General features: G+C 71.5%; 51 protein-coding genes and 1 pseudogene (2 of these 52 running past the window's edge). 16 read left to right on the top strand and 36 right to left on the bottom strand.

The features are described 5' to 3' along the window. A protein-coding gene (locus tag ACQPZZ_RS17455) for a GntR family transcriptional regulator (protein ID WP_432933291.1) crosses the window boundary here: on the bottom strand, positions 1 to 171 show its 5' portion. It extends 579 nt beyond the left edge of the window; only the first 171 of its 750 coding nucleotides appear in the window; it begins with the start codon at positions 169 to 171; its stop codon lies off the left edge, out of view. 137 nt (positions 172 to 308) lie between these two features. Here ACQPZZ_RS17455 and ACQPZZ_RS17450 point away from each other — a divergent pair. Further along, positions 309 to 685, top strand: a pseudogene (locus tag ACQPZZ_RS17450) (alcohol dehydrogenase catalytic domain-containing protein); the annotation flags it as partial. 103 nt (positions 686 to 788) lie between these two features. Here ACQPZZ_RS17450 and ACQPZZ_RS17445 read toward each other — a convergent pair. Then, positions 789 to 2,141 carry a family 43 glycosylhydrolase gene (locus ACQPZZ_RS17445; RefSeq protein WP_432933289.1) on the bottom strand — a complete coding sequence of 451 codons (1,353 nt, stop codon included), beginning with the start codon at positions 2,139 to 2,141 and terminating at the stop codon, positions 789 to 791. Positions 2,142 to 2,570: 429 nt separating this feature from the next. Continuing rightward, complete coding sequence (locus ACQPZZ_RS17440; RefSeq protein WP_432933287.1) at positions 2,571 to 3,110, bottom strand: GNAT family N-acetyltransferase; 540 nt, start codon at positions 3,108 to 3,110, stop codon at positions 2,571 to 2,573. A 93-nt stretch (positions 3,111 to 3,203) separates the two neighbouring features. Here ACQPZZ_RS17440 and ACQPZZ_RS17435 point away from each other — a divergent pair, with 93 nt between their 5' ends. The 3 genes from ACQPZZ_RS17435 to ACQPZZ_RS17425 all read left to right on the top strand — a co-directional run bounded on the left by ACQPZZ_RS17435 (position 3,204) and on the right by ACQPZZ_RS17425 (position 5,451). Next, on the top strand, positions 3,204 to 4,100 hold the full coding sequence (locus ACQPZZ_RS17435) for an aminoglycoside phosphotransferase family protein (RefSeq protein ID WP_432934426.1): 897 nt from the start codon (positions 3,204 to 3,206) through the stop codon (positions 4,098 to 4,100). Positions 4,101 to 4,113: 13 nt separating this feature from the next. After that, the gene (locus ACQPZZ_RS17430; protein ID WP_432933285.1) at positions 4,114 to 4,305 is read left to right on the top strand and encodes a hypothetical protein; all 192 of its coding nucleotides are present in this window, start codon (positions 4,114 to 4,116) and stop codon (positions 4,303 to 4,305) included. A 180-nt stretch (positions 4,306 to 4,485) separates the two neighbouring features. Then, positions 4,486 to 5,451, top strand: a complete 966-nt coding sequence (locus ACQPZZ_RS17425) for a methyltransferase domain-containing protein (RefSeq protein WP_432933283.1) — start codon at positions 4,486 to 4,488, stop codon at positions 5,449 to 5,451. 295 nt (positions 5,452 to 5,746) lie between these two features. Here the strand turns inward: ACQPZZ_RS17425 and ACQPZZ_RS17420 are convergent, their stop codons facing one another. The 12 genes from ACQPZZ_RS17420 to ACQPZZ_RS17365 form a co-directional block, all read right to left on the bottom strand. After that, positions 5,747 to 6,856, bottom strand: a complete 1,110-nt coding sequence (locus ACQPZZ_RS17420; RefSeq protein ID WP_432933281.1) for a hypothetical protein — start codon at positions 6,854 to 6,856, stop codon at positions 5,747 to 5,749. Between the two features lie 190 nt (positions 6,857 to 7,046). After that, a complete protein-coding gene (locus ACQPZZ_RS17415; protein WP_432933279.1) occupies positions 7,047 to 7,520 on the bottom strand; it encodes an aegerolysin family protein in 474 nt (157 codons plus the stop codon). 784 nt (positions 7,521 to 8,304) lie between these two features. Beyond that, on the bottom strand, positions 8,305 to 9,132 hold the full coding sequence (locus ACQPZZ_RS17410) for a MarR family winged helix-turn-helix transcriptional regulator (protein WP_432933277.1): 828 nt from the start codon (positions 9,130 to 9,132) through the stop codon (positions 8,305 to 8,307). Between the two features lie 207 nt (positions 9,133 to 9,339). Then, on the bottom strand, positions 9,340 to 9,744 hold the full coding sequence (locus ACQPZZ_RS17405; RefSeq protein ID WP_432933275.1) for a hypothetical protein: 405 nt from the start codon (positions 9,742 to 9,744) through the stop codon (positions 9,340 to 9,342). Between the two features lie 121 nt (positions 9,745 to 9,865). Then, positions 9,866 to 10,768, bottom strand: coding sequence for an amidohydrolase family protein (locus ACQPZZ_RS17400; protein WP_432933273.1), 903 nt, complete (start codon positions 10,766 to 10,768; stop codon positions 9,866 to 9,868). After that, complete coding sequence (gene larC, locus ACQPZZ_RS17395) at positions 10,765 to 11,880, bottom strand: nickel pincer cofactor biosynthesis protein LarC (RefSeq protein WP_432933271.1); 1,116 nt, start codon at positions 11,878 to 11,880, stop codon at positions 10,765 to 10,767. The genes ACQPZZ_RS17400 and larC overlap by 4 nt, the downstream gene beginning before the upstream one ends. Further along, positions 11,877 to 12,542, bottom strand: coding sequence for a nickel pincer cofactor biosynthesis protein LarB (gene larB / locus ACQPZZ_RS17390; RefSeq protein ID WP_432933269.1), 666 nt, complete (start codon positions 12,540 to 12,542; stop codon positions 11,877 to 11,879). The genes larC and larB overlap by 4 nt, the downstream gene beginning before the upstream one ends. A gap of 82 nt (positions 12,543 to 12,624) precedes the next feature. Then, entirely contained in the window at positions 12,625 to 13,047 is a 423-nt protein-coding gene (locus ACQPZZ_RS17385; RefSeq protein WP_432933267.1) for an RbsD/FucU family protein, read from the bottom strand. 2 nt (positions 13,048 to 13,049) lie between these two features. Further along, positions 13,050 to 14,306 carry a nickel-dependent lactate racemase gene (gene larA / locus ACQPZZ_RS17380; RefSeq protein ID WP_432933265.1) on the bottom strand — a complete coding sequence of 419 codons (1,257 nt, stop codon included), beginning with the start codon at positions 14,304 to 14,306 and terminating at the stop codon, positions 13,050 to 13,052. Next, positions 14,296 to 15,210, bottom strand: a complete 915-nt coding sequence (locus tag ACQPZZ_RS17375; protein ID WP_432933263.1) for an aldo/keto reductase — start codon at positions 15,208 to 15,210, stop codon at positions 14,296 to 14,298. Before ACQPZZ_RS17375 ends, larA begins: the two co-directional genes overlap by 11 nt. Next, positions 15,207 to 15,944, bottom strand: a complete 738-nt coding sequence (locus ACQPZZ_RS17370; protein ID WP_432933261.1) for an SDR family NAD(P)-dependent oxidoreductase — start codon at positions 15,942 to 15,944, stop codon at positions 15,207 to 15,209. The genes ACQPZZ_RS17375 and ACQPZZ_RS17370 overlap by 4 nt, the downstream gene beginning before the upstream one ends. Continuing rightward, positions 15,941 to 16,744 (bottom strand): fumarylacetoacetate hydrolase family protein, encoded by an 804-nt coding sequence (locus ACQPZZ_RS17365; RefSeq protein ID WP_432933259.1) that lies wholly within the window; start codon positions 16,742 to 16,744, stop codon positions 15,941 to 15,943. Before ACQPZZ_RS17365 ends, ACQPZZ_RS17370 begins: the two co-directional genes overlap by 4 nt. 213 nt (positions 16,745 to 16,957) lie before the next feature. Between ACQPZZ_RS17365 and ACQPZZ_RS17360 the strand changes: the two genes are divergently transcribed. Genes ACQPZZ_RS17360 through larE form a run of 3 tightly spaced genes read left to right on the top strand, consistent with a single transcriptional unit; the run spans position 16,958 to position 19,826 of the window. Beyond that, complete coding sequence (locus tag ACQPZZ_RS17360; RefSeq protein WP_363642759.1) at positions 16,958 to 18,247, top strand: enolase C-terminal domain-like protein; 1,290 nt, start codon at positions 16,958 to 16,960, stop codon at positions 18,245 to 18,247. Next, positions 18,248 to 18,955: a FadR/GntR family transcriptional regulator gene (locus ACQPZZ_RS17355; protein WP_432933256.1), complete on the top strand. Its 708-nt coding sequence runs from the start codon at positions 18,248 to 18,250 to the stop codon at positions 18,953 to 18,955. Then, a complete protein-coding gene (gene larE / locus ACQPZZ_RS17350) occupies positions 18,948 to 19,826 on the top strand; it encodes an ATP-dependent sacrificial sulfur transferase LarE (RefSeq protein ID WP_432933254.1) in 879 nt (292 codons plus the stop codon). The genes ACQPZZ_RS17355 and larE overlap by 8 nt, the downstream gene beginning before the upstream one ends. Positions 19,827 to 19,931: 105 nt before the next feature. Here larE and ACQPZZ_RS17345 read toward each other — a convergent pair whose 3' ends face one another. Genes ACQPZZ_RS17345 through ACQPZZ_RS17335 form a run of 3 tightly spaced genes read right to left on the bottom strand, consistent with a single transcriptional unit; the run spans position 19,932 to position 23,635 of the window. Beyond that, positions 19,932 to 20,978, bottom strand: a complete 1,047-nt coding sequence (locus ACQPZZ_RS17345; RefSeq protein WP_363642765.1) for an ABC transporter permease — start codon at positions 20,976 to 20,978, stop codon at positions 19,932 to 19,934. After that, positions 20,971 to 22,536 (bottom strand): sugar ABC transporter ATP-binding protein, encoded by a 1,566-nt coding sequence (locus ACQPZZ_RS17340; protein WP_432933251.1) that lies wholly within the window; start codon positions 22,534 to 22,536, stop codon positions 20,971 to 20,973. Before ACQPZZ_RS17340 ends, ACQPZZ_RS17345 begins: the two co-directional genes overlap by 8 nt. A gap of 13 nt (positions 22,537 to 22,549) precedes the next feature. Next, positions 22,550 to 23,635 carry a sugar ABC transporter substrate-binding protein gene (locus ACQPZZ_RS17335; RefSeq protein WP_432933249.1) on the bottom strand — a complete coding sequence of 362 codons (1,086 nt, stop codon included), beginning with the start codon at positions 23,633 to 23,635 and terminating at the stop codon, positions 22,550 to 22,552. A 299-nt stretch (positions 23,636 to 23,934) separates the two neighbouring features. Here ACQPZZ_RS17335 and ACQPZZ_RS17330 point away from each other — a divergent pair, with 299 nt between their 5' ends. Both ACQPZZ_RS17330 and ACQPZZ_RS17325 read left to right on the top strand, forming a co-directional pair. Next, on the top strand, positions 23,935 to 24,648 hold the full coding sequence (locus ACQPZZ_RS17330; protein WP_432933146.1) for a FadR/GntR family transcriptional regulator: 714 nt from the start codon (positions 23,935 to 23,937) through the stop codon (positions 24,646 to 24,648). 462 nt (positions 24,649 to 25,110) lie between these two features. Next, positions 25,111 to 27,093: an alpha-L-fucosidase gene (locus tag ACQPZZ_RS17325; protein ID WP_432933247.1), complete on the top strand. Its 1,983-nt coding sequence runs from the start codon at positions 25,111 to 25,113 to the stop codon at positions 27,091 to 27,093. Positions 27,094 to 27,135: 42 nt separating this feature from the next. On the opposite strand, the gene ACQPZZ_RS17320 is transcribed toward ACQPZZ_RS17325, so the two are convergent. Continuing rightward, complete coding sequence (locus tag ACQPZZ_RS17320; RefSeq protein WP_363642775.1) at positions 27,136 to 27,855, bottom strand: FadR/GntR family transcriptional regulator; 720 nt, start codon at positions 27,853 to 27,855, stop codon at positions 27,136 to 27,138. A gap of 364 nt (positions 27,856 to 28,219) precedes the next feature. On the opposite strand from ACQPZZ_RS17320, the gene ACQPZZ_RS17315 reads away from it, so the two are divergent. Next, positions 28,220 to 31,825, top strand: a complete 3,606-nt coding sequence (locus tag ACQPZZ_RS17315) for a glycosyl hydrolase family 95 catalytic domain-containing protein (protein WP_432933245.1) — start codon at positions 28,220 to 28,222, stop codon at positions 31,823 to 31,825. 139 nt (positions 31,826 to 31,964) lie between these two features. Continuing rightward, positions 31,965 to 32,600 carry a hypothetical protein gene (locus ACQPZZ_RS17310; protein WP_432933243.1) on the top strand — a complete coding sequence of 212 codons (636 nt, stop codon included), beginning with the start codon at positions 31,965 to 31,967 and terminating at the stop codon, positions 32,598 to 32,600. Between the two features lie 69 nt (positions 32,601 to 32,669). Here ACQPZZ_RS17310 and ACQPZZ_RS17305 read toward each other — a convergent pair whose 3' ends face one another. Next, the gene (locus ACQPZZ_RS17305; protein ID WP_432933241.1) at positions 32,670 to 34,100 is read right to left on the bottom strand and encodes an MFS transporter; all 1,431 of its coding nucleotides are present in this window, start codon (positions 34,098 to 34,100) and stop codon (positions 32,670 to 32,672) included. A gap of 120 nt (positions 34,101 to 34,220) precedes the next feature. Here ACQPZZ_RS17305 and ACQPZZ_RS17300 point away from each other — a divergent pair, with 120 nt between their 5' ends. Then, entirely contained in the window at positions 34,221 to 34,808 is a 588-nt protein-coding gene (locus ACQPZZ_RS17300; RefSeq protein ID WP_363642783.1) for a TetR/AcrR family transcriptional regulator, read from the top strand. A gap of 46 nt (positions 34,809 to 34,854) precedes the next feature. On the opposite strand, the gene ACQPZZ_RS17295 is transcribed toward ACQPZZ_RS17300, so the two are convergent. From ACQPZZ_RS17295 to ACQPZZ_RS17230, 14 genes are all read right to left on the bottom strand, one after another. Continuing rightward, on the bottom strand, positions 34,855 to 35,841 hold the full coding sequence (locus tag ACQPZZ_RS17295; RefSeq protein WP_432933239.1) for an LLM class flavin-dependent oxidoreductase: 987 nt from the start codon (positions 35,839 to 35,841) through the stop codon (positions 34,855 to 34,857). A gap of 70 nt (positions 35,842 to 35,911) precedes the next feature. Further along, entirely contained in the window at positions 35,912 to 37,654 is a 1,743-nt protein-coding gene (locus ACQPZZ_RS17290; protein ID WP_432933237.1) for a dipeptide ABC transporter ATP-binding protein, read from the bottom strand. Next, the gene (locus ACQPZZ_RS17285; RefSeq protein ID WP_363642789.1) at positions 37,651 to 38,490 is read right to left on the bottom strand and encodes an ABC transporter permease; all 840 of its coding nucleotides are present in this window, start codon (positions 38,488 to 38,490) and stop codon (positions 37,651 to 37,653) included. The genes ACQPZZ_RS17290 and ACQPZZ_RS17285 overlap by 4 nt, the downstream gene beginning before the upstream one ends. Continuing rightward, complete coding sequence (locus tag ACQPZZ_RS17280; protein ID WP_432933235.1) at positions 38,490 to 39,488, bottom strand: ABC transporter permease; 999 nt, start codon at positions 39,486 to 39,488, stop codon at positions 38,490 to 38,492. The genes ACQPZZ_RS17285 and ACQPZZ_RS17280 overlap by 1 nt, the downstream gene beginning before the upstream one ends. 176 nt (positions 39,489 to 39,664) lie before the next feature. Next, on the bottom strand, positions 39,665 to 41,275 hold the full coding sequence (locus ACQPZZ_RS17275) for an ABC transporter substrate-binding protein (protein ID WP_432933233.1): 1,611 nt from the start codon (positions 41,273 to 41,275) through the stop codon (positions 39,665 to 39,667). Continuing rightward, positions 41,272 to 41,982, bottom strand: coding sequence for a GNAT family N-acetyltransferase (locus ACQPZZ_RS17270; RefSeq protein WP_432933231.1), 711 nt, complete (start codon positions 41,980 to 41,982; stop codon positions 41,272 to 41,274). The genes ACQPZZ_RS17275 and ACQPZZ_RS17270 overlap by 4 nt, the downstream gene beginning before the upstream one ends. Beyond that, positions 41,979 to 42,980 carry an ABC transporter substrate-binding protein gene (locus ACQPZZ_RS17265; protein ID WP_432933229.1) on the bottom strand — a complete coding sequence of 334 codons (1,002 nt, stop codon included), beginning with the start codon at positions 42,978 to 42,980 and terminating at the stop codon, positions 41,979 to 41,981. The genes ACQPZZ_RS17270 and ACQPZZ_RS17265 overlap by 4 nt, the downstream gene beginning before the upstream one ends. Positions 42,981 to 43,008: 28 nt before the next feature. After that, entirely contained in the window at positions 43,009 to 43,761 is a 753-nt protein-coding gene (locus ACQPZZ_RS17260) for an amino acid ABC transporter ATP-binding protein (protein ID WP_363642995.1), read from the bottom strand. 23 nt (positions 43,762 to 43,784) lie between these two features. Continuing rightward, positions 43,785 to 44,651: an amino acid ABC transporter permease gene (locus ACQPZZ_RS17255; RefSeq protein ID WP_432933227.1), complete on the bottom strand. Its 867-nt coding sequence runs from the start codon at positions 44,649 to 44,651 to the stop codon at positions 43,785 to 43,787. Beyond that, entirely contained in the window at positions 44,648 to 45,940 is a 1,293-nt protein-coding gene (locus ACQPZZ_RS17250; protein WP_432933224.1) for an MsnO8 family LLM class oxidoreductase, read from the bottom strand. Before ACQPZZ_RS17250 ends, ACQPZZ_RS17255 begins: the two co-directional genes overlap by 4 nt. Beyond that, the gene (locus ACQPZZ_RS17245; RefSeq protein ID WP_432933222.1) at positions 45,937 to 47,121 is read right to left on the bottom strand and encodes an LLM class flavin-dependent oxidoreductase; all 1,185 of its coding nucleotides are present in this window, start codon (positions 47,119 to 47,121) and stop codon (positions 45,937 to 45,939) included. Before ACQPZZ_RS17245 ends, ACQPZZ_RS17250 begins: the two co-directional genes overlap by 4 nt. Positions 47,122 to 47,129: 8 nt before the next feature. Continuing rightward, positions 47,130 to 47,552 (bottom strand): hypothetical protein, encoded by a 423-nt coding sequence (locus ACQPZZ_RS17240; RefSeq protein ID WP_432933220.1) that lies wholly within the window; start codon positions 47,550 to 47,552, stop codon positions 47,130 to 47,132. 226 nt (positions 47,553 to 47,778) lie between these two features. Then, the gene (locus ACQPZZ_RS17235; protein WP_432933218.1) at positions 47,779 to 49,188 is read right to left on the bottom strand and encodes a hypothetical protein; all 1,410 of its coding nucleotides are present in this window, start codon (positions 49,186 to 49,188) and stop codon (positions 47,779 to 47,781) included. Between the two features lie 133 nt (positions 49,189 to 49,321). Continuing rightward, positions 49,322 to 50,062, bottom strand: coding sequence for a TetR/AcrR family transcriptional regulator (locus ACQPZZ_RS17230; protein ID WP_432933216.1), 741 nt, complete (start codon positions 50,060 to 50,062; stop codon positions 49,322 to 49,324). Between the two features lie 102 nt (positions 50,063 to 50,164). Here ACQPZZ_RS17230 and ACQPZZ_RS17225 point away from each other — a divergent pair, with 102 nt between their 5' ends. The 4 genes from ACQPZZ_RS17225 to ACQPZZ_RS17210 all read left to right on the top strand — a co-directional run bounded on the left by ACQPZZ_RS17225 (position 50,165) and on the right by ACQPZZ_RS17210 (position 54,719). Next, positions 50,165 to 50,884, top strand: coding sequence for a DUF2306 domain-containing protein (locus tag ACQPZZ_RS17225; RefSeq protein WP_432933214.1), 720 nt, complete (start codon positions 50,165 to 50,167; stop codon positions 50,882 to 50,884). Between the two features lie 212 nt (positions 50,885 to 51,096). Then, on the top strand, positions 51,097 to 52,044 hold the full coding sequence (locus ACQPZZ_RS17220; protein WP_432933212.1) for a GlxA family transcriptional regulator: 948 nt from the start codon (positions 51,097 to 51,099) through the stop codon (positions 52,042 to 52,044). Between the two features lie 163 nt (positions 52,045 to 52,207). After that, on the top strand, positions 52,208 to 53,206 hold the full coding sequence (gap, locus tag ACQPZZ_RS17215) for a type I glyceraldehyde-3-phosphate dehydrogenase (RefSeq protein ID WP_432933210.1): 999 nt from the start codon (positions 52,208 to 52,210) through the stop codon (positions 53,204 to 53,206). Positions 53,207 to 53,612: 406 nt separating this feature from the next. After that, on the top strand, positions 53,613 to 54,719 hold the full coding sequence (locus tag ACQPZZ_RS17210) for a sensor histidine kinase (RefSeq protein WP_432933208.1): 1,107 nt from the start codon (positions 53,613 to 53,615) through the stop codon (positions 54,717 to 54,719). Between the two features lie 7 nt (positions 54,720 to 54,726). On the opposite strand, the gene ACQPZZ_RS17205 is transcribed toward ACQPZZ_RS17210, so the two are convergent. Further along, positions 54,727 to 55,368: a response regulator transcription factor gene (locus ACQPZZ_RS17205; protein ID WP_363642999.1), complete on the bottom strand. Its 642-nt coding sequence runs from the start codon at positions 55,366 to 55,368 to the stop codon at positions 54,727 to 54,729. 84 nt (positions 55,369 to 55,452) lie between these two features. Then, on the bottom strand, positions 55,453 to 56,304 hold the 3' end of the coding sequence (locus ACQPZZ_RS17200) for a condensation domain-containing protein (RefSeq protein ID WP_432933206.1). Its footprint extends 927 nt past the window's final position; only the last 852 of its 1,779 coding nucleotides appear in the window; the start codon falls outside the window, past its right edge — the gene reads right to left on this strand; it ends in the stop codon at positions 55,453 to 55,455.

Raw genomic sequence — 56,304 nt, 5'->3', positions numbered from 1 at the left:
GTCCAGGGCGTCTCTGATCGTGTTGCGGGAGGTCCCGAACTCCCGCGCGAGGGCGGACTCGAGCGGCAGGTGACCGCCGCCGAAACCGCCGTGCACGACCTCCCGCCGCAGCAGGTCGGCGACCTGGCGGGCCCTGTCCGCCCGGCGCCGTCTCGCGTCCGCCAACTCCATGAGGCCAAAGACTATCTTCCAGGTAGGAATACCTGGATAACGGCGGGATTACGCCACTCCGGCCGGTCGCCGGACGCGTTCGACCTGCCGGTTCACGCGGATCCGGCCGACAACCGCCACCCCGGAGCGGGGGTCGACCGCTGGTTCCGGGCCACGAGATCGTCGGCATCGTCACCGAGGTCGGCGCCGCCGTCACCCGGCACCAGGTGGGCGACCGCGTCGGAGTGGGCTCGGCATCGACCCGGCGGCCGCGGCGCCGCTGCTGTGCGCCGGCATCACCACCTACTCGCCGCTGCGCCACCGGGGGCCCGGCCCGGGCAAGAGGGTCGCCGTCGTCGGCCTCGGCGGGCTGGGCCACATGGCCGTCAAGATGACGCTGGACTTCTGCGCGGAGCACGGCATCGGCGCCGACATCGAGCTGATCTCGGCGGATCGGATCAACGAGGCCTACCAGCGCGTCCTGGCCTCCGATGTCCGCTACCGCTTCGTCATCGACGCCGCCACCCTCGGCTGACCCGACGCCGACGCCGTGAGGCCCGTGAAGGGCACGGACGGGTTCGAGGCCGAGCCGATCGCCTCGGACCCGTCGGGCCTGCCGTGAGAACCCGCGCGCGTGGTCAATCCTTGCCGTGCCCCGGGTTCCGGCGCGCGACGTACAGGCGATCGCCCTCCGGTCCGGTCCACTCCAGCCGTACGACCCCCGGCACGGCGGCGTCGCCGATGCGCGACGGGTCGGCCCAGTAGCCGGCGTTGGGGTTGCGGAAGAACGTCGCCCACAACTGGCCGCTGCGGTCCACGAAGATGTTGTTGTGCCCGGCGCCGACGCCCAGGGTCCACCGCTTGGAGTACGGCCCCTCGAACTTGTCCGCGACGGCGATGATCGCGTCGTACTGGTACTGCACGCGGCCCGCGGCCGCCGTGTCGTAGGCGTACCGCGTGCTGCCGTCGGCGTTGACCGACGAGCGGTCCCACGCGGCGTGGACGAGGTAGTACTTGCCTCCGTACTTGAACACGTACGCACCTTCGAGGTACGGCTCGGGCGCGTAGGGCGTCTGCTGGAACGTCGGCAGGTTCGTCGTCGGGACGATGTCCTCCATGTCATCCCGGAACTTCGCGTACAGGTTGTTGTGCAGCACGAGCCACGCCTCGTCGCCCTCGCTGTAGAGGCCGCCGTCGATGTGGTGGTAGGCGCCGGGCTTGATGAAGGCGGGCCCGCCGATGAAGGAGTCGCCGAAGGGCTTGTCGTGGTTGCCCTGGACCAGCCGGTACGGGCCCTCCACGCCGCCCTCGCTCACGAGCATGAACGAGCCGACCTTCTGGGAGTGGTCGCCCATGCACGCGACGATGTACCACTTGCCGCGGAAGTAGTGCACCTCGGGCGCCCAGGCGTTGCCGCGCTTGCCGAACTGGTCGTCGTACCAGTACTCCTGCCACGGAGCGACGACCGTGCGCCCGGGCCGGTTCTCGCCGGCGAACTCGGGCGACCACACCTTGCCCTTCTCGGCGTCCGGCCGGATGCCGGTGGTGTCGGCCAGCCGCCACGGCCCGTGCAGGGACGGCGCCGTCCACACGAAGATGCCGTCGTTCCACGGGCCGGCCGCTGCGAGGCCGGGCACCCGGGTGGTGCCCGTGGCGACGTAGACCGGACGCCCGCCGACGTCGAAGCAGTTGACATAGGTGTCGCGCATCCAGACCCGGCCGAGCTCCTCGTCGCGGGGGCGCGGCTCCAGCGGGAGGATGAAGGAGTTGTCGTCACGCGGCCACAGGTCCACCCGCGTGTCCGCCAGGCCGTAGGGCTCGAGCTCGGGCCAGTTCGACGGGTACCGCCCCTTCGGCGCGCCCCCGTTCGGCAGCTCCTTCGGCTCCGCGTGCGCGGCGGCCGCGGGCAGCGCCGCCGCTCCCAGCAGGCCCGCGACACCGGCCAGTACGGACCGCCGGCCGACGTACAACCCGTTATCGGAATCAGTCATCAGTCACGTCCTCCCACGTGTCCAGGACGCAGGTCGCCCTGCCGGGAGGAAACGGTAGTGGGACCTATTCCGACAGTGAACAGACGGCAGAAAGGTTCTTTCCGGTCGCGCCAATGGCGGCGGCACCAGGCGCCACAGGAGGTGTCCCCGCACCTCGCCCGGCCCGCATCCGGCCGGTACGGCGCCGGGAGCGCGTGATCACGACGGTCCGGAAACGGCCTTCCGCCGGTCGATGACTCCGTCGCCATTTCCCGCACGGAATATCCCGCGCCCGGATATCCCGGCCCGGATATCCGGCATCGGAAAAGCGCCCGCCGGGACACGAGAACAGCCGGGCGTTTCGGCCGCCGAATTGCTTGCCACGCCGATCCGTCTTTTCGTCGGCGATGACGGCGCGCGTCTTCTTCGGGGGTTCGAGGCCGTCCGCGGTCATGCGCCCGGGTGCGCACCGCCGGCCGGCCGCGGGAGCGGCAGTTCGAGTTCGAGTTCGTGACGCAGCGGGATGCCGTCCAGCCCGATCTCGGGAATCGAGGGCTTCAGCGCGCGCGACCGCGCGACCGCGTCGCGGTGTACGGCGACGAGGTCGAAGCCGTACCTCTGGTAGAAACGCAGCGCCCGCAGATTGTCGTTGGTCGTGATGAGCCACAGCCGGACGGCGCCGGCCTCGCGCGCCGCCCGGGCGACGGCGTCGACGAGGGCCGTGCCCACACCGACGCCCTCGTTCAGGGAGTCGAGCGTGACGAGTTCGCACTCCCGGCCGTCGAGCCGGTAGGTGGCGACCCCCGCGGGGCGCCCGTCGAGGTGGGCGACGAACGTGGGCAGTGCGGTGGTGTCGTGGGCGACGCCCCGGCTGACGGACACGACCCCGCCCCACCGCTCGACGAACAGGTCCCGGACCCACGCGTGCTCGTCGGCGGCGAGCGGCCGTACGGTCAGGGAGCGCGCCGCGCCGCGATCGATCGATGTCATGCGTTCACCCTCGCAGACCGTGAACAGGCCAGGAAAGCGCCGAGAACACGTTGCGGCGGACGACCGCGGCGCGGAACGCTCTCCGGCGTGACGATGCACGCCGGTCAGCTGACGGTGTCGCGGGAGACGGTGCGCACCCTGGTGGATGACCAGTTCCCGCAGTGGCGGAGCCTGCCCGTCACGGCCGTCGCCACCCGGGGGACGGTCAACGCCGTCTTCCGCGTCGGCGACCGCCTCGCGGCCCGGTTCCCGCTGCGGCCCGGCCCGGCCGGCGAGGTGCGGCGCCGGCTGGAGTCGGAAGCGGAGGCGGCCCGCGAGCTGGCGGGGAGCACCCGCTTTCCCACGCCCGAGCCGGTCGCGCTCGGCGAGCCCGGCGCGGGATACCCGCTTCCGTGGGCGGTGCAGACGTGGCTGCCCGGCACCGTGGCGGACGACGAGGATCCGGGCGAATCGATCGCGTTCGCCCATGACCTCGCCGACCTCATCACCGATTTGCGGGCGGCCGGCACGCGCGGCCGCACGTTCGCCGGCACGGGCCGGGGAGGCGACCTGCGCTCCCACGACGCCTGGATGGAGACCTGCTTCGAGCGCAGCGAACGGCTCCTGGACGTTCCCCGGCTGCGCCGGATGTGGGACGAGCTCCGCGTCCTGCCGCGCGAGGCGGCCGACGTGATGTGCCACGGCGATCTCATTCCCGGCAACGTGCTCGTGTCCGCCGGCCGGCTGGCGGGGATCCTCGACGCCGGCGGCTTCGGGCCGGCCGATCCCGCTCTCGACCTCGTGAGCGCCTGGCACCTGCTGGAGGCGGGGCCGCGCCGGGCGCTCCGCCTCGACCTGAAGTGCGACGACCTGGAGTGGGAGCGGGGCAAGGCGTGGGCCTTCGAACAGGCGATGGGACTCGTCTGGTACTACCTCGACACCAACCCCGCCATGGCCCGGATGGGCCGGCGCACGCTGGAACGCATCCTGGCGGACGGCGGGCCCGCCTGAGCTCACTGAAGTGGTGACCCTCCTCGACGGCGTCGAGACGGTGGACATGAGCGGACCGTTGCCGACGCCGTTCCTCATCTGCGTCCCGTCCGACCGGGCCGGCACGGGCGATGACGACCTCGGCTCGGCGAAGAGCGCGACCGGGCGGCGGATGGCGGCCGCGAGGAACAGCGGTGTGACTCGTAGCTCATGGCGTCTGTCCTGAGCTTTCCAGATACTTCGCCGCCCCGGCGCAGGATGCCACGCTCCAGCTCCCGGATCCGGGCCTTGAGCTGCTTGTTCGGTGCAGAACCGTGTTGCACCACGTGCGGGGTTCGCTGGCTTTGCGAGATATCCCTCTCGCGTCGTCGTGGCGCTGGTGGTCTGGGGAGGTCACCATGTGGTGATGACCTCCTCGCCTCGCCCGCCGCACGTCAGTGGCCGACCGGATCCGATAGGCGGGACTACCGCGCTCGGTGGAGAGCCCGCTCCCGCTCGCGGGTACCTGCTGGACAACGCGCGTGCCGAGGCGGGCGAGCGATTCGTTTGGCTGGCCGAGCTGTTCGACGGTGTGACGCGGGGGCACTTCGATCGACTGGGGGTCAAGGTTGGCTCGCGCTGCTGGGAGGTGGGGGCCGGTGGCCGTAGTATCCCGGAGGCGCTCGCGGCGGCCGTCGGTCCGACCGGGCACGTGCTGGCCACCGACATCGACCCGTCGTGGCTGAAGGCAGGCGACGGGTACGAGATACGCCGGCACGACGTCGCCGCTGATCCGCCCCCAGAGCCGGGGACGTTCGACCTGGTGCACGCCCGGCTCGTGCTGGTCCATGTACCCGACCGGGCTCGGGCGTTGGCCACGATGGCTGCGGCGCTACGGCCCGGCGGCTGGCTGCTGGTCGAAGACGCCGACACCGCCCTGCAGCCACTGGCATGCCTGGACGACAGCGGCCCGGCGCAGCGGCGGGCCAACCGGCTACGCGACGCGGTCCGGGAACTACTGACGCGCCGCGGCGCGGACCTGCGCTATGGCCGGACACTGCCGCGGGCATTGCGTGAGGCCGGCTTGGTGGACGTCGCCGCGGCGGGCTCTTTCCCGGTCGGCGGGCCGGCCTGCGACCGGCTGGAGGCGGCGACCATCCGGCATGTGCGCGGCGAGCTGCTCGCGGCCGGCCTGGCCGACGACGCCGAGATCGACGCGCACTTGGCCGCCATCCACGCGGGCGAACTCGACCTGACACTCGCGCCGCTGATCTCGGCCTGGGGACGCCGTCCGGCCGAGTACCCGCCGGCACTCGGTCAGGTGCGGATCCAGGCGTTGTCCGACCTGCCCACAGCGCTGTTCGTCGAGGAGACTTTCGGGCCGCAGGAGTAAGCCCCTTACGGGGGTGGACGTCATGCCGAGCATCGTGCGGCTGCAGGCAACGGGAGGCAATCTCGGTCTCGAGAAGCGCTGTTTCCGCAGGCTACCTACAAGGAGGCCAGCGCTCCGAAACGAGAGCCGCTTCTTCGCACACGTGATCTGCGTCACATCACCGTGAGAGGCGACGTGGCTGGACCGGGTCTCCTCCAGTCGACGGGACCGGTCCTGGGCAGCTGAGCCGTCGCAGGTCTTTATGACGCCCTTGCCGCCGGCGAGAACGGCGTGTCGACATCGACGCCGGGATGGGTCAGTTCTTTGGCCATCCGTCGTCGATATGGCCAGTCTCGGTGAGGGTGCGCCAGTCGGCGATCAGGGTTTCGGCCGAATCGATCCGGTGGACGGTGTAGTGATCTCCGCGGTACCAGACGCATAGAGCGACACGCTTCCCGTCGTTTTTGAAGTCCCGGCTGACGGTCACCTTCTTCCACTGCTCCTTGATTTCTTCGGAGGTGGTGGTGACCTTCAGCTCGTGTTCGTAGGAGGAGCTGACCGCGGAGGAGAATCCCTCGTAGGAGAACGCGAGGTCGAGGCTGACGCGGATGTTGGTGGTCTCCTCGACCACCTGCGCGTTGCGAGTGGTCAGCCCGATGTAGGCCTCTTCGGTCTTGGTGTAGTTGCTGTTGCCGGCGTGCTCGTAGTACAGCACCTGCTGCCAGTAGCCGTAGCGCCGCACGATGTAGTACGGGCTGTGCTTGGCCTGCCAGGTGGTGTCCTTACCGGGCTCGTTGATTGCCAGGAAGGGGATGGCGACCTGGCCGATGAGGACCTCGTCGGTGCGCATCCTGGGCTGCTGGAAGCCCGTGAGCCGGTCCACGTCACCGATCTGGGACGGGTCGGTGTCGATGTGCGCCAAGTTCTCGACCTTGGGCAGGTGGTTGACCCTTTGGAGGGTGAACCGGGCCAGGACTTCATCGTCGTCCCCGACGACCAGCGGCGGGTCGCCCGCCTTCTTGCGGCGGACGTACAGGCTGGTGCTTGCGTTGGTGATCTCGTAGCCGGCGCCGTTGCCGACGATGGCCCAGTGGGTGAGGGTGTTGGCCGCCCAGGCTCGCTGCTGGCCGGAGGTTTTGATCACAAGGTTCGTGTCCGCGGCGCTGCTGAGGTTTTCAGGCATCACCAGCTCGCCCCGGTTGGCGTTGACGATCCAGAAGGTGGTGCGTGCGCTGTTGATCGGCATCAGGTGGAAGTAGTTGGCGGCCTCGGGCTTGGCGGCCAGGTCGAGCAGGCACTTGGGCAGCTCGGGCCGGTACACCCGCACGTTGTTCCCGTCGGCCTGCTCGATCAGGTAGATGCCGCCCGGCTTGAGCGTGGCGCCGGAGGGCTGGGAGGCGTCGTAGGTCTGGTCGGCTGTCGTCACAGCGCGCTCCTTGAGGATGGAGGATCACAGGGAGGCTGGCCTTGCCGCGACCCGGACCGGCCCCCGTGAGGGCGCGGTCCGTCCCCGGCGGCCTGTTCCGGCCGGTAGGAGGCTCCAGAACAGGCCGCGGGGATCGTCGCTGCGGAACCGGGTCGGTGATCTGTCTGAGTGAGAGCGGTAGGCCGGCGGATCAGTCGGGTGCCGAGACCGTCGCGGTCACGGAGGCGTTGTTGTCGTTACCACCGGTGTAGTCGGTGTCGAAGACCTGGTCGGTCTGGTCCCAGTCGTAGCTGTTGCGTCCCGTGTAGGGGTTGTCCCAGTGGAAGCGGATCCGCTTGCCTGACTGGGTGCAGTTGCTGGCCAGGTAACTCACCGCGGCCTCGGTGCCGGTCATGAATCCGTCGGACTCGGTCTCGAAGTTGTCGCTGGCGCCGGGCTGAATCGTCCGCGCGGGGTCTTTGACCCAGATTCCGTGGTTGAGCTCCTTGCCGCGCAGCGTCAGCACACACTTGGTGGTGTTGTTGAACGTGACGGCGACGCTGCGTGCCGCGCGCTGCTGTTGTGCCACCGAAGCAGAGGCCGGCGCGGCTTGTGCGGCACCAGGAACCGCCGCAAGCCCGGCTCCCAGCGCCGCTACGGCGGCCAGGCGAACCCAACGGGTCATCGGATGCTCCTCTCCCGAGACGAGATGTCTTTGACCGGACGTCGCGCAAAGGCAGACCGAGATCGTGCTTGCTTCCCGGGCGAGCCGACTGGCGATCTCCCAGCAGTCTTATACTTTGCGTAATCGACCTGTTACTCACCGTATTCATTCGTCCTCCTCCCGGCAACGACCGATCCGCCACTATGCCCTTACCGAGAGACGACACCGCCACCGCCCGGAGTTCGTCCACGAAGGCATCGCCCCTCGCGTCGTGGCCCTGTGCTCATCTCGCGTATCGGCACCACGGTGCGCAGATCGTGTGCCGAGACCGCGACGGCGCTGGCGTCTCGACGCTTTGAGGCCCGAACGTGGTCGGCAGCGGTGCAGGGGGGAAATGAGTGGCCGGTAGCCGATGCTGTTGACCTGGCCAAGGCCGAGTTCGCCATGGTCGCGCAGCCGGTTGGCGAGGGGCAGCCGGTACGGTAGGGCCACCGCTGAACTGGGCGAACCGAATCGCGTGTACCTGGCTGCAGGGCCCTCCCCCCGATGTGCGACCGGGGCGCCGGCCAAGGCGCGCCTGGCGCCCAGGCACTCGCAGGCCCCGCTACCGCCGGGCGACGTGGAAGAGGAGAACAAGCAGCTCAAGGCCCGGATCCGGGAACTGAAGCTGGAGCGTGACATCCTGCGCCGGGCCCGCTTGGCAGCGGCGCCTTCGGTTACGCCAGGCGGGTGATCCCGCGCAACGACCTGCTCACCTCGGTGGCCGGGCTGGAGTCGTGGCCGTCCCAGCAGCTTGATGCGCCGCTCAGTTGTCGAAGGCCCGTACCGCGGCGGCGATCGGCTCGAGCCCCGCGGCCAGTTCGTCGAGCTCGTCCGCGCTGAGCACGTCGTATGCCGGGGCTGCCAGCTCGTCCGTGAGCGCCTCGATCCGCTGCTTGGTCTCTCGGCCGGCGTCGGTGAACCCGCCGGCGGCGTCCACGAGGCCGCGGCCGCGCAGCCCGTCGACCACGGCGGTCAGCCGCGCCTTGGGCAGGTGGTGGATCCGGCCGAACTCCTCCGCCCTCATTCCGAGGGAAACAGCCATGAGGACGTGGGCCTCGGTGCCGCCGATGCCGTGGGCGAGAAGGGCGGCGTTGTGGCCGTCCCCGCGGTGCTCCCTCAGCAGCGTCGCCGCGTGCCACAGCCTGGCCACCGGCTCCTCGGGTACGTCGAGCGCCCGCAGCCCGGCGTACAGTGGCCGGCCCTCGACCGGCGCGCTGACCGCTGCTCGGGTGGCGAGGTCGGCGGCCCGCACCAGACCGGGCGAGTCGGCGAGCTCTCCGATCATTTGCCGCAGGGCGGCGGTGCTGCCCCGTTCGCGCACGGCGATTGCCTCCTGCGGGGTGATCTTTCCCCACACCCAGGGGATGTGGCGTGCCACCTCGCCGTCGGCGAAGTTGTAGAAGACCGCGTGTACCACCGCGGCCGGTGCCGGCCCCAGCGGCGCGGCGCGGCCCGCGAAGTATCCGTCCCAGTAGTTGCGCATGCCGAGGGCCAGGAACGCCTCGTTCGCCACCTCGGAGAAGGTGGCGGTGGCGATCGGCTCGACGAGCTCGAACATGCGGTGGATCTTGGCCTGTGGGTGCTGCTGCATCGGTCGGCATCTCCCTTGGTCGTGGCAGCTGGTCGTGACAGCGCCCTTGTGGGCGACCGTTCACCCTCGCTACGAACGACGCGGCTCAGATACGACAACTTCGGTCGGATAATTTTCCGGTCGATTCTGCCGGGCAGCGTCGGGGTGTCAGCCGGACCCGGTCACCGCTCGGTTGTCTGGTCGCTGGCGGGGCCATCAGCTGGACCGTCACATCGACCACGGGCACGTCATCGTGTCTGTGGAGAAGGTGGCGCTCCTGGCCGAGCCGCGGGTGACCCGCACGCCGCCGAAGACGCCGTAGTTGCGCACGCGGATGACCGGTCCGGAGGAGCCGGGCGTTCCCGGGTCCACCCGGCGGCCGCCGAACAGGCTGAAGCCCTCGACCTCCACGGTGCTGTCGGGGGGCACCCGCAGCCGCACGCCACCCGCGATCGAGATCTTCGTGACTGAGGTGACCGGCGCGATCTCGGCGTCGCTGAGGTCGAGATCGGCGCCGCCGACAGGGGTGAGGACCACGGTGTCAGCGGGCACCCGCCCCGGCCCCCGGCGCTTCAGACCGCCGAGGAGGGTGATGTGCCAGTCCGTACGCTGCGATGCTGTCGTGTTCGTCATGACCTTTACGGTACGGACCGGCCGATGCGGCGATAAGTGCCGCGCGTCGTGTCATCACCCGTGACACCTGTCATATCGGCAGCTCAGGCATGACGAGAGGCGGACCGCCGCTCGCGTCCGCTCATGTGCCGAGGCGGTAGACGCGTTCCGCCGTCCCCCGGAAGACCGCGTCACGCTCGGCGGCCGGCAGCCCCGCGTCCGTGAGCAGCGCGCGCACGGTCTCGGCCCACAGGGGCAGGGCCCCCGCGAGCAGGCAGACGGGCCAGTCGGAGCCGAACATCAGACGCCCGGGTCCGAACGCGTCGAGCGCGACATCGGCGTACGGCCGCAGCCGCGCCGCGTCCCAGTCGTCCCAGTCCGCCTCGGTGATCAGGCCGGAGAGCTTGGCCGTCACGTTCGGCTCGGCGGCCAGCTCACGGACGAGCCCGGCCCACGGTTCGAGCTCTCCGGACGCGACCGGAGGTTTGGCCAGGTGGTCGAGGACGAAGGTCAGCTCGGGAAGGGCCCGGACGGTCTCGATCGCGGCGGGCAGCTGGTGGGGCAGGACGAGCAGGTCGTAGACGAGCCCGGCCGCCGCCACCTGCCGCAGTCCTTCGCGGACGTCGTCGCGGGCGAGCCAGCGGGGGTCGCTTTCGCCCTGCACCAGGTGGCGGATGCCGCGCAGCAGTTCACCGCCCGGTGCGGCGGCGAGCGCGGCGAGTTCGGCGGCGAGGTCGGGCCGGGTGAGGTCCGCCCACCCCACCACGGCGGCGACGGTGTCCGACCGCTCCGCCAGCGCGAGGAACTCCCGGGTCTCCTCGGCGTCGGGCAGGACCTGTACGAGCACCGACCGCCCGATTCGCGCTTCCGCCGCGACGTCCGCGTAGTCGGAGGGGGTGAAGTCGCGGCGGATCGGCGCCATCCGCGGAGGATCGAGCCATGTCTGCGGCCGCCGGGACAGCTCCCAGAGATGGTGATGAGCGTCGACGATCGTCCCAGTGGGTGTCGCCGTGGGTGTCGCATCGGGTGTCGCGGTGGATGTCACAGCGCGTCAAATGCCTCTCGTGCCAGTTCGCGTAATGGTTTTCCGGTGACCTGGGCCAGCCTGGCCAGGTCGTCGTGCTCGGGTTTGACCCCCCACGGCCCGTGCTTCATCCGCACGTCCTGGCCGTACAGCCGCACGGTCGCGAAGTGCCGGGGCAGCGCCACCTTCTCGACCACGCTGCGCCGCAGCCCCAGGCTGCCCGTCTCGCGCAGGACCAGGTCCTGCAGGGCGCCGGTCAGTTCGGCGGGCGCGAGCACGTGCAGGACGTGCGCGGGCCTGCCCTTCTTCATGACCGCCGGAGTGGTCCACGCGTCCGCCGCGCCCGCGGCCAGGGCGCGCTCGATGACGTGCCCGAGGACCTCGCCGGTCACGTCGTCGAGGTTCGTCGACAGGACGACCTGATGGTCCGGGCCGGCGGTGGGCCGCCCGAGCATCGCCACCGTCACGTTCGGCCGGTCGGGCAGCTCACGGGTGCCCGCGCCGTACCCGGTGGCGCGCAGTTCCATCTCCGGGACCGGGCCGTACACCGTGCCGGCGGCGTGGAGCAGGGCGGCCCCGGTCGGCGTGACCGCCTCCCCCGCCGCCCCGCCGCGCACCAGCGCTCCCTTCAGCAGGGCGAGCGTGGCGGGAGCGGGCACGGGCAGCACGCCGTGACGGGTCCGCACGGTGCCGCTCCCCAGTGGCAGCGGTGCGCAGTGGACGCGTGTCACGCCGAGGTCGCGCAGGGCCGCCGCGCAGCCGACGATGTCGATCAGCGTGTCGTGCCCGCCGAGCTCGTGCAGATGCACATCGGCGGCCGGAACACCGTGCAGCGCGCCCTCGGCCTCGGCGATCGCGGTCAGCGCCGCGTCGGCGACGGGCAGGCCGGCCCGGGCCGCCATCGCGATCAGCTCCGCGGCGGGGCGCTCACCGGCGTCGTCCTCGACGTCGATCAGGACGCGGGTGGCGGTCAGCGCTCCGCTCCGCACGCGCTCGGCGTCCAGCCGCCACCCGGTCAGGCCGGTCAGGGCGACGGCCCGGCGTACGGCGTCGAGCGAGGCGCCCGCGTCGAGGAGTGCCCCGAGCAGCATGTCGCCGGCCAGGCCGGTGAACGGATTCAGGAAACAGATCACCTCGGCCTCCTCGTGAGGCGGAAGGCCGCGAGCGCGGCGCCGAATCCGGAGTCGATGTTGACCACGGTGATCCCCGCCGCGCACGAGGTGAGCATGGCCAGCAGGGCGGTGACGCCCTCCAGCGCGGCGCCGTACCCGGTGCTGGTGGGCACGGCGATCACCGGCGTCTCTACCAGGCCGCCGATCACGCTCGCCAGCGCCCCTTCCATACCGGCGATGACGACGACGCTGTCGGCCGCGCGCAGGTCCTCGACGGCGGCGAGCACGCGATGCAGCCCGGCCACTCCCACGTCCCTGATCAGGGTGGTGCGCAGGCCGAGGGCGGACGCGACGGCCGCGGCCTCGGCGGCCACCGGGCCGTCCGCGGTCCCGGCCGTCACCACGGCGACCGTGTGCTCGATCGCCCGGGCCTCGCGCCAGACCAGCAGCCGGGCGTCCCGGTCGTACCGGCCGCCGGGGACCCGCCCGAGCACGGCCGCGGCGGCGTCGGGGTCGACCCTGGTCACCAGGACGGGCCCGGTGTTGCGGCCGAGCAGCGCGGTGACGATTCCGGCGATTTCGGTCACCTGTTTGCCCGGACCGTAAACGATCTCGGGCAGGCCCTGGCGCGCCTCGCGGCCGAGGTCGAGGCGCGCGTAACCGAGGTCGAGGGCGTCGCTCACGGCCTCCTCCCGCCCGACGGCGCGCGGTCGCGGTCGCTCCGCCTGTTCATGAGGGGACGCCTGTTCATGAGGGGACGCCTGTTCATGACGGAAGGATGTATCCGACGGTCAGCAGGAGGTTCGCGTAGAGCCGGTCGTCGCCGGTCGCCACCGCGAAGGCGACGTCGGGGCCCTTCGCGGCCTCGTAGAACTCGAGCCGGTCCATCGCCTCGATGGGCAGGTCCGGGCCGAGCAGCTCCCGGTAGCGGGCGAGCACCTCGGGCTCGCCGCCTTCGTCCGGACGCATCGAGTGGACCGACTCCAGCGGCACGGCGTCCACGAGAACCTCCAGGACGTCGTCCACGCGGACCAGCCCGGGACGCAGGTTGAGGTGGATCACCGGGGCGCCGGCCCGCACGTTGGTGGCGTGGGCGTAGTTGGCGTCGGCGAGCAGGATGCGCGACCCGTGGCCGGTGGCCGCGAGCGCGGACAGCAGCGGCGGATGGATCAGGGGGTAGCGGAGCACGGTCATCCTCCCCCGAGGTACGGAATGGTCATGGGCCCCTCGGGCAGGACGCAGACCCGGCCGGGCAGGTCCCGCACCGTGGCGGCGATGTCGCCGGTCTGCTCCAGGTGTGCGGCGGCCAGGTCGGCGTCGTCCAGGTGCGAGGTGTGCATGACCACGCGGGCGTGCCGCTGGATGCGGGCCTGGATCTGGACCTGCCACTGGTCGGGCACGGTCTCGGTGCGGCGGGAGATCTCCTCGAACAGCGCGTCGGGGGAGGCGGCGGAGGTGAGTATGTCGCGGTAGGAGCCGTGGTCGGGGAACCCGTCCCGGCACTCGGCGGCGCAGACGATCGTGCCGCCGGGCCGCACGACCTGGGCGGCGGCGCTCATGCCCTTCACCGACTGGTACAGGTTCTGGTCCAGCGGGAATCCGGCGTTGGTGGTCACCACCACGTCGAAGGGCTCGGCGACCGGCCGCATCGCGACGGCTCGGGCGACGGCCGTGGCGGCGGCGTGCATCGGCGGCAGGTCGCCGCCGAACGCCCGCACGATCTTCTGCTCCCGGTTGAGCACGACGTCGAGGGCGAAGGTGACTCCGGTCGCCTCCGCGATGGCGCGGACGTCGTCGTGCACCGGGTTGCCCTCGATGACGCCCCAGGTGGCCCGGGGGTCGCCGATCCGGGCCGCGTCGTGCAGGGTGAGCACGGTCTCCAGGGCGGCGAGCCCGGGCGCGACCAGCTTCGGCCCGCCGGAGAACCCGGCGAAGAAGTGCGGCTCGACGAAGCCGGTCGTGATCCGCACGTCGGCGTCCGTCCACTCCCGGTTCAGCCAGACCGGGACGTCCTTGCCGTGCCTGCCCATCCACCTCAGGGACGACGCGTCACGCGCGTCGTGATTGACGATCCGCACGGCGTCGACGACCTGGTCGCCGAACATCGCGCGCAGTTCCTCGTCCGTGTTGCCGCGGTGGGTGCCGGTGGCCACCAGGATCACCACGTCGTCGAGGTGCACGATCCCGTCCAGCTCGGCCAGGATCGCCGGGATCATCAGGTGGCGCGGCTGGGGTCTCGTGCCGTCGCAGGCGGAGATCGCCACCGTCTGGCCGGGCCGCACCCGTTCCCGCAGCGGCGGGCCCGCGACCGGTTCGCGCAGGGCCCGCAGCACCTCGGCGGCCTCGTCCGCCACGGCGGGCCTGGCGACCGGCGCGATCACCGTGGTCCTGTCGTCCGGCAGGTCCAGCACGAGACCGTCCGTGCCGTAGGCGAGCTCAACCCGCATGGTCCAGCTCCTCCCACAGTTCCCCGGGCACGGGGGTGGCGGCCAGATCGAGGTCCTCCCGCACCTCCTCCGCGCTGCGCGCGCCGAACAGGACCGTGGTGACGGCCGGATGCCGGTGCGGGAACAGCAGGGCCGCGGCGGGCAGCGGCACGCCGTGCGACGCGCAGATCCGCTCCAGCTCGCGCGCCCGCCGCAGCACGGCCGGCGGGGCGGCGTCGTAGTCGAAGGTGGTGCCGCCGGCGAGGACACCGCTGTTGAACACCCCGCCGGCGACGACGGCGACACCACGCCGTTCGCACTCGGGCAGCAGTTCCCCGGCGGCGGAGCGGTCGAGCAGCGTGTAGCGTCCCGCGATTAGCACGGCGTCCAGGTCGGTCTCGCGGACGAACCGGGTCAGCATCTCGGCCTGGTTCATCCCTGCGCCGATCGCGCCGACCACGCCCTGGTCGCGCAGCTCGGCCAGCGCGGGGTACGCCTCGCCCGCGGCCTGCTCCCAGTGGTCGTCCGGGTCGTGGATGAACACCAGGTCGAACCGGTCCAGCCCGGTGCGTCTCAGGCTGTCGTCCAGCGAGCGCAGCACCCCGTCGCGGCTGTAGTCCCGCACCCGCACATACTGCGTGCGGCCGGGGAACCCGTCCTCCTCGCCCTGCCCGGGCACGAGGACGCGGCCGATCTTCGTGGAGACGACCGCCTCCCCGGCGGCCTGGCCGGGCAGGCCGCGCAGGAAGCGTCCGAGACGCTCCTCCGCCAGCCCGGTCCCGTAGTGCGGCGCGGTGTCGAAGTAGCGGATCCCCGCCTCCCACGCCGCGGCCAGCGCCTCCTCGGCCTGCTCTTCGCTCACCGGCGCGAACAGCCCGCCCAGCGGCGCGGTGCCCAGCCCGTACGGCCCGAGGGAGAGCTTCACGAGGTCACCGGCCTCAGCCGCAGGCCGGACATCCCGCCGTCCACGGCCAGCTCGACCCCGGCCGTCGACCCCGCACGCGGGCTGGCCAGGTACGCGACGGCGTGGGCGACCTCCTGCGCCGTGACCAGGCGGCCGTGCGGCTGGCGGGCGCACAACGCCGCGCGCTCGGCCTGCGGATCGGGGGCGGCGTCCAGCAGCCGGCCGACCCAGGGGGTGTCGACGGTGCCGGGGTTGACGCAATTGACCCGGATCCCCTCGCGGAGGTGGTCGGCCGCCATCGCGCGGGTGAGCGCGAGCACCGCCCCCTTGGACGCCGAATACAGCGCCCGCTGCGGCAGCCCGGCAGTGGCGGCGATCGAGCAGGTGTTGACGATCGCCGCGTGCGGCGACCTGCGCAGGTGCGGCAGCGCCGCCCTGGTCACCCGGGCGATCCCCACCACGTTCAGGTCGAACACGCGCAGCCACTCGGCGTCGTCGTTGTCGGCCACCGTGCCCTGCGCGCCGATGCCCGCGTTGTTCACCAGCACGTCGATCCTGCCGTACCGCTCCGCCACCGCCGCCACCGCCGCGCGTACGGAGGCGTCGTCGGTGACGTCGCAGACGAACTCGGTGTCCTTGAGGTCCAGGACGGCGACCCGGGCGCCCCGCGCGGCCAGTTCCTCGGCGACGGCCCTGCCGATGCCCGAGGCCCCACCGGTGACGATCGCCACCAGGCCCTCGAACTCCTCACTCATGCCTGGCCCACCCGCTGGCGCTGGCGGCCGAGGCCGTCGATCTCCAGCTCCACCACTTGGCCCTCCCGCAGGTACGCCTGCGGGCCGCGGCCGAGTGCCACCCCCGCCGGGGTGCCGGTGTTCACCACGTCGCCCGGCTCCAGCACCATGAACTGGCTGAGATACCAGATCACGTGATGCACGCCGAAGATCTGGTTCTTCGTGTTCCCGTTCTGGCGCGGTTCGCCGTCGACCCACAGCCGCAATCCCAGCGCCTGCGGGTCGCCGACCTCGTCGGCCGTCACCAGCCACGGGCCGAGCGGGTTGAACGTCTCACACGACTTGCCCTTGTCCCACTGGCCGCCGCGCTCGTTCTGGAACTCCCGCTCCGACACGTCGTTGGCGATCGCGTACCCGGCGATCACCTCGGCCGCGTCGTCCGGGGAGTCCAGGTAGCGGGCGGTACGGCCGAGGATCACCGCCAGCTCGACCTCGTAGTCGGTCTTCACGCTGCGCCGCGGCACCAGCACCTCGTCGTCGGGACCGACGAGCGTGTTGGAGGCCTTCATGAACACCACCGGCTCGGCGGGGATCGCCGCCCCGGTCTCCTCCGCGTGGTCGGAGTAGTTGAGGCCGATGCACACGATCTTCCCGGGCCTGGAGATCGGGGCGCCCACCCGCTCGTACGGCCCGGCCTCGGGCAGGGCGCCCTCCGCCAGGGCGGTCCGCACGCGCTCGACGCCTCCTCCCGCGAGGAACGCGCCGTCGATGTCGGCCGTCAGCGACGACAGGTCGAGCACCCGCCCGTCCGGTCCCAACACGCAAGGCCGCTCTTCACCCGCCGGACCCACTCGCAACAGCTTCACGATCTGCCTTCTCCCGCTGGTGTCACAGGTGCGTATGTGGTGCCGAGCCTGTCAGATTCATCGGGTTGAAGTAAAGCCTCCTATGGGGCATTTGCGGATTCTCTTGACCATCGCTCCCGGTGACCTTACTGTTCGATCCATATTCATCCGACCAATTGGAGTCCGCCCATGCCGGTGATCACTTCTGTGGACGTGATCGACATCAGGTTTCCCACCTCCGCGACACTCGACGGCTCGGACGCGATGAACCCGGACGGCGACTACTCGGCGGCGTACGTGGTGCTGGAGACCGACGGCGACCTGGCCGGGTACGGCCTGACGTTCACCATCGGGCGCGGCAACGACCTGTGCGTGGCCGCGGCCCGGCAGATCGGGGCCCGGCTGGCCGGGCGTGACGTGGACGAGCTGGCAGGCGACCTTGGCGGCCTTTACCGGGAGATCATGTCCGACAGCCAGATGCGCTGGCTCGGCCCGGAGAAGGGCGTGGTGCACCTCGCCGCCGCGGCCGTGCTGAACGCCGCCTGGGACCTTGCCGCACGCCGGGCCGGCGTGCCGCTGTGGCGCCTCCTCGCCGACATGTCGCCCGAGGAGCTGGTGGCCGCCTGCGACTTCCGCTATCTGTCCGACGTGCTGACCCCCGCCGAGGCCGTCGAGATGCTGGCCAGGCTCGCGCCGACGCGCGGGGAGCGGATCGCCGAGCTCGCCGGGCGCGGCTACCCCGCCTACAACACCACCCCGGGCTGGCTCGGCTACGACGACGGCAAGCTGCGCCACCTTATCCGTGAGGCCGTCGCCGACGGCTGGACGCACGTCAAGCTCAAGGTCGGCGCGAACATCGAGGACGACATCCGCCGCCTGTCGATCGCCAGGGAGGAGCTCGGCGAGCGCACGTTGATGATCGACGCCAACCAGGTGTGGGACGTGCCCCAGGCCATCGAGTGGGTCAACCGGCTCGCGCCGTACGAGCCGCTGTGGATCGAGGAGCCGACCAGCCCCGACGACGTCCTCGGGCACGCGGCCATCCGCAAGGCCGTCGCCCCCGTCGGCGTCGCCACCGGTGAGCACTGCCACAACCGCGTCATGTTCAAGCAACTCCTGCAGGCCGGCGCGATCGACTACTGCCAGATCGACTCCTGCCGGCTGGCGTCGGTCAACGAGATCGTCCCCGTGCTGCTGATGGCGGCCAAGTTCGGCGTGCCAGTCTGCCCGCACGCGGGGGGTGTGGGCCTGTGCGAGCTGGTCCAGCACATGTCCGTCGTCGACTACGTCTGCGTGAGCGGCAGCCTGGAGGGCCGGGTCCTCGAGTACGTCGACCACCTGCACGAGCACTTCACCGACCCCGTCCGCATCGAGCGCGGCCACTACCGGCTGCCCGAGGCCCCCGGCTACAGCGCCCGCATGCACCCCGAGTCGATCGCCGGCTACCGCTACCCTGATGGCCACCATTGGGGAGGCTGAGTGGGCGCCATCGAAACGGCGATCGACACGATCAAACAGATGATCATCGACGGGAAGCTGCGCCCCGGACAGAAGCTTCCCGCCGAGAAGGACCTCGCCGAACAGCTCGGCGTCGCCCGCAACACCCTGCGTGAGGCCGTACGCGCGCTGATCGCCATGCGGGTCCTGCAGACGCGCCAGGGGGACGGCACCTACGTCACCAGCCTGTCCCCCGGCCTTCTGCTCGACGGGATGAGCTTCGTCGCCGACATCCACCTGGACGCCGGAGCCGGGCAGTTCCTGCACGTACGCAGAATCCTGGAGGCGGAGGCGACGGCCCTCGCCGCCACGCGCATCACCGACGCCGATCTCGCCCGCCTGGGCGAGCTGCTCGACGACGCCGAGAAGGTGGCCGCGGCAGACGTGATCGACCACGAGAAACTCGTCGCCCTCGACCAGGACTTCCACGCCCTCATCACCTCCCACTGCGGCAACGCCGTGCTCGCCGCGGTCATCCACAACATGTCCGGCCGCACCGTGCGGGCCAGGATCTGGCGCGGCATGAGCGACCCCGAGGCGGCCCAGCGCACCCTGCGGGAGCACCGGGCCGTGCATCGGGCACTGCTGGCGCGGGACGCCGAGCGGGCCCGGCTCCACGCCGCCCTGCACGTCCTCGGGGTCGAGGAGAGCCTCGCCGGCACACGTACATATGGAGGCCCAGGTGAGTGACCGCCCTGCTCCCGCGGACCGGACGACGGCGAACCCCCCGGACGGCGCCCAGAACGACGCCCCGGCGCGGCTGATGGAGCGGCTGACGGCGCGGCTGCGCGAGGAGAGTGCGATCGTCGTCGCCTACTCCGGCGGCGCGGACTCCGCGTTGCTCGCCTTCGCCGCCGCCCGGGTGCTCGGCACCCGGGCGCTCGCCGTGACCGCGGTCTCCCCCAGCCTCGCCGCCTCCGAACGGGCCGCGGCCCGCGACTTCGCGCGCCGCCACGGGCTGACCCACCTGGAGGTCTGCACCGACGAGGCCGACCGGCCCGAGTACGCCGCCAACGGCCGCGACCGCTGCTACCACTGCAAGTCCGCGCTGTTCGACGCGCTCGCGCCGCTGGCGGCCGCCATGGGCGCCAGGATCGCACTCGGCACCAACCTCGACGACCTCGGCGACCACCGGCCCGGGCAGCGGGCCGCGGCCGAGCGCGGGGCCGTCACTCCGCTGGTGGACGCCGGCCTGACCAAGGCCGGCGTCCGCGCGGTCAGCCGGGAGCTCGGCCTGGTCACCGCGGACAAACCCGCCGCGCCCTGCCTGGCCTCGCGGGTCAGCTACGGCGACCCGGTCACCCCGGAGGTCCTGGGCAGGATCGAGGCCGCCGAGGCCGCGCTGCGCGACCTCGGCTTCCCGGTGTGCCGGGTGCGCGCCCACGCCGGCGGCACGCTCGCCCGGGTCGAGGTGCCGAAGGCCGAGATCCCCCGCGCGTGCGAGCTGCGCGAGCGCGTCGACGCCGCGGTCCGCGGCGCCGGCTTCACCTTCTGCTCGCTCGACCTGTCGGGTTTCGCGTCCGGGCGCCTCAACGCGTTGCTGCCGCTGCTCCCCTCATAACCCGCCGCTCCTCTCTCAACCGTCTCGTACGCGTCCGGGCGCCGAGCCCCGCGCGGACGCCGCCGGCCCGGGCGCGTACGAGATCGCCCGGGTCGGCGGAACCCGTCAGTCCTGCGACTTGCCGCCGGTGAGGCGGGAGATCGCGAGCGCGGTGAGGATGATCGCCCCGTTGAGCGCCTGGATCCACTGCGCGGGGACGCCTGCGAGAGTGAGGACGTTCTGGATCATGTACAGCAGCAGGATGCCGGTGAACGCGCCGAACACGGTGCCCTTGCCTCCGTTGAGGCTGACGCCGCCGATGACGGCGGCGGCGAACACCGTGAAGATCGCGCCGTCGCCCTGGGCGGCGGCGACGGAGGCGAGCCGGCCCGTCAGCAGGAGGCCGCCGATCGCGGCCAGCAGGCTGGCGGAGATCAGCGTGATCCACAGCACCCGGTCGGTGCGGATACCGGCCGCCTTGGCGGCGTCGACGTTGCCGCCGATCGCGTAGAGCGCCCGGCCGAACCGGGTGAAGCCCATCACCACGATGCCCGCCGCGAACAGCAGCAGGCAGATCCAGATCGACGCCGGCACGCCGAGCCACATCGTGGAGCCGAAGTAGGTCATCGAGTCGGGGAGGTTGAAGAAGGTCTGCCCGCCGGAGATGCCGGTGAGCAGGCCGCGCAGCACGATGAGCATGCCCAGCGTGACGATGAAGCCGTTGAGCCCGAAGCGGACGATGAACAGCGAGTTCACCACTCCGACCAGCACCCCCACCGCGAGGGTGATGGGAATCCCCCAGGCGCCGGGCAGCAGGCCGAGCCCGGCCCCCGTTCCGCTCGCGACCGTCAGCCAGGCGGCGACGCCGGGCGCCAGCCCGAAGGTCGACTCAAGCGAGAGGTCCATCCTGCCCGCGATCAGCACGAGCGTCTGCGCCAGGACGAGGAGCGAGATCTCCGACATCGTCTGCAGGATGTTGATCAGGTTGTCGCTCTGCAGGAAGATCGGGTTGACGATCTGCCCGACGATCGCGATCACGATGACCGCGGGGACCAGCGCGAAGTCCCGCAGCCGCGCCAGGGGGATCCTCGGGCGGCGCCGTTCCGCCTCCTCCGGGCCCGGCGGGCTCGGCGGGTGTCCCGCCGTGGCGTGTGCGGCGGTGGTCTCAGGCATCGAGGTCGACTCCTTCCATGGCGGCCACCATCTCGTGGTCGTGCCAGCCGGCGGCCAGTTCCGCGACGACGCGGCCGTGGAACATCACCAGCACCCGGTTGCACAGGCGCAGGTCGTCTAGTTCGTCGGAGGCGATCACGACGCCGGTCCCGGTGTCGGCGATCTCCTCGACCTTGCCGAGCAGGAACTCCTTCGACCGGACGTCGACCCCGGCGGTCGGCGTGATCAGCACGAGCAGACGGGGGTCGTTCGCCAGGGCCCGGGCCATGACGACCTTCTGCTGGTTGCCGCCGGACAGCCCGGAGACGGGGAGTTCCGGGCCGGGTGTCTTGATCGCGAGGTTTTTGATCATTTCGCGGGCCAGTGCGTCCTTGCGGCGGCCGCTGACGAACCCCGCCTGTCCGAGCCGCTCGGGCACGGTCATCGTGGCGTTATCCGCGATCGACATCAGGGGGACGAGCCCCTGGTGGTGGCGGTCCCGGGGCACGAAGCCCACACCGGCGGCCAGCGACTCCGGCACGCTTCCGGGGCGGAGGCGGCTCCCGGCGACCTCCAGGGTCCCCTCCTGGGATGCCCGCAGCCCGACGAGGGTCTCGGCCAGCTCGGTCTTCCCGCTGCCGCCCAGGCCCGCCAGCCCCACGATCTCCCCGGCCCGCACCTGGATGTCGACGTCCCGGTAGACGTCGCCGTCGGACAGGCCCCGGACGTCGAGGACCACCGGGGTCTGCGCCGCGACCGGCGGGCGGACGGCGTGCTCCCGCAGGCCCGCGGCCTCACCGGTCATCGCGGCCACCAGCTCGCCCTGCGGCAGGTCCGCCACCGGTGCGGTGAGGATGTGCCGGGCGTCCCGGTAGACGGTGACCGTGTCGCAGATCTCGTAGATCTCCTGCAGGTGGTGGCTGATGAACAGGAAGGTGATCCCCTGCTCGCGCATCGCCCGCATCCGGTCGAACAGACGGGCGATCGCCGCGCCGTCGAGCTGGGCGGTGGGCTCGTCGAGGATGATGAACCTCGCGCCGAACGACAGCGCCCGGGCGATCTCCACGAACTGCCGCTGCTCCACTCCGAGCTCCCCGGCCGGCCGGCGGACGTCGACGTCCACCGACCATGCCTCCAGCAGCTCGGCCGCCTTCCGCCACAGACCCTTCCAGCCGACCAGCCCGAACCGGTTCCGATCGTGCCGGTTCAGGTACAGGTTCTCCGCCACGGTCAGCTCGGGGATGATCGTGGACTTCTGGTAGACACAGGCGACCCGCTCCCGCCAGGCGTCGCGGTCGGCGAGCCGCGGAGCGGGGGCCCCGGCGAAGCGGACCTCGCCGTCGTCGGGCGCCTGCAGCCCCGTCAGGATGGAGACCAGGGTCGACTTGCCCGCGCCGTTGCGGCCGACGAGGGCGTGCGTCTCCCCCGGGTTGATCGTGATGTGCGCCCGGTCGAGCGCCACCGTCTCGCCGTATCTCTTGGTGATGCGCTCCGCCTCGGCGACGGGCGAGCCCGTGCGGGTCCGCCCGCCGTCGCGAGCGGGTGGAGGGCTCGCGGGCCCTCCCGCGAACTCATCCATGGGTCACGCCCTCTCAGCTCAGGTTGTTGCCCCACAGCGACTTGTCGTCGTACTTCACGCTGGGGATGTCTCCGTACGTGCCGCCGTCGGCGGTGACGAGCGGCGCGGACAGCTGGTCCTCCAGCAGACCGGACCGCACCTGGATGATGGTGCTGTCGTGGTCGGTCTTGCCCGGCTGGAACGTCTTGCCCTCGATCGCGGCCTTCGCGTACGACAGCGCCCACTTGGCGTACAGGTCCGCGGGCTGGGAGACGGTCGCGTCGATGTTGCCGGCGGCGATGTCCTTGAGCTCCTGCGGGATGCCGTCGTTGGAGACCACGAAGACGTGCTTGGGGTCGTCCGGCGGCACCAGCAGGTCACGCTGCTTGAGCACCTGCAGCGTGCCCGCGAGGGCGAAGCTCGACTGCATGTAGACGCCCTTGACGTCCGGATTCGCGGTCATGACCGTGGAGAGCTTCTGCGAGGCCACCGCGCCGTCCCAGTTCGTCGCCTCACCGAACACCTTGATGCCGGGATAGTTCTGCTTCATGCAGTCGTTGAACGCCTCGGTGCGGTCGCGGCCGTTGATGGAGGCCAGGTCGCCCTCCAGCATGACCACCTTGCCCTTGCCCTGAAGCTTCTCGCCCAGGAAGCGGCAGGCCTTCTCCCCGTACGCGCGGTTGTCGGCCCGGACGACCATGAAGGCGTTCCCCGTGTCGGGCCGCGTGTCCACGAGCACGGCGGGGATCTTCTTGTTCTCGAGTTGCTGCAGCGTGGGAGCCACGGCGGCGGTGTCCTGCGGCGCCATGACCACGGCCTTCACGCCCTGCCCGACCAGGGTCTGCACGTTGGAGGTGAGCTTCGCGATGTCGTTCTGGGAGTTGGTGGTCTTGGTGTCCGCTCCCAGCTCGGCGGCGGACTTCGGCACGTAGCTGATGTAGGAGTTCCAGAAGTCGGTGTCCGAACGCGGGTAGTCCACGCCGATGACCGGCTTCGCCGCGGCGTCGCCACCGCCGCCGGAGCCGCCGCTCTCGCCACTCCCGCTGTTCCCGCCGCAGGCCACGGCGAGGCACCCCGATAAAGTCAAGGCCGCGGCGAGCGCGAACCGTCTGCGTACCATCGTTTCTCCTTCTCAAGCACCACGGGTGCCATGCCGCCGCTGACGGCGCCGCAGACCCCGGCGAGGTTCGCCTGGAGCCGGCTCATCACTGACAGGACATGGGATGTCTTTTTATGACCAAACCCCGGTCAGTGTCCAGACCCTAGGGAATAATCACGAAAATCCCTCGCACTGACCTGCGAAGGGTCCGACGTATCGCCTGCTCTCGCGTTCAGAGGCAGACAGAGACGGCGCATGTCCGGCTCTCCGGACAGTGGGGCGTGTGGAGGTCACTGGCCCGGAGGTATCAGAATCCTCCTATGTCGTTGACCGAGCAGGCGATCGAACGCATCAGGCAGCTCATCAAGGACGGGACCCTCCCCCCGGGCGCCCGGCTCCCCCCCGAACAGGAACTCGCCGCCGAACTCGGCCTGTCCCGCAACCTCCTCAGAGAAGCCGTCCGCTCCCTGGTCACCACCCGCGTACTCGAAGTACGCAGAGGCGACGGCACCTACGTCACCAGCCTGTCCCCCGCACTCCTCCTCGAAGGAGTCGGCCTCGCCGTCGAAATGATGCGCGGCGACGACCTCCTCGAAATCACCGAAGTACGCCGCCTCTTCGAACCCGTCGCCACCGGACTGGCCGCCACCCGCATCACCCCCGCCCAGCTCACCGAAGTCGAACGCCACCTCAACGCCATGATCGACGCCCAAAACGACGTCGAAGCACTCAACCACCACGACGACGCCTTCCACCGCGCCGTCTTCGACGCCACCGGCAACAAATCACTGGCCGCCCTCCTCGGCGGCATCGCCGGCCGCACCCTCCGCTCCCGCGTCTGGCGCGGCCTCGCCGAAGCGAACGCCGCCGGCCGCACCATCGCCGAACACGCCGCCATCTACCACGCCCTCGCCCACCACGACGCCCCACTCGCCCACGCCGCCGCCCTCATGCACGTCAGCACCACGGAAACCTGGCTACGCGACAACCTCGGCCACACCCTCACCGACACCACCACACAACCCCAACACTGACCACACCACCGGCCGCCGCCGGGGCGTGAAACGTACAGACGACCCGTTCCCGCGACGGCAGAGGGCTCCACAACTGCACAGACATGGGTTGTCTGTGCGCCCGGACACATGAACAGGATCGCCACCAGGCCATCCGGCATGCGGAAACGCCGACGCCGCGCACGGAGTCCGCGGAGCTGCCGGCCCGGCCCGATCTCCCGCGGACCTCGGGGGCTCGTCGTATCCGCGATGACGCCGGACGCGCGCCCGCGTCCGCCGTCCGGCGAGAAGCCTGGACAGATCGCCATCGGTGATTTACAAACATCCCATGTCGATGTGGTGAAGGTCGTTGCACCGTCGCGACACATCCACGAGTGCACGTCCTCGGCGCGCAGGACGTCCATTCCGCGCACGGCCGGCGAGGCCTACCGGCCGGTCGGGAACGCCCCAGCAGAGCTCCTCCGCTCCAGAGAGGTTCCCCGCATGTCCTCGTCTTCGTCGTTCCAGTTCAGCCGCCGTCAGCTGCTCGTCACGGCGGGCCTCGGCGCGGCCGCCGGCATCCTCAAGGCAGGCCCCGCGTGGGCCACGGCCGGGCCGCAGAGCTACAGCCCGAGCTGGTCGTCGGTCGACCAGCACCCGCCGGCCGCCGAGTGGTTCCAGGACGCCAAGTTCGGCATCTACTTCCATTGGGGCGTGTTCAGCGTCCCGGCGTTCGCGAACGAGTGGTACCCGCGCAACATGTACAACAACGGGTCGAACGAGAACAACCACCACAAGAGCGTCTACGGTGATCCGTCGGCGTGGCCGTACCACAACTTCATCAACGGCGCCCGGGACAAGGCCGGCAACTGGGTGCAGTTCGCGCCGAAGCTGAAGTCTGCCGGAGGCAACTTCGACCCCAACGAGTGGGCGCAGCTGTTCGCCGACGCCGGCGCGCGATTCGCCGGCCCGGTGGCCGAGCACCACGACGGGTATTCGATGTGGAACAGCAGGGCCAACGAGTGGAACTCCGTCGCCACCGGGCCCAGGCTCGACCTGCTGCGATTACACGCCGACGCCGTCCGGGCCAAGGGACTGAAGCTGCTCGTCGCCATGCACCACGCCTACAACTTCACCGGCTTCTACCAGTGGGCGCCGTCCCAGTCCTCCGCCTCGCTCAAGAAGCTGTACGGCCAGCTCGGCTTCGCCGACGAACAGCAGCTGTGGCACGACAAGCTCAAGGAGGTCATCGACGGCTACCAGCCCGACATCATCTGGCAGGACTTCAACCTCAGCCGTCTCGACGAGTCGCGGCGGCTGGCCTTCCTGGCGTACTACTACAACCAGGCGGTGGCCTGGAACAAGGACGTCGTCGCGACGTACAAGGACGGGTTCGACACCCGGGGCGAGGTCTTCGACTACGAGCGCGGCGGCCCGGCCGCCATCCAGAACCCCTACTGGCTGACCGACGACAGCATCTCCAGCTCCAGCTGGTGCTACACCAACGGCATCGGCTACTACTCGCTCAACGCCATGCTGCACTCGCTGATCGACCGGGTCAGCAAGAACGGCACCATGCTGCTGAACATCGCCCCGATGGCCGACGGCACCATCCCCTCCGGGCAGCGGTCGATCCTGCTGGGCATCGGGGACCACCTCAAGCGCTTCGGCGAGTCCGTCTACTCGACCCGCGCCTGGGCCGTCTACGGGGAGGGGCCGACGCAGATGGGCGGCGGTTCCTTCACCACACCGCGGGCGGGGACCGGCACCGACATCCGCTTCACCCGCAGCAAGGACAACACGGTCCTGTACGCCACCGTGCTGGGCTGGCCGGGCAGCACACTGCACATCACGACCCTGGGCTCGAACCGGATCAACCTGGGCAACCTCGCCTCGGTGCAGCTGCTCGGCTCCTCGGCGGGCCAGTACATCACGCTGCCGGGCCGCACCCAGGACGGCTCAGGCCTGCATGTCTCGATGCCCTCGTCCACCGCCCCGTTCAGCGCGCCGGCGTACGTGGTCAAGCTGACCTTCAACGGCCAGATCCCCTCGCTCGGCGGCGGCTCGACGCCGACGGGCTACGTGCGCATCACGAACGTCGCCACCGGCCTCGTCCTGGACAGCGGCGGCAACGTGGCGTCGGGGTCGAACCTCAAGCAGTGGAACTGGGACGGCAGCACCAACCTGCAGTGGCAGCTGGTCGACCTGGGTGGCGGGTGGTACCGCATCGTCAACCGCACCAACGGCATGGTCGCCGACAGCTGGGGCGACTCCACCAGCGGCGCGCTGTGCAAGCAGGCGTCCTGGAACGGCGGCGACAACCAGCAGTGGAAGCTGACCGACATGGGCAACGGCCGCTACCAGATCGTCAACCGCGGCACGAACACGTGCCTGGACAGCGGCGGCACCACCACCGTCGGCTCCAACGTGAAGCTGTGGGCGCCGGACTCCAGCACCAACCTCCAGTGGACCGTCACCGCGGTCTGACCCACTCCGCCACGCGCTCGCGCGCGCAGGGCGTGCGGCGTCTCACCGGTCCCCTGCCCGGCGCGGGTCGCCGTCGCCGGGCAGGCGGTTCAGGGACTCCTCGACCCCGATGAGATGGTTGGCCATCCGGATGCGCGCCCGTTCGGGATCGCGCGCCGCCAGCGCCGTCCAGATCGCCACGTGCTCGTCATGGGTGCGCCGGTCGGCGTCCTCCTCGTGCCGGCTGCGCCACAGCCGCCCGCGTACGGTCCGCCTGGCGAACGCCTCGATCAGTCCGACCATGACCGGGTTGTCGGAATGGGCGGCGATGATGCGGTGGAAGGCGATGTCGATCTCGATGAGACGCTCGTGGTCGTGGTCGATCTGGCCGACCATGCGGGCCGCCTCGTCGAGCAGCTCCCTCGCCCGGCCGAGCGCTTCATCGGTGATCCTGGTGGCGGCGATCCGCGCCGCCTCGCATTCGAGCAGACGCCGGACGGCGTACACGTGCCGCGGGTCGCCCTGGCCGTGCAGGTCGACGACGAAGCCCATCGGAGCCAGCAGCTGAGTCGCGTCGAGACTCGTGACGTAGGTCCCGTCACCCTGCCGGGTGCTGACGATTCCGAGGATCGACAGGGCCGACACTCCCTCGCGCAACGCGCCGCGCGAGACTCCCAGCGACTCGGCGAGGTCCTTCTCCACGGGCAGGCGGTCGCCGGGCCGGAGCGCCCCGTCGAGGATCATCCGCTTGATGCTGTCTACTACGTCCTCTGTGCGTGACATGGCAGTGGGTTCCCTCGGTCCCGGCCGGAGCCTCATGCGGGGGTGTCTTCCCGGGGCTCCGACCGTATTCCGCTCGGCCGGCGGCCCCGGGTGGCGGCGGACGCCGCCGCGGCAGGCGGCGCCACCGGCTCAAAGATTAGATGTTTCCCGCCGCAAGCGGTTACAGATGCGCAATTTTGGACTGTTTGATAACGACCGTTGACGCATACATCAAATCTTTGTAGCTTTGCGGTCACTCCCCCCACACAGAGCCTCGTTGAGCCGCCGGCCCCTTCGCACCCCCCTCGTCTCGTCGTTCGCGAGCTCGTCGTCCATGCGCGGGTGCCGGTTGTCCGCAAGGCCGCGATGCGCTTGGAGAAGCGAGATGCCAGACCTGTCGCGCAGGCAATTGATGAAGATCGGTACGGTCGGAGCCGGAGCCCTGCTGTTGCCGATGCAGTGGACGGCGGTCGCCCGCGCCGGATCGGTGGCGCCCCCGGAGGTACGCGCAGCCAACGACATGGCGCTCTGGTACGACAAGGGCGCCGGCACGGACTGGCTCCGCGCCCTCCCGATCGGCAACGGGCGCCTCGGCGCCATGGTGTTCGGCAACGTCGACGCCGAGCGGCTGCAGCTCAACGAGGACACCGTCTGGGGCGGCGGGCCGTACGACCAGAGCAACCCCAAGGGCGCGTCGGCACTGGCGGAGATCCGGCGCCTGGTCTTCGAGGACCAGTGGAGCCAGGCCCAGACCCTCATCGACCAGAACATGCTGGGCAAGCCCGCGGGCCAGCTCGCCTACCAGACCGTCGGCAACATCAGGCTGACCTTCCCCGGCACCAGCGGGTTCACGGAGTACAACCGCCAGCTCGACCTCACCACCGCCACCACGTCCGTCACCTACCTGCTGAACGGCGTGCGGTACAAGCGCGAGGTATTCGCCAGCGCCCCCGACCAGGTCATCGCCATCCGCCTGACCGCCGACAAGCCCGGCTCGATCACGTTCAGCGCGACGTTCGACAGCCCCCAGCGCACGACGCTCACCAGCCCGGACAGCACCACGGTGGCGCTCGACGGCGTCTCGGGCAACTTCGAGGGCATCACCGGCCAGGTCAAGTTCCTGGCGCTGGCCAAGGCCGTCGCCGAGGGCGGCGCCGTCACCAGTTCGGGCGGAACGCTCCAAGTGTCCGCCGCGGACAGCGTGACGCTGCTGATCTCCATCGGCTCCAGCTACGTGAACTACAAGGACGTCAGCGGCGACTACCAGGGCATCGCGCGGCGGCACCTCGACGCCGCCCAGAGCAAGGCCTACGACGCGCTGCGCAGCCGGCACGTGGCCGACTACCAGGCCCTGTTCAAGCGGACGACGCTCGAACTGGACCGCACCGACGCGGCCGACCAGCCGACCGACGTCCGGATCACCCAGCACGGGGCCGTCGACGACCCGCAGTTCTCCGCGCTGCTCTTCCAGTTCGGCCGCTACCTGCTGATCAGCTGCTCGCGGCCCGGGACCCAGCCGGCCAACCTGCAGGGCATCTGGAACGACTCGATGAGCCCGCAGTGGGACTCGAAGTACACGATCAACGCGAACCTGCCGATGAACTACTGGCCCGCCGACACCACCAACCTGTCGGAGTGCTACGAGCCGGTGTTCAGCATGATCCAGGATCTCACGGTGACCGGCGCCCGCACGGCCCAGGTGCAGTACGGCGCCGGCGGCTGGGTCACCCACCACAACACCGACGCGTGGCGGGCGACCTCGGTCGTCGACGGTGCGCTCTGGGGGATGTGGCAGACCGGCGGCGCGTGGCTGGCCACGATGATCTGGGACCACTACCTGTTCACCGGCGACGTCGAGTTCCTGAGGAAGAACTACCCGGCGATGAAGGGCGCGGCGCAGTTCTTCCTCGACACGCTCGTGGAGGAGCCGAAGCTCGGATACCTGGTCACGAACCCGTCCAACTCCCCGGAGCTCCCGCATCACTCGAACGTCAGCGTGGCCGCCGGTCCGACCATGGACAACCAGATCCTGCGTGACCTGTTCAACGGCTGCGCGGAGGCGAGCGAGGTTCTCGGCGTGGACGCGAGCTTCCGGGCGCAGGTCCTGGCCGCCAGGGACAGGCTCCCTCCGATGAAGATCGGCTCGCGCGGCAACATCCAGGAGTGGCTGTACGACTGGGTGGAGACCGAGCGCAACCACCGGCACATCTCGCACCTCTACGGCCTGCACCCCAGCCACCAGATCACCAAGCGCGGCACCCCGGAGCTGTACGAGGCCGCCCGGCGCACGCTGGAGTTGCGCGGCGACGACGGCACCGGCTGGTCCCTCGCCTGGAAGATCAACTATTGGGCGCGGATGGAGGAGGGCAAGCGGGCGCACGACCTGGTGCGTCTCCTCGTGACGCCGGCCAGGCTCGCCCCGAACATGTTCGACCTGCACCCGCCGTTCCAGATCGACGGCAACTTCGGCGCCACCTCCGGCATCGCCGAGATGCTGCTGCAGAGCCACACCGGCGAACTGCACGTGCTGCCGGCGCTCCCGCAGGCCTGGCGCAACGGCAAGGTGCGGGGCCTGCGGGGCCGCGGCGGCCACACCGTCGGCGCGTCCTGGAGCGACGGGCAGGCCGACGAGTACCTCATCACCCCCGACCGCGACGGTGCCGTCAAGGTGCGCGGCGGCATCTTCACCGGCCGCCACAAGCTCATCGACGTCGCCGGCGGCACGGTCAAGGTGGACAAGACCGAGCCCGACGCCGTCACGATCACGGCGCAGGCCGGTCACACCTACCGGGCGTACGTGCTGCAGAAGGTCTCGGTGACCGCGCCCGTCGAGGTCACACCGGGGCAGGGGGCCAAGGTTCAGGTCACGGTCCGGGCGGTCGAGGCGTCGCTGGCGTCGGCGACGGTGGCCCTCCAGGCACCGGAGGGGTGGGCCGTCGCCCCCGCGCAGGCCAACGTGGGGCCTCTGGCGCCGGACGCGAAGGCCACGGTGGAGTTCACCCTCACTCCCGCGACCGGCGCGGCGTCCGGCGCCGCGGTCCTCACCGCCGTCGTCAGCGGCACCGAGGCGGGCGAGGCCTGGACCACGTCCACCAAGGCCACGGTGCAGGTATGGGGCGGCGGGGAGAAGACGCTGGAGGAGCTCTTCAGCAACGTCGGCGTCACCGACGACACCAACACCGCCCCCGGAAGCATCGACGGCAACGGCGCCAGCATCTCCGCCCAGGCGCTGGCGTCGGTCGGTGTCACCCCCAGGGCCACCGTCACCAAGAACGGGCTGAACTTCAAGTGGCCCAACGTCGCGGTGGGCACCCCCGACAACGCCATCGCCTCGGGGCAGTCCCTCAAGGTGACCGGCACCGGCAAGACGCTCGGCTTCCTGCTGACCGGCACCTACGGCGCGGTGTCCGGCCCGGCCACCATCGTCTACAAGGACGGCACGAGGCAGACCTTCACCCTCAGCTCGCCCGACTGGTACGGCGCGCCGAGGCCGGAGGGTGACGCCGCCGTCGTGGCCGCCTACCAGAACCGGCCGAACAACCAGCGGCAGAACACGGCCGCCACCATCTACTACGCGGGCGTGGCTCTGCAGAACAAGGAGATCTCCCGCGTCGACCTGCCCAACATCAGCGCACGGGCGGCGAACGGAGTCGCGACGATGCACATCTTCGCGGTCGCGCTCGACGCCGTCACGCCGCCCCCCGCGGTCAAGCTGACCGTCACCGCCACCACCCGCTGCATCGGCACCTCGGCGTATCTCGCGGTCACGGCCGTCAACGACTCCGACGTGCCGGCCACGATCACTCTGACCACGCCGTACGGCACCAAGACGGTGGCCGACGTGGCTCCGGGCAAGCAGGCCTACCAGTCCTTCAACACCCGGGCCCCCCGGATCGACGCCGGCAAGGTCACCGTGACGGCGACCGCGACGATCGGCGGCAAGCAGGTCACCTCGACCTACGACGCCGCCTACACCGCGGCCAGCTGCTGACGACACCAGGGGAGTCCCCGGCCGACCGCTGACCGCGTCGGCGGTGACCATCGTTCACGCGCCGGGGACACCGCCATCGCACGCCAGGGCCGGCCGGCCGAACAGCCGGCCGGCCCCGCCCCCCATAAATGGAGCGAACATGAAAATCAACAGGACCACGCAGGTGCTCGCCGCGTCGGTGCTCGGTGTCGCGCTCGCCGGTGCCGGCGTGGCCGGTCCGGCGCTGGCCGACGACAACCCCGGCAGCGGCATCGACGTGTCGGTGAAGATCGAGCCCATCACCACGCCCGGTCAGCTGTCGATGACGGTCGCCGACAACAACGGGGTGTCCCTCACCGAGAACGGGTCCGACGCCGCCGCCCGTCAGTTCACCGGCACCCTGCCGACGGTGACGGTGTCCGACACCCGCAACCCCGAGGACATCCCCGCCGGTGAGTTCTGGGCGGTCGTGGGCCAGTCGAGCCAGTTCGTCGCCTCCGACGACCCGGCCAAGACCATCGGCCCGCAGTACCTGGGATGGAAGCCGCGTCTGCTGAGCGACTCCTCCACCGGGGCGGTGTCGGCCGGTGAGCCGGTCTCCAGTGTCATCTCCGACGGCACCGGAGCCCCGGAGGTGGGTCTGCAGGGTCAGGAGCTGCTGGTGTCGACCGCCAACTCCTCCGACGAGATCGGCACCTCGAAGGTCAACGCCGACCTCGCCCTGCGCACCCCGGTCGACGTCGCCGCCGGCGAGTACCACTCGACCCTGACCCTGTCGCTGTTCAACCAGACCTGACCCGAAGGCAGGACACCACCCACTGTTGTTCCGGGCAGGCCGGCGCGCCGGCCTGCCCGGACGACCCCGTCAGTTCCCCGCGACGGGGGTGGCTCCTCGCCTTCGGGGGCGATACCAGAAGACCAGGGCCACGACCAGGGCTATCACCAGCGCGCCGCACGCCCAGGCGAACACCGAGGAGATGGCGTCGGCGAGACTCCCCGTGCCGAGCGGAATCAGCATCGTGGCAAGGCCGAGCGAGCCCCCGATGGTGAGCGCGGTCTGCAGCACTCCCGCGGTGACTCCGGCGTACTCCGCCGGAACGGTGGTCAGCACGATCATGTTGAGCGGAATGATCGCCACGCCGACGCCCAGCCCCATCACCACGAGGGCCGCAAGGACGTCCACCGCGTAGACGCTGCCGCCGTCGAGCCGGGTCAGCCACGCCACCCCGGCCAGCACGATCACCAGGCCGAGCACCGCGCGGGTCTTGAGTCCGGCCTTCGCGATGCGTTTGGTGAGCAGCTGGGTGCTGACGAGCAGCGCCAGGCCGAACGGCAGGATGGCCAGGCCGCTCTGCAGCGCGTTGAAGCCGAGTACGCCCTGGAGATACTGGACCAGGTAGATCAGGAAGCCGGTGAGGACGGCGGCGAGCAGCAGCAGGCTCAGGAAGGCGCCGGCCCGCTCGCGGCCCGCGAAGACCGCCGGGGGCAGCAGCGGCTCCGCGGCCCGCCGGTCCACCAGCAGCAGCACGGCGGCCAGCACGACCGCGGCACCGAGCGCCGTCAGCGTCCAGCGGTCGCCCCAGCCCCGCTCCGCGGCGTGGACCAGGCCGTACACGGCGGCGCCGAGAGCGGCGGTGCTCAGCAGCGCGCTGCGCACCCCCAGAACACGAGGCATACCAGGAGCACTGGACTTACCGGGGACACGGGCGGCGAGCACCATGATGACCAGCCCGATCGGCACGTTGACCAGCAGGCTCCAGCGCCAGCCTCCCGCCCAGGTGAGCAGGCCGCCGAGCACCATTCCCGCGGAGGCGCCGAGCCCGGTCACCGTGGAGTAGAGCCCGAAGGCCCGCTGCCGCCGCTCGCCCTGGAAGACGATCGCCAGCAGTGCCAGACCGGTGGGGCCGGCGATCGCGGCGCCCGCGCCCTGCAGGACCCGCCCGGCGAGCAGCACCTCCAGGTTCGGCGCGAGGCCGGCGACCAGGGAGGCCGCCACGATCAGGCCGACTCCGGCGAGGAAGACCTTGCGGTGTCCCAGCACGTCGCCGAGACGGCCGGCGAACAACAACAGTCCGCCGAAGGCGAGGAAGAACCCGTTCGGCACCCACGATCCCCCTGCCACCGTCAGGTGCAGGTCGGACTGCAGGGCCGGGAGCGCGACGTTCACGATCGTGCCGTCGAGCTGGAGCATGAACTCGGCGCCGACGATCGCGGCGAGCATGAGGGCCCGCGTGCGGCCGGGGACGTCCCGGGGCACCCCGGCCGAAACGTCGCCGGAGACGCTTTCGGTGGTCATGAAACCCCCTCTAGGGCGAGGCTTCCTCAGGTTAGAGCGTGCACTTATACTGAGGTCGTCTCAGGTTGATTGGCCGCAATTTAACCTGAGGCACCCTCAGGATGTCAAGCGGAGGTACCGGTGGACGCCAAGCCCTACATCGCCCAGCGCCCGAAGCGTGCGGACGGCCGGCGCAACTACGACGCCATCCTGGCCGCCGCGCGCAAGGCGTTCGAGGCCTCCGGCGCCGACGCCTCGCTGGAGGACATCGCGAGCCAGGCGGGCGTCGCCATCGGCACGCTCTACCGGCACTTCCCCACCCGCGCCGCACTCGTGGAGGCCGCCACCCGCGACGGCCTGGAGAACCTCGTCGCCCACGCCGAACGACTGACCGCCGGACCCGACCCTCTCGACGCCCTGACCGCGTGGATGCGCGAGGCCGTCGTGCACTTCAGCACCTTCCGCGGCCTGGTCGGCATCCTCGCCCAGAGCATGTACGACGAGGGCACCCCCTCCCACGCCATGTGCAGCGCGATGCACCGCAGCGGCGCCGACCTGCTGCGCGCCGCCCAGGCGGCCGGCAGGGTGCGGCCCGACCTCACGCCGGAGGAGCTGTTCGACCTCCTCAGCGGCGCGGCCTGGGTGCGTGAGCAGGCCGCCTCCGGCAGAGACGGCAGCACGCGCTTCCTGCAACTGGTCCTGGAGGGCATCACCACCCGCGACGACTGACCCTCGCCGCGCCGCCCGCCGCCCGTCCTCCAGCGGCACCGCACGACTACAGAGACGAGACGATCTTGGCGATCAGTTCGTAGGAACGGATCCTGGCCAGATGGTCGGGCACCTGCGTGAGCACGAACAGTTCGTCGGCGCGGGTGCGGCGCAGAAACGCGCCGAGGCGGGGGGCGATGCGCTCGGGAGCGCCGACGAACTGCGGGCCGATCTTCTCGTGCAGGAACCGCTCCTCGGCTGCGGTGAACCGGTGGGCGGCCGTCTCCTCCTCCGTCGGCAGCACGGTGGCCGGGTCGGTCGTGCGCATGAGGATCTGGCCGTACACGAACGAGGCGGCGAGCCGGTGCGCGCGCTCGTCGATGTCGTTCGCGACCGCGATCACCGCGACGCAGGCGTGCGGCCCGGCCAGGGCCGCCGACGGCCGGAACGCCCGCCGGTACGCCTCCAGCGCCTCCGGCGCCCCGCCGCCCACGATCGCGTGCGCGTACACGTACGGCAGGCCGAGGCGGCCGGCGGCGGCTGCGCTGGAGGCGCTGGACCCGACCAGCCAGATCTCGGGCGGGACGCCCGGCTCGGGGATCGCGCGCACGCCGCCGCTGCCGCCGGAGAAGTACTCGCCCAGCTCGCGCAGCGCGTCGCCGAAGTCGAGCCGGCGCGGGTCGCCGAGACGGGCCGCGGCCTCCCCCGACCCGCCGGAGGCACGGCCGAGCCCGAGGTCGACCCGGCCCGGGTGGAGCCCGGCCAGCACGCCGAACTGCTCGGCCACCGCGTACGGCGAGTGGTTGGGCAGCAGCACCGCACCGGAGCCGACGCGGATGGCGGAGGTCGCCGCGAGGATGGACCCGGCGAGCACGGCCGGGCTCGACGTCGCCAGCGCGGGCGTGTTGTGGTGCTCGGCCACCCAGTAGCGCCGGTATCCCAGTGCCTCGACGGCCTGGGCCAGGTGGACGGAACGGCGCAGCGCGTCGCCCGCGGTGTCGCCACGCCAGACGGGCGCGGTGTCGTGCACGGAGACGGCGATCGCCTCGGCCAACGTCCTCTCCTTCACAAAGGGGGATATCCGGAGGTTTCCTCAGGTTCACCGAAGTCAACCTGAGGATTCCTCAGGTTGTCAACCGCCGCCTTTCGTCCACCTCGGGAAGCCGGGGCACCGCCGCGAGCAACTCCCGGGTGTACGGGTGCCGGGGCTGGTGGAAGACTTCACCGGCGTCCCCCTCCTCCACCACGCGGCCGTCCTTCATGACCAGGACCCGGTGGCTCAGATGGCGGACCACTCCCAGGTCGTGGGAGATGAACAGCAACGCCGTCCCGTCCTCGGCCTGGATCTCGGCCAGCAGGTCGAGCACCTGGGCCTGGATCGACACGTCGAGGGCGGAGACCGGCTCGTCGCAGATCAGCACCTCGGGCCGTAACGCGAGCGCCCGGGCGATGGCCACGCGCTGCCGCTGGCCGCCGGACAGCTCCCGCGGACGCCGGCCGAGCAGTTCGGGCGGCAGGCCGACCCTGCCCAGCAGCTCGGCCGCCCGCTCTCCGCGCCGCCCCCTCGGCAGCGCGGAGAGCGGGTCGGCGACCAGGCGGCCGACCGTGTGGCGCGGGTCGAAGGAGTCCAGCGGGTTCTGCGCGATCACCTGGACCGCCGGGCGGAGGGGGCGCCGCTCCCGCTCCGGCAGGCCGCTCCACGGGCCGCCCCGCAGGGTCACCTCACCCGCGTCCGGCGCGAGCAGTCCGAGGACCAGCCGGGCGAGGGTCGTCTTGCCCGACCCCGACTCGCCGACGACGCCGAGCGTCTCCCCCGCGTGGAGATGGAAGGAGACGTCGTCCACGGCCCTGCGCGGGCCGTACGCGACCGACAGCCCGGTGGCGGTGAGCACCGGGCCGCGCGGGCCGGCCCCGGTGGAGCGTTGCGGCCGGCGCGGCACTGCTGAGGCGGCCGGCGAGGAAGACGCGGAGGGCACAGGAGACGCGGAAGGCCGGGGAGATATGGAAGGCACGGGAGACCCGGAAGGCCGGGGGGACGCGGAGGGCACGGCGGCCAGCAGGGTCCGGGTGTATTCGTGTCGCGGAGCCGTCAGCACCTCGCGCGCCGGGCCCTCCTCGACCACCAGGCCGTCCTTCATGACCAGGACGCGGTCGGCGACCGCGGCCACCACGGCGAGGTCGTGGCTGATCATCAGCAGCGCGGTCCCCGCCGCCTTCCGGTCCGCGAGCAGCCGCAGGATCTGAGCCTGCACGGTCACGTCGAGGGCGGTGGTGGGCTCGTCCGCGATGATCAGCTCGGGCTCGGCGGCGATGGCGGAGGCGATCAGGGCCCGCTGCCGCAATCCGCCGGAAAGCTGGTGCGGGTGCTGCCGCATGCGAACCTCGGGGTCGGGCACGCCCACCGCCTCCAGCAGCGCCCGGACGCGCCGCGGGCGCTGCGGGCGGGGCACCACGTCATGCTCGGCCAGCACCTCGGCGATCTCGGCCCCCACGGTCCGCAACGGGTCGAGCGAGACCATGGCGTCCTGCAGGACCAGCCCGGCGAACCGCCCGCGCAGACGGCGCCACTCGCGTGGGCCGAAGGTCAGGGCGTCGCCGCCGCCGACGCGGAAGGCCGACGCCCGCACGTGCGCGCCCGGGCCCGCCAGGCCGATGAGGGCGCGGGCCGTGACGCTCTTGCCCGACCCCGATTCGCCGACCAGGGCGACGCACTCCCCCGGCGCGATCAACAGCGACAGCCCGCGTACGGCCTCGACGCCGGTGGCGGGGAAGGTGACGCGCAGGTCCTCCACAGCGACGAGCGGCGCAGCGGCGGCAGGGCCGGGGGCGGGCGCGGAGTCGGTGCGGGTGATCGCGAGCTCTGTCATGGTGTCCTTCCCTCGAAGCGCCGCTGGAGGTGCCGCCCGGCGACCGTGAGGCACACGACCGACAGGGTGAGGGCCACCCCGGGCGCGAAGGCCACCCACGAGGCCACGCGCAGGTAGTCGCGCGACTCGGCCAGCATCGCGCCCCACTCGGGGGCGGGCGGCTGGGGGCCCATGCCGAGGAAGCTGAGGCCGGACGTGGCGATGACGGCCTGGCCGAGCCCCATCGTGGCCAGCACGGGGACCGGCCCGACGACGCCCGGCAGCACGTGCCTGGCGACGACCCGCGCCCGCGAGTGGCCGAACGTCACCGCCTGCTCGACGTAGCCGGAGCGGCGCACGACGAACGTCTGCGCCCGGACCACCCGCGCGTACGTGGGGATCTGGGCGATCCCGATCGCGGCGACGACGTTCCACGTGCCGGGGCCGGTGATCGCGATCACCAGGAGCGCGAGCAGCAGCTCGGGGAAGGTCGACAGCACGTCGAACAGGCGGGCCAGCGCCTCGCCGGCCAGGCGGGCCGCCAGCCCGGCGGCCAGGCCGAGCAGCGAGCCCGCGCCCACCGCGAGCGCGGTGGCGAGGACCCCGATGCCGAGCGAGTGCCGGGCGCCGTACACGACGCGGGCGAACACGTCGCGGCCGAGGTGATCGGTGCCGAGTGGATGGCCCGCGCCGGGCGGGGCCAGCGCCCGCAGCGGGTCGGCCGCCAGCGGATCGGCCCCGGTGACCAGGCCGGGCGCCGCGACGGCGACGACCAGGACGGCCAGCACGAGCAGGGCGAGGACGAGACCGGGACGCGGGCGGGCGCCCGGCCTGAGGGCGGGGGCGGCGACGGCCATCAGGTGCTCCTGAGCCGGGGGTCGATGAGCCGGTAGGCCAGGTCGAGCAGGGCGCTGATCGTGACGTACACCGCCGCGGACAGGATGACGACGGCCATCACGACCGGCATGTCCTTGCCGCTGACGGCCTGCATGGTCACCCGGCCGAGCCCCGGACGGCCGAAGAGTGCCTCGGTGATGACGGCCCCGCCGAGCAGGACGCCGGTGAACCAGCCGGTGAGGGTGACGGCGGGAAGGAGCGCGTGCCGCAGTGCGTGCCGGGCCACCACGGCCCGCTCGCTGAGGCCGCGCGAGCGCGCCGTCACCGCGAACGGCTGCTCGAGCGCGCGTTCCAGGCCCTCCCTCAGCACCTGCCCGAGCACGCCGGCGACGGGCAGGCCGAGCGCCAGCGCGGGAAGGACCAGCGCCTGCGGGTCGGTCGCGCCGGAGACGGGGAACCAGCCGAGCGAGAACGAGAACACGAACAGCAGCACGATGCCGATCACGAACTGCGGCACCGACACCGCCACCAGCTCGGCGGCGGAGACGATCCGGCGCGGCCAGGCAGACCTGCCCGCCGTCGCCACCGCCAGGACCAGCGCCAGCACCACGCCGACGGCGGCGGCCGCCAGGGTCAGCCGCACCGTCGGCCCCACCTGCCCGGCCAGCACCTCGCCGACGTCACGCTGCAACTGGTAGGAACGGCCGAGGTCGCCGTGCAGCAGACGGCCGATGTAGCTCAGGTAGCGCACGGCCTCGGGGCGGTCCAGCCCCCACTCCGCGGTGATCTGCGCGCGGATCTGCGGCGTGTCCGCGCCGTCGCCCACGAGGATGTCGACGGTGTCGCCCGGCGCCAGCAGCAGGGCGCCGTACGCGGTCGTGGCGGCCGCCCACAGCACGGCCACGGCCGAGACGAGCCTCCGCACCGGCGCGTTCAGCCAGGCGGGCGCGCGCAGGGTCGCACGCCGCCGCGAGGGCGGCCGGGTCCCGGAGAGCGATGTCGCGGACGGCGGTGTCACGGGCGCCGGTGTCACGGGCGCCGGTGTCACGGGCGCCGGTGTCACGGGCGCCGGTGTCACGGATGCCTGTGTCACGGACGCCGGTGTCACGGACGGCCAGGCTCCGGAAGGCGGTGTCGTGGACGGCGGTGTCCTGGACGGCGGATCGGTGGGCTGCCGGTCCGGCACTGCCGCTGTCATGCCGCGATCCGCACGTCGTAGGCGTCGCGCGGCGTCCCGGACACCGGATCGAAGCCCAGGCCCTGCACGTTCCTGCTCGCGGCGATCTGGTCAGAGGGGACGTAGACGGGGAAGACGACAGCCTCGTCGGCCACCACCTTCCGCTGGACCTTGGCATACAGCGCCTTACGCTCGGCGGCGTCGGAGCTCGCCGACGCCCTGGCGAGCCATCCGTCGAGCCGGGCGTCGTCGTAGTGGGTGCGGTTGATCGCGCCGCCCTTCGGCAGGATGAGGTTGAGCGCGGCCCCGACGTCGGAGTCGCCGCGCGAGTTCTCGAAGATCTCGTACGCGTCGTCGTCGAGCGCCTTCTGCGCCGAGCCCTGGTCCACGATCTTCACCTGGAAGTCGATCCCCGCCGTCTGCTTGACCTGCGCCTGGATGGCCTGCGCCAGGATGTCCCTGCGGTCGCGGACGAACGGCGCCGACGCCACCGAGCGGACCGTCAGCCGCTTGCCGTCCTTCGTCCGGTAGCCCTCGGCGTCGCGCCCGGTCCAGCCCGCCGCGTCGAGCAGCGCGTTCGCCTTCGCGGCGTCCCCGCCGTACGTCCTTTCCAGGGTCGGGTCGTAGAAGGGGCTGGTCTTGCCGACGACGCTCCACGCCCGCGTGGCGGTGCCCTGATAGACGGAGGCCAGCACGGCGTCGAGGTCGACGGCCTCCCGGAACGCCTGCCGCACCCGCCTGTCGTCGAAGGGCGGATGGGAGGTGTTGAAGTAGTAGGAGAACGCCGTGCCGGAGTTGAGCGCCGACCGGAAGGACAGGGCCGGGTCCTGCTTGATCGCCTGGATGTCGGTGGCCGCCACGCCCTCGACCACCTGGACCTGCCCGGAGGTGAGCGCGCCGGCCCGGACGGCCGCCTGCGGCAGGAAACGATAGGTGATCTCCGACAGGTACGCCGGCCCCTGGTGTGTTCTGCCCTGCGGCGCCCAGTTGTAGCGGGGGTTGCGCCGGTAGTGGACCTCCTGGCCCCGCACGTACCGGTCGAGGATGAACGGGCCGGTCCCGACCACGTCCGGGCCGCCGGCCTTGAGGTCCTTGGCCTCCCTGAGGGACTTCGGGGACACCTGCCCGGCGTACGGCGAGGCGAGGAAGTCGAGGAACAGCCCGTCCGGCTCCTTGAGCCGGATTTCGAGCGTGGTGGGCGAGAGTACCTCCGCCCTGTCGAAGGCGTGCAACTGGATGGCGGCGACCGTCGGGTTGTAGCCGGGCTCGCGCAGCTTGTCCAGGTTCGCCTTCACCGCCGCCGCGTCGAACTTCGTGCCGTCCTGGAAGGTGACGTCGTCGCGCAACTCGAAGGTGTAGGTGCGCCCGTCGTCGGAGACCCGCCACGACCGGGCGAGCCACGGGACGAACGACCCGTCCTCGCCGCGCGCGAGGAGCGCGTCGAACTGGTCGAACACCAGCAGCCTGGCCTTGTTCTGCGCCCACTGATGGGGGTTGAACGTGATGGGCTCGGTCTCGACGGCCCAGGTGAGCGAGGTGCCGCCGGCCGGCGCGGCCGGCGTCTGGGAGCCGCACGCGGCCAGGGCCGCCACGAGAACGAGGGGCAGCACGCCCCTGATGACCTTCAAAGTGGTCCTCCTGTTGTGCCCGCGTGGAACGCTCCGGCCTCCGGCAGCGGCTCACCACTAACCGCGGCGCCGGAGAGGTCCTTGACGAAGGGAAGGGGGCCGTTGACGGGACGATCGTCCACGTCGAACAGCGGCGTGTATCCGGCTGCCAGGTAGAGCGCCGCCGCCTCCGGCTGGCGGGGGCCGGTCGTGAGGTAGACCCGGTGGTACCCGCGCGCGGCCGCCTCTCGCTCCAGGGCGCGCACCACGGCCCGGCCGAGTCCTCGCCGCCGATGGCGGGGGTGGGACCAGATGCGCTTCAGCTCCGCCGTGACCGCGTCGTACCTGCGGAACGCGCCGCCCGCGACGGTCTCGCCGCCGGCGACGAGGACCAGGAACGCCCCGTGCGGCGGGGCGAACTCGTGCGCCGGGAAGCGGGCGAGCTCGTCATTGGCGCCGTACCGGGCCGTGTACTCCACACTGAGGCCGCGCAGCAGCGGTTCCGCCTCGGGATCGCCGACCCCGACATGGCGCACCGCGTAGTCCGCAACCGCACAGTCCGGCGTCCCGTAGTCCGTAACCGCACAGTCCGGCACCGCGTAGTCCGGCACCGCGTAGTCCGGCACCGCGTAGTCCGGCACCGCGTAGTCCGGCGCCCCGTGAGCCGGCGCCTCGTTGCCGGGCACGCCCCCGCCGGTGCGGCCGTGCTCCCCCGCGCTCGCGCTCACGCGGCCTGCCTGGGCAGGCCCGGAGGGTTGATCTGCGACTTGGGGACGGCCTCGTTGGCGAGGCCCCACCGCTTCAGCACCTCCAGGTACCTGCCGTTGGCGATCACCGTGTTCAGCGCCTCGTTGATGGGCTTGACCAGGCCGTTCGCCTTCTTCGTCATCGCCGCGATCAGGCCCTGCAGGTCCGGCCCCGCACCCGAGTAGGTGCCCACGATGCGCGATCCGCCGCTGACCGCGATGTTGTACGCGATCGTGGGGTTGGGCCCGAAGTACGCCTGGATGCGCCCCGACTTGAGCGCCAGCAGCACGTCGCCGTACTTCTGGTAGTACTGGATCTCGGCCGGTTTCCGGCCGGCCGCCCTGTTCTGCCGGTCCCAGTCGAGCAGGATCTTCTCCTGGTTGGTCCCGGCACCGACCGACACCCGCAGACCCGCGATGTCGGCGGGTTTGGTGATCGATTTGATCGGGCTCGTCTCGGGCACCTGCCAGGCGAGCTGGTCGACGCGGTAGGTGGCGAAGTCGTAGACGTCCTTGCGCTCCTCGGTGACCGTGACGTTGTTGAGGACCGCCTCGTACTTGCCCGACTTCGCCGCGAGGAACAGGTTCTCCCAGGAGCTCGTTCGCGCGTCCAGGCGCAGCCCCAGCACGTCGGCCACGAGCTGGGCGATGTCGGTCTCGACCCCGATCAGCGTGGTGTCGTCGGTCGCGGGGAACGCGAGCGGCGGCGCCCCGTCGGCGCTGAAGCCGACCGTGAGCGCGCCGTCGGCCGCGACGGCCGCGGGCACCTCGGCGGCGATCGCGGGCACCTTCTCCGCGCGGATCCTGTTCTGGTCCGGGCCGAGGTTCGGACCGGCACCGGTGGCGGGCGCCACGGCCGGCGGCCGATCACCGGCGGGGCCGTCGGACGGATCCGTCCCGCAGGCCGCGACCAGGCCGGCCAGTGCGGGCAGGAGGACGAGGGCGGGCAGGACGCGGGCCCGCCGGGCTGTGGCGTGCACGGGTGTCTCCTATTGGTCGGAAGGGAGGTCAGCGGACCTTGCCGATGAAGGCGCGGGTCCGTTCGTGGCGGGGATCGTCCAGCACCTGGGCGGGCGGGCCGTGCTCGACGATCCGGCCGCCGTCCATGAAGACGACGGTGTCGGCCACCTCGCGGGCGAAGCCCAGCTCGTGAGTGACGACGATCATGGTGGTGCCGCTGCGGGCGAGGTCCTTGACGACCTCCAGGACCTCACCCACGAGCTCGGGGTCGAGGGCGGAGGTCGGCTCGTCGAACAGCAGCAGCTTGGGTTCGAGCGCGAGCGCCCGCGCGATCGCGACCCGCTGCCGCTGCCCGCCCGAGAGCGTCGCGGGGTACGCCTCCGCCTTGTCGGCCAGGCCCACACGGTCGAGCAGGTGCGCGGCCAGCGCCTCGACCTCGGCACGTGGCCTGCGCTGCGCCGACAGCGGCGCCTCGGTGACGTTCTGCCTCACGGTGAGGTGGGGGAAGAGGTTGAACGCCTGGAAGACGAACCCGATCGCGGTGCGCTGGCGCAGGATCTCGCGTTCCGGCAGCTCGTACAGGCGGTCGCCGACCCTGCGGTAGCCCAGCAACGCGCCGTCCACCCGCACCGAGCCGCGCTCCACCTTCTCGAGGTGGTTGATCGTGCGGAGCAGGGTGGACTTGCCCGAGCCGGAAGGACCCACGATCACCGCGACCTCGCCCCGGCCCACGCTCAGGTCCACGCCGCGCAGCACGTGGAGAGAACCGAAGCTCTTGTGCACACCCCGCAGCTCCACCATGGCGGTGTCCGTCCCGGCCGGGCTCACCGGTGGCCCCTGCCGTAGTGCCGCTCCACGTAGTGCTGCGCCACCGACAGCACGGTGGTCAGGATCAGGTACCAGATCGCCGCGACCAGGAGCAGGGCCATGACCCTGCCGTTGCGGTTGTAGATCACCTGGACCTGGTAGAACAGCTCGGGCAGCGCCATGATGTAGACGACCGAGGTGCCCTTCACCAGCCCGACGACCTGGTTCCCCGCGTTCGGCACGATGCTCCGCATGGCCTGCGGCAGGATGATCCGCAGCAGCCGCCGTACGGGCGGGATGCCCAGCGCGGCGGCCGCCTCGCGCTGGCCGTGGTCGACCGACAGCAACCCGCCCCGCACGATCTCCGCCGCGTACGCCGCCTCGTGCAGGGTGAGACCGAGCACGGCCGCCGTCAGCGGGCCGATCAGGTCCATCGTCCCGATGCCGAAGAACGACGGGCCGAACGGGACGCCGAACGTCAGCCGGGGGTAGAGCAGCGCGAGGTTGTACCAGAACAGCAGCTGAAGGATCAGCGGCACCGACCGGAACACCCACACGTAGCCTCTGGCGACGTTCGACAGCAGCCGGTTGGGCGACAGCCGCGCCAGCGCGAGCAGCGTGCCGAGGAGGAAGCCGAAGACGATCGCCAGCGCGGTCAGCTCCAGCGTCAGCGCGACCGAGCGCACCACCGACGGGGCGAACAGGTACTCCCCCACAACCTCCCACTCCCAGGCGGGATTGGTGACGAGCGCGTTGCCGGCCATCGCGAGCAGCACCAGCACCACGAGCACGGCGACCAGGCGCAGCGGCCGCCGCGCGGTCACCACCCGCAGCGGCGGGTCCTCCCGCTCCAGCTCCGGCGCGCGGAGGTCGGAGACGGTCACGACCCCGCCCCCGGCTCGCGTCCCGCCTGCCACGCCTCCGCGAGCAGCTCGTAGGAGCGGACCCGGTCGGCGTGCCGGTGCGTGATCGTGGTGACGAGCAGTTCGTCGGCGCCCGTGACCCGCTGGAGCACGCGCAGCCGCTCCGCGACCGTCTCCGGAGAGCCCGCGAACTGGGTGTCCACGCGGTCGGCCACCAGCTCCCGGTCGGCGTCGCTCCAGACGTGGGCGTCCGCCTCCTCCGGTGTCGGATAGGGGATCGCCCCCTGGCCCGTGCGGATGCCGCGCACCCACAGGCCGTACGGCTTGGCCAGCTCCCGGGCCGTCGCGTCGTCCTCGGCCACGACCGCGTCCGCGGAGACGACGACGTACGGCTCGGACAGCGCCTTGGAGGGGATGAACGCCTCCCGGTACGCCTCCACGGCCTCCAGCACCGACGACGGGCTGACGTGGTAGTTGGCGGCGAACGGCAGTCCGCGCTCCCCCGCCACCCGTGCGCTCTGCCCGCCGCTGCTGCCCAGGATCCACAGCTCCACCTCGGCGCCCTCGCCCGGTACGGCGTGCGCCTCGATCCCGTCCCGCGACCGGTAGGTGCCCTCGATGAAGGCGATGACCTCGTCCACCTGATCGGCGAAGTCGGGGGTCCGCGCGCCCGGCTGCTGCAGCAGCGCGGCCTGGAGGGCGAGCCGCGGAGAGCGGGCGACCTCGGCGAAGGAGAACGCGGGCGGGATCAGCAGCCCGTCCACCACGCGGGACTCACGCGGCGCGGCGGCCGTGGCGGCCGTGGCGGCCAGGGCGCCTTGGGGGGCCTGGGCGCCTTGGGGGGCCTGGGCGCCTTGGGGGGCCTGGGCGCCTTGGGGAGTCTGATGGGCCTCCGCCACGATCTCGGCCCTGCGCTGCCCGGACCGGCCGAGCCCGAGGTCGAGCCGGCCCGGATGAAGCGCGTCGATCAGCCCGAACTGCTCGACCACCGCGATCGGCGTCTGGTGGCCGAGCTGCACCGCGCCGGAGCCCACCCTGATGTGGCTCGTCGCGGCCGCGATGAAACCGATGAGCACCGCCGGGGCCGAGCTCGCGACGCCGGCCGCGAAGTGGTGCTCGGCCACCCAGTAACGGAGGTAGCCCAGGCGTTCGGCGTTGCGGGCGAGGTCGATGCTGTTGCGCAGCGCGTCCGCCGCGCCGCTGCCGGACGGGATCGGGGACAGGTCGAGGATCGACAGGGGAACCGGGCGGCCGGCCGGTTGGGGGTCCGGCCGTGGTGCCGGTTGTGCTGCCGATCGCGGGACGCTCATGCCGGTACTCCATTGCTCGTGGCGGTGCTCTGCGTGGCGGTGCTCTGCGCAGCGGTTGTCTGGGCGGGCGTGACGCCGCTCCGCGAGGCTCGGGCGGTGTCATGCGGGGGCACGGCGGCGCCGCGCGGAGTGTCCGGCGGGGCGGGGAACGGTCTGCTCGGGATCTCCTCGCGCAGCACGGGCGCGATGTCGCTCTGGAACAGCTCCAGCGCCGTCCGGTGCTGCGCCCGGGTCAGGCCGTCGGCGTCCGCGCCGATGTGCATGACCTCGTGTCCGAGCCGCTGGTGATAGCGGAGGACCTTGTCGACGATCTGCTGCGGGCTGCCGACGAGGATCGACCCGCGCTCGATGGCGTCCTCCAGCGAGTGGAAGACCGGCTCCACGCCCGCCCGGCGGAACAGCGCGACGCGGGCCTCGTAGATCGGCCGGTAGGTCGCGATCGCCTCCTGGGAGGTGCGCGCCGCGTAGAAGCCGGCGCTGCCCGCGCCCACCAGCGCGCCGGCCGGGTCGTGCCCGTAGTGCGCCCAGCGTTCGCGGTAGTGGTCGACCAGTTCGGCGTACGGCTCGATGGGGTTGGTTACGTTGGCCGAGAACAGCGGGTCGCCGTAGCGGGCGGCCAGATCGACCGAGTCCTTGCTGGTGGCGCTGCCATGCCAGATGCGGATGGGCCGCTGCAACGGGCGTGGCCAGGTCTCCGCCTCCGTGAGGGACGGCCGGAAGCGGCCCTCCCAGGTGACCTTGTCCTCCCGCCACAGCCTGCGGAACAGTTCGTACGCCTCCCGGTTGCGGTCCCACTGGTCCTCGGGCGTGACGTGGAAGAGCCGCGCCTGGGCCGATCCGTTCCCCTTACCGATGATCAGTTCGAGGCGGCCGCCCGACAGGTGGTCGAGCGTCGCGTAGTCCTCGTACGCCCGCACGGGGTCGAGCAGGCTGAGTGTGGTGACCGCGGTGAACAGCCGGATGCGGGAGGTCCGAGCGGCGATGTGGCTGAGCACGACCGGCGGGGAGGAGGAGATGAAGGGCCGCTCGTGCCGCTCCCCCACTCCGAAGCCGTCGAAGCCCAGCTCCTCGGCGAGCACGGCGGTGTCCACGACCTCCCGGAACCGCTCGGTGGTGGACGCGGTCCGGCCGGTCAGCGGGTCGGGCCCGTGCGCGATGAGGGTGATGGCGAGGAATTTCACGTGGTCGTCTACCTCTCGGAGGATCGGTCCGCGGGACGGGGGCAGGCCGAGGCGGCTCGCGGGCCACTCACACGAACTCCTCGGTCCTCGTGCAGGGCTCCGACCTGTCGAGGTAGCCGCTGCGGCGGAGGTTCGGCGGCCGAGGTGGTCGCCACGTTCCAGGCCGCCCCGCCCTCGCTGAGGTGATCGAGGGTCGCCGGGCGCCGAGCCGGTTCGCAGGGCTCCCGCTGCCGCAGCCCTTTCGCGAGGAAGGGGAGGTCAGATCTGCGGCGCTCCGCCGTACGCGCGAGGTGACGGAAGGAGGTGAAGCAGATCTGGCTGCCGGAGCGGGGGCCGGGCCAGACGGTCGTGCTGCCGACGCCGGGGAAGTGCGCCGCGAGGTGCGCTCTCCTGCGCGGCCGCCCGTGCGGGATGTGTGCGGGAGCGGTCACGTGCCCCTCCTTACGTTTACCTACTAACTATGTAGGAAAAGCATAGTTTGTCAACGGGTTCTCTCCGTGGCCGCCGCCGGAAACCGGACCGCACGGCGGCCGAGAGACGGCCCGCATGATCCTCTCGGCCGTGACGGTGGACTCGTTGAAATGGCTGAAGGTGCCAGTGACGAGCGACGCCCGTGTCCCTGACGCCGAGGAGCGGACTCGCATGGCGGCAGGACGGTCACCACGCCTGGACGAAGGGCTCCTGCCGGCCGGGAACGACTCGGATCTCGCCCGATTCGAGGTCGAGACGCAGAATCTGGGCGGCGGCGCCGCCACACGGCGGCAGTCCGGCCAGGGGCGACCTGTCCATCTCGTCGGCCTCCCTGTCGACGCCGACCAGCAGGTGGCGGCCGGTCGGGGCGAGCGCGAGCGACTCGATGTGGCCGCAGTCAAGCGTGAGCACATTCTTGATCAGCCGGGCCCCCTCGTGCAGGACGAGTGCTCGGACCGGCCAGCCGAGGGCGCGCAGTTGCCGCCCACCGGGAAGGACCCGGAGCGGGCGGGTGAGCTCGTGCACGGCCGGGGCGGCGACGCCTCGGATCGCACCCGTGCCGACGTCGAGAGTGGCCAGGGTGTTTCCCGGTGTGCTGTACGAGGGGAGCGCGAGCGTCCTGGTGTCGAGCCATTGGAGGCCGTAGCCGTTGGTCGGCCATTCGCGCTCCAGGGTGCCCACGTAGCTCGCCTCGTCCGTCATCCGCCCGTAGGCGATGCTGCCCTCGGGCGAGACGGCCAGGCCGTTGACGGTGCCCTCGCGCGTGGGGGTGAGCCTCTCGCCGACCGTGACCCGGCCGTCGGCGTCCATCGCCAGCCGGTAGAGGCGGAAGTACCGCCCCGACGGGCTCGTCAACGCCGCCACGTAGTGACCGGGCTCCGTGTCGCGGACCACGAGGCCGTACTGCCCGTAGGTGCGGGTCGCCCGAGGCAGTCTGCTCACCGGCTCCCCCGTCTCCAGATCGAGCACGTACGGCAGGGTCCGCCCGGCCAGAGCGTAACGCGGCGTGCCGTCGGCGTTGCGCGGCGGGCCGATGAGCACGCCGGGCAGGAGCGCGGCCAGCACGACGACCACCGCCGCCGTCGCGGCGTTCCGCAGGTCGGTCAGGCGGGGCCGGATCCCCGCGCCCGCGAGACCGGCCAGCAGGATCATTGTGGCGGGGGAGAACAGCCAGGCCAGGACCAGGCGCGGCACCACGAGGGACGGCGGAGTCACCTGGTCCTCCAGGCACTCGCGCCACCACAAGGGCGGTTCGGGGGCAAGGCGGTTCTCGGCCTCGTGCAGCGCGGTGGGAAGCAGGGCGACCGCCAGCCCCAGCCAGGCGGCGCCGGCCCGCGCCCGCGAGCGGGCCGGCGCGGTTTCCGGCCGCGAACGGAGCGCCCAGGCCGCGGCCAGGGCCAGCAACGCGGGCTGGAGCACGGCCAGCCAGTCGCCGAGGAACTCCGCCGCCTGCTCCGCCGGGCCGGGCGGCGGCATGTCCAGCGGCAGGCCACCGCCGCAGACCACCGTCACCACCTCGGCGAACAGGGGCTCGGCCAGCAGTTCCCACAGTGACAACACCACTGCTGCCGACCAGAAGAACGCGACTGCGCGCATCGGAAGACTTTCCTGAGGATTCACGGGGGTCGGGGCAGCCTAACGCCTATCCGCCGAACCAGCCCCGGCGCAGTCTCCACGCCGATGCCCCGTGCCGGCCGTGACCACAGCGGCACCGGCCGGCGGCCCCGGCTCAGGCCCGGGCGGCGCGTTCGATCGCCACTTCCACCCCGTCGAGCAGGTGGTCCAGGCCGGCGTGGAAGTCGTCGTCCGGACCGGCGCCCGGTTGGGGAGCGAACACTCCAGCCTCGACGGCGCGGGCCAGCGCCGGGAACCGGTCGGGATCGGCGAGCTCGGTGAGCAGGGCGGCGTACGCCCCGTCGGGCCCTTCCTCTGGTTCGGCGGTCCTGGAGCTCGAAAGCTGGGCCGCGCCGCGTACGTAGTGCAGCACCAGCATGACCACCGAGAACCGGGCCCGCCAGCCCAGCGGTGTGCCACCGAGGGCGCGCAGCGCGGCGTCCAGCCAGGCGAGCTGGCCGGGATCCATCGGCGGGGAGCTCACCAACTGGACGATCCACGGGTGCCGCAGGTAGACGCCGAACAGCTCGACGGCCCACCGGGTGAGTGAGCCGCGCCAGTCGGCCGGCGCCGCGCCGAACTCCGGCGGCGGGCCGGGCGCGGCGTCCAGCATGAACAGCTGCAGGTCGTCCTTGCCGTCCACGTGCCGATACAGCGACATGGGCGCGCAGCCGAGCCGTTCGGCGAGCCGGGCCATGGACAGCGCGGCCAGACCCTCCTCGTCGGCGAGGGCGATGGCCGCCGCCACGATCCGCTCCAGGCTGAGCGCAGGCGTGCGTCCCCGCCCCTTCGGCTTGGTTCGCCCCCACAGCACGTTCAGCGCATGCGGCAGCTCGTCTTCGTTGTCGTCCGGCACTTCAGGGAGCTTACCAGTTTGCGTATGGACTACGCATTGCGTATAGGGTACGCATTAAGCGTATGCCATACGCATCTACTCGCCGTCTCTCCTGGAGTCGCCATGCGCACGACGATCGACAGTCCTCGGCCGGCGCCGGTCCGCCGGCGTCCGTGGTGGCGGCGCCGCTGGACGGTGCCGCTCGGCCTGGTCACGGCCGGGTTCCTCGCGTTCTCGCTGCCGCCGTACCTGACCGGGGACCCGTCGCTGTCCCGGGTGCCGCAGCCCGAGGGGTTCGGCCTGCACTACCCGCTGCTCGTGGCGCACGTGCTGTTCGCCTCGGTCGCCATGGTCACCGCGTTCTTCCAGGTGTGGCCGTGGTTCCGCCGGCGGCACCCGGTGTGGCACCGGCGCGCCGGGCGGGTCTACGTGTTCGCCGGGGTGCTGCCGGCCGGGCTGACCGGCCTGGTCATCGGGGCGCGCACCCCGTTCGGGCCGTTCCTCGCGGTCAGCGACGTGCTCCTCGCCTCGCTGTGGCTGGCCTTCACCGCGGCGGGCTGGCGCGCCGCCCGCGCCCGCCGGTACGCCGGGCACCGGCGCTGGATGCTGCGCAGCGCCGTGCTGACCTACTCCATCATCACCAACCGGGTGTGGACCGGGATCCTGATCATCGCCCTGCCCCCGCTGCAGGACACCGTCTTCCACGGCGACCCCGACCTGATGGCGTGGACGATCTCCGGGTTGTCCGGCTGGCTCGGCTGGACGATCCCGCTGCTGGCCGTGGAGTGGTACCTGGAGCGCGAGGTGGCCCGCCGCGGCCGCCGCGCCGAGCTCGCGACCTGACGCCGGAGACCACTCCCGGAACGACCCCGGCCCGGGTCCGCCTCCGCCTCGGCCAAATCCCCGAGCACCCAGCGACTCCACCGTCTCGGCCGGCACGGGTGAACGGCTCCCCCGAGCCGGCTTCGGCGGCGATGGCAGGATGCTTGCGATAGATGTCATCGCGGTCAGGGTGCGAAAGATGCCGGTTGATCGCGCGGAGCGGGAGGAGGCCGATGGGCCCGAGGAACCACCGTGTCGCCGTGCTCGTGCTGGAGGGCGCGAAGCCGCTCGACGTCGGCATCCCCGCGCAGGTGTTCTCGAACCGGCCGAGCATGCCGTACGAGGTGCGGGTGTGCGGTGCCACGCCGGGGCTGGTGACCGGCGGCGACGGCCTTTCCTATCACGTGGCCGAGGGCCTGGAGGCCTTCGAGCAGGCCGACACCGTCTTCATCCCCGGCTACCGGGAGCCGGCGACCACCGAACCTCCGGCGGCGGTGGTCGGCGCCCTGATCGCCGCCCACGAGCGCGGCTCCAGGCTCGCGGCCATCTCGACGGGAGCGTTCGCGCTGGCGGCGACGGGCCTGCTCGACGGCAGGCGCGCGACGACCCACTGGCACTACACGAAGGCTCTCGCCGACAAGCATCCGCTCGTGCGGGTGGACGAGAACGTGCTCTTCGTGGACGAGGGCAACGTGCTGACATCGGCGGGCGCGGCGTCCGGCATCGACCTTTGCCTGCACCTCGTGCGGCGCGACCACGGAGTCGGGCTCTCCAACCACGTGGCGCGACGGCTGGTGGCGGCGCCCTACCGCAGCGGGGGGCAGGCGCAGTACGTGCCCCGGAGTGTGCCCGAGCCGCTCGGCGACCTGTTCGCGAGCACCCGCGAGTGGGCCCTGGCCCACCTGTCCGAACGGCTGACCCTCGAGACGCTCGCCCGCCACGCGCGGGTGTCGGCGCGCACCTTCTCGCGGCGGTTCGTGGAGGACACCGGCTACACGCCGATGCAGTGGGTGCTCCGGGCGCGGGTGGACCTGGCGCGCGAACTGCTCGAACGCACCGATCTGAACGTGGAGCAGATCGCCGACCGGGTCGGCCTGGGCACCGGCGCGAACCTGCGCCTGCACTTCCAGCGCATTCTCGGCACCTCTCCCACCGAGTATCGCCACACCTTCTCCGCCTGAGCTCCCCGGGACGCCTCGCGTACGCATGCATCGCCAGGGGTGGCGAGATCCTTGCGACCCATGGCGAAAGTTCTGGCAAGATCCTTGCGCCCAGTGTCGTTCAAGCCACTGTCGGCGCGGCCGCAGAGTGCCGATCATGGAGTGCGGAACGAAAGGAATCTCCATGACCCGCATCGCCGTCAACGGATTCGGCCGCATCGGACGTAACACCCTCCGCGCCCTGCTGGAGCGTGACAGCGACCTCGACGTGGTCGCCGTCAACGACCTCACCGCTCCCGAGGCCCTCGCCCACCTGCTCAAGTACGACAGCTCGCTCGGCCGTCTCGGTCACTCGGTCGAGGTCGACGGGACCGATCTCGTGATCGGCGGACGCCGCATCGCGGTGCTCGCCGAACGCGAGCCCGCCAAGCTGCCGTGGGCCGAGCTCGGCGTCGACGTCGTGCTCGAATCCACCGGCCGGTTCACCAAGGCGGACGCCGCCCGCGCGCACATCGACGCCGGCGCCGGGCGGGTGCTGGTGAGCGCCCCCTCCGACGGCGCCGACGTCACGATCGCCTACGGCGTGAACACCGAGGCCTACGACCCCGCCCGGCATGTGATCGTGTCGAACGCGTCGTGCACCACGAACGCGCTGGCTCCGCTGGCGTCCGTACTGGACGACCTGGCCGGCATCGAGCACGGCTTCATGACCACGGTGCACGCCTACACGCAGGAGCAGAACCTGCAGGACGGCCCGCACCGCGACCTGCGCCGCGCCCGCGCCGCCGGCGTGAACATCGTGCCCACCACCACCGGGGCCGCCAAGGCCATCGGCCTGGTGCTCCCGAACCTGGACGGCAGGCTGTCGGGCGACTCGATCCGCGTGCCGGTCCCGGTGGGTTCGCTCGTGGAGCTGAACACCACCGTCTCACGCGAGGTCACCCGCGACGAGGTGCTCGCGGCCTACCGCGCCGCCGCCGACGGCAGGCTCAAGGGCATCCTCGATTACGCCGACGAGCCGCTGGTCTCCAGCGACATCACCGGCCAGCCGGCGTCGTCGATCTTCGACGCCGCCCTCACCCGCGTCCACGGCAGGCACGTGAAGGTGGTGGCCTGGTACGACAACGAGTGGGGCTTCTCGAACCGCGTCGTCGACACGCTCGAGCTGCTCGCACGCGGCTGAGCGTCACCGGAACGCGTACGACCGACCGCCCGGGGCCGGGCCGCGACCGGCCCCGGACATCGGCGGGAGCTCGGACCTTTCCCGCCGGGCGTCTGTCACGCGGAATGCCCCTTGACGCTCCCGCGCCGGGACCCCATCATCTTCTCGAGAAGTTTCGATCAGTTATCGAAACTTTCGGCCGGGCCCTCGGCGGACGGTGGGTTCAGCAGACGCAACGCGTCGGCCGGGGACGGGCACCCGGCCGGATCGGACGCGGCGAACGAGCGTGACGCATGCCTCCCCTGCCCACGGGCCGGCAGATGGGTGCGGAGTGGACGAAGACAATCCAGCGCGCTTCGGCGTGCTGTCGAATACGCCGCCGGGGCCGCACGACGAGAACGTCGAGGGGGAAACGCGGGCACCTCGGGTGGCATTCGCCATCACCATTGTCGCGCTGTTCTGTTTCAATTTCATCGCGCTCCTAAATATTCTCGCGCTGCACCCGAGCGGGCTCGAATTATTCGCCTCCCTGGTGTTCCTGGCGATGGTTTTCACGCTGCAGACTCTGCACTCGGCCGTGGACGTGCAGCGGTGGCCGGCCCGCTACCGGGCGCTGACCGTCTCCCTCCAGGCGCTCGCCACCTATCTGCCGTTCCTGTGGCTCGGCAAGGTGTGGGGCGGGATGGCCGGTTTCCTGGCGGGATCGATCCTGCTCGCGGCGGGGGGCGGGTGGCGGTGGGCGCTCCTCGCCGGCGTGATCGTCAGTGTGATGCTGCCGCCCCTGCTGGCGGGCATGACGGTGGAGGACACCGCCTATCTGACCGTGTCCACGGTGCTGACCGGCCTGGTCGTCTACGGGCTGCGCCGTCTGGCGGCCCTGGTCGCCGAGGTGCACGCCACCCGGGGCGAGCTGGCCCGCCTGGCGGTGACGCGGGAACGACTGCGGGTCGCACGCGACCTGCACGACCTGCTCGGCTACAACCTTTCCGCGATCACGCTCAAGGCCGAGCTGGTGTACCGGCTGCTGCCGGCCAACCCGGATCGCGCCCGGGAGGAGGTCGCCGACCTGCTCGGCACGGCCCGCCAGGCCCTGTCCGACGTGCGCCTGGTGGCCAGCGGCTACCGGGACATGTCGCTCGCCGAGGAGGCGAACTCGGCGGTGTCGGTGCTGGCCGCGGCCGACGTGGAGACCGAGCTGTCGATAACGTGCGGCCCGCTGCCGCAGACGCATGACACGACCCTGGCCACGGTGCTGCGCGAGGCGGTCACCAACATCCTGCGCCACAGCAAGGCGCAGCACTGCGTGATCCGGGCGGCCGAGAGGGCCGGCGCGATCCGCCTGGAGATCTCCAACGACGGCGCCGACGTCGAGCCGGCCACCGGCGCCACCGGCGGGAGCGGACTGCACAATCTATCGATGCGGCTGACCGGCATCGGCGGATTCCTGTCGGCGGCCGACGGCGAGGACGGCTGGTTCCGCCTGGTCGCGGAGGCGCCGCTGCCCGCCGCGGCGCCGGCGGCGCAGCCCGTCTGATCCCGGATCACGGAATCCAGCCGGCCTCCTCGGCGATCCGGATGGCGTCCACGCGGTTGCGCGCGTTCAGCTTGGTCACGATCGTCGTCAGGTAGTTGCGCACGGTTCCCACCGACAGGTGCAGGGAGGCGGCGATCTCCCGCGCCTCGCTGCCGGTCGCGGCCAGGCGGAGCACCTCGATCTCCCGCCGGGACAGCGGATTGGCGGCGCCGTCCCAGGCGGCCAGGGCCAGCTGCGGATCGATGACCCGCCGCCCGTCCGCCACCCCGCGTACCGCCTCGGCCAGGCGTTCGGGCCGCGCGTCCTTGAGCAGGAAGCCCGCGACGTGGGCGCTCAGCGCGCGCCGCAGCGTTCCCGGACGGCCGAGGTTGGTCAGGATCAGGGTGCGGCAGGACGGCAGTTCCCGGGAGAGGATCTCGGCGGCGGTCAGACCGTCGACGTACGGCAGGTCGATGTCGATGATCGCGACGTCGGGGGTGAGCCGGAGCGCGGTGGGCACGATGTCGTCACCGCGGCTCACGCTGGCCACCACGGAGAAATCGGGTTCCAGTTCGAGCAGCGCCACCAGTGCTCCCCGAACCATGTGCACGTCTTCGGCAAGGAGAATTCTCAGCGTCCGCAATCCCGTTCCGTCCCACGGAGAAGGCATAAGCAGAGCCACTTTCTATCACCGTGAAGCAGATACGTCCATTTTTCTGGTATTTCCCCCTACCATTTTCCCCAATTGTGTGGCTCAGCGACCCGGCCCCTCGTCCAGAACCCCTTCGCGCCGCCAGGCGGCCGGGTCGGCGAGGTCGTGCGGGGTACGTTCGCACAGGACGTAGTGGCGGGGCGTCATCGCGGTCGGACGGCCCGGCAGCGCCGCCATGCACCGGTCGTGCGCCTGGACGACCGACGTCACGCCGGGCGGTCCCGGTGGGTGCGCGGTCCCCTCCGCCGTGGCGGCCACGAACGCCACCAGCTCGCGGCCGTCGACGGCAGGGAAGACCCGGGCCGGGCAGGGCGCGAGCGCGTCGTCGACCAGGCGCTGCACCTCGGCCGGCTCGATGAGGCAGTGGTCCAGCAGTAGCCGGCCTCCGCCGTCTCCGATCGGCGGCAGGCCTATCAGATGACGCATCCCGGCCCGGTCGAGGTCGCCGGCCGCCGCCGCCACGATCAGCCGCTCCACGGCCCGCAGCATGGACTCGAGCTCACCTTCCGGCACCCGGCCGCTGTCCCCGGTCCACAGGTCCAGCCGGAGCGCCCGGTCGGCCTCCCACAGATCGAAGCGCACGGTCGCGGGCGTGGGCGGCATCGGCCGGGCGCGCAGCCGGGTGCGCGGCAGGGTGTCGATCAGCCGGTCGGCGGGAGGCGGCCCGGGGATGCCCGGGTCCCTGGCGTCGATGATGACGTTGTTGAAGAACGGCTCGAAGCAGAAGGCGACCCCCCTGTCCCGCTCGATGCGCCGGGCGAGCTCCATGCGCCGCGTCACGTCGTACATGCCGTGCCGGCCGGCGAGCAGTCCGCTGGTCCAGACCCGCCGCACCAGCTCGTCGAAGCCGTCCGCGTCGGCGTCCGCCAGCTGGAGCCCGGCCTGCACGAGCGT

This window comes from Microbispora sp. CA-135349, assembly GCF_050947365.1.
Lineage (GTDB): Bacteria > Actinomycetota > Actinomycetes > Streptosporangiales > Streptosporangiaceae > Microbispora.
Note: the sequence above shows the minus strand (reverse complement) of the source record. Positions and strands in the feature narration are given on the sequence as shown.

Excerpts from the sequence above, each read along its gene's own strand:
- ACQPZZ_RS17445 (WP_432933289.1), bottom strand. The coding sequence starts at position 2,141 with ATGACTGATTCCGATAACGGGTTGTACGTCGGCCGGCGGTCCGTACTG.
- ACQPZZ_RS17440 (WP_432933287.1), bottom strand. The coding sequence starts at position 3,110 with ATGACATCGATCGATCGCGGCGCGGCGCGCTCCCTGACCGTACGGCCG.
- ACQPZZ_RS17435 (WP_432934426.1), top strand. The coding sequence starts at position 3,204 with ATGCACGCCGGTCAGCTGACGGTGTCGCGGGAGACGGTGCGCACCCTG.
- ACQPZZ_RS17425 (WP_432933283.1), top strand. The coding sequence starts at position 4,486 with ATGACCTCCTCGCCTCGCCCGCCGCACGTCAGTGGCCGACCGGATCCG.
- ACQPZZ_RS17415 (WP_432933279.1), bottom strand. The coding sequence starts at position 7,520 with ATGACCCGTTGGGTTCGCCTGGCCGCCGTAGCGGCGCTGGGAGCCGGG.
- ACQPZZ_RS17410 (WP_432933277.1), bottom strand. The coding sequence starts at position 9,132 with ATGCAGCAGCACCCACAGGCCAAGATCCACCGCATGTTCGAGCTCGTC.
- ACQPZZ_RS17405 (WP_432933275.1), bottom strand. The coding sequence starts at position 9,744 with ATGACGAACACGACAGCATCGCAGCGTACGGACTGGCACATCACCCTC.
- larA (WP_432933265.1), bottom strand. The coding sequence starts at position 14,306 with ATGCGGGTTGAGCTCGCCTACGGCACGGACGGTCTCGTGCTGGACCTG.
- ACQPZZ_RS17370 (WP_432933261.1), bottom strand. The coding sequence starts at position 15,944 with ATGAGTGAGGAGTTCGAGGGCCTGGTGGCGATCGTCACCGGTGGGGCC.
- ACQPZZ_RS17360 (WP_363642759.1), top strand. The coding sequence starts at position 16,958 with ATGCCGGTGATCACTTCTGTGGACGTGATCGACATCAGGTTTCCCACC.
- ACQPZZ_RS17345 (WP_363642765.1), bottom strand. The coding sequence starts at position 20,978 with ATGCCTGAGACCACCGCCGCACACGCCACGGCGGGACACCCGCCGAGC.
- ACQPZZ_RS17340 (WP_432933251.1), bottom strand. The coding sequence starts at position 22,536 with ATGGATGAGTTCGCGGGAGGGCCCGCGAGCCCTCCACCCGCTCGCGAC.
- ACQPZZ_RS17335 (WP_432933249.1), bottom strand. The coding sequence starts at position 23,635 with ATGGTACGCAGACGGTTCGCGCTCGCCGCGGCCTTGACTTTATCGGGG.
- ACQPZZ_RS17330 (WP_432933146.1), top strand. The coding sequence starts at position 23,935 with ATGTCGTTGACCGAGCAGGCGATCGAACGCATCAGGCAGCTCATCAAG.
- ACQPZZ_RS17325 (WP_432933247.1), top strand. The coding sequence starts at position 25,111 with ATGTCCTCGTCTTCGTCGTTCCAGTTCAGCCGCCGTCAGCTGCTCGTC.
- ACQPZZ_RS17320 (WP_363642775.1), bottom strand. The coding sequence starts at position 27,855 with ATGTCACGCACAGAGGACGTAGTAGACAGCATCAAGCGGATGATCCTC.
- ACQPZZ_RS17315 (WP_432933245.1), top strand. The coding sequence starts at position 28,220 with ATGCCAGACCTGTCGCGCAGGCAATTGATGAAGATCGGTACGGTCGGA.
- ACQPZZ_RS17310 (WP_432933243.1), top strand. The coding sequence starts at position 31,965 with ATGAAAATCAACAGGACCACGCAGGTGCTCGCCGCGTCGGTGCTCGGT.
- ACQPZZ_RS17305 (WP_432933241.1), bottom strand. The coding sequence starts at position 34,100 with ATGACCACCGAAAGCGTCTCCGGCGACGTTTCGGCCGGGGTGCCCCGG.
- ACQPZZ_RS17290 (WP_432933237.1), bottom strand. The coding sequence starts at position 37,654 with ATGACAGAGCTCGCGATCACCCGCACCGACTCCGCGCCCGCCCCCGGC.
- ACQPZZ_RS17285 (WP_363642789.1), bottom strand. The coding sequence starts at position 38,490 with ATGGCCGTCGCCGCCCCCGCCCTCAGGCCGGGCGCCCGCCCGCGTCCC.
- ACQPZZ_RS17260 (WP_363642995.1), bottom strand. The coding sequence starts at position 43,761 with ATGGTGGAGCTGCGGGGTGTGCACAAGAGCTTCGGTTCTCTCCACGTG.
- ACQPZZ_RS17250 (WP_432933224.1), bottom strand. The coding sequence starts at position 45,940 with ATGAGCGTCCCGCGATCGGCAGCACAACCGGCACCACGGCCGGACCCC.
- ACQPZZ_RS17235 (WP_432933218.1), bottom strand. The coding sequence starts at position 49,188 with ATGCGCGCAGTCGCGTTCTTCTGGTCGGCAGCAGTGGTGTTGTCACTG.
- ACQPZZ_RS17225 (WP_432933214.1), top strand. The coding sequence starts at position 50,165 with ATGCGCACGACGATCGACAGTCCTCGGCCGGCGCCGGTCCGCCGGCGT.
- ACQPZZ_RS17220 (WP_432933212.1), top strand. The coding sequence starts at position 51,097 with ATGGGCCCGAGGAACCACCGTGTCGCCGTGCTCGTGCTGGAGGGCGCG.
- gap (WP_432933210.1), top strand. The coding sequence starts at position 52,208 with ATGACCCGCATCGCCGTCAACGGATTCGGCCGCATCGGACGTAACACC.
- ACQPZZ_RS17205 (WP_363642999.1), bottom strand. The coding sequence starts at position 55,368 with ATGCCTTCTCCGTGGGACGGAACGGGATTGCGGACGCTGAGAATTCTC.